We start from the raw sequence: 57,671 nt of genomic DNA, 5'->3' as shown, positions 1-57,671 counted from the left end.
TAACAGTAATTCTTAAATGACGAACGACATAGCCTTCAACATCACGGTCAACTGAGAGACAGCCTTCACCATCAAGGAGACAGGCATCTTGAACAGAATGAGCGATGATTTTCGGGTTGACCATTACAGCACTAAATGAAGGTTCTTCCGAATCGGGATCTGAGCTTGGTACATGAACAGCGACAAGTCTTTTAGAAATGTCTAATTGAGGGGCAGCAACGCCGACGCCACCACGTAATTCGTATTTTTCAGCCATTTCAGGGTCTTGGCTATTTTTTAAAAAAGTTAACATGTCTTCACCTAAAGTGATTTCTTCAGGGGTTAAGGGGAATGTGACTTCCGCCGCAACTTTTCTTAAAGTCGGGTGACCTTCACGGATGATATCTTTCATTGTGATCATTAATTTGACTCTCCTTTATAAATAATTGCGAACTAGTTAATCGACTAAGTTCCATTGGTGGCTGTGGTTAGTTTATATATGAAATAACAAACCTCTACAATGATTTATTGTATCATAAAGTCTTTCTAAAAAGGAGACGACTTATTAAGAAAAAGTAAAAAAATAGAGGTGTTAAAAAAATGTCGCTAAGTTGACAGAAAACGGGAATAAGCTTAGGAAATAACTTGCTTTTACTGTGATATTCAGGTAAAGTAGTACTGTACGATTATAGATTGTACCGCCTTCTACTTGGTTAGTTGAATCACCAACGGCCTACTCAGTTTAAGGATGAATATATAGAAAGAGGTGGAAAGACATGGCAATGTCAAAAGAAAAGAAAAACGAAATCATTAGCGAATATGCTCGTCACGAAGGAGATACTGGTTCACCAGAAGTACAAATTGCTGTATTAACTGCTGAAATCAATCACTTAAACGACCATTCTCACATCCACAAAAAAGATCACCATTCTTACCGTGGACTAATGAAAAAAGTTGGACACCGTCGTAACTTATTAGCATACTTACGTAACAACGATGTCGCTCGTTACCGCGAACTAATCCAAAAATTAGGTTTACGTCGTTAATCAGATCTGACATATTAAGGAAAGTGAGATTCTTTGCAGAATCTCGCTTTCTTTTAGTATTATAAACTAAATTTAGCTTTCGAAAACGTGTTAAGTGACACTACTATGCAAATGAGAGCAGAACCAACTCCACATTGTTGGATGTTGACATTTGTTTAGTAGCACACTCACGCTTTTCGAAAAGAAAAGGAGCATAAAAGATGAGTTCAGAAAAAAAAGTTTTTTCAATGGATTGGGGCGGACGTCCTTTATCAGTAGAAGTGGGGCAATTAGCAAAACAGGCTAACGGTTCGGTTTTAGTCCGTTACGGAGATACAGTTGTCTTAACCGCTGCAGTTGGATCAAAAGCACCGAAAGATGTGGATTTTTTCCCATTAACAGTGAACTATGACGAAAAAATGTATTCAGTTGGTAAAATCCCAGGTGGTTTCATCAAACGTGAAGCTCGTCCAAGTGAACGTGCCACATTAACGGCTCGTTTAATCGACCGTCCAATTCGCCCGATGTTCGCAGAAGGTTTCCGTAATGACGTACAAATCACCAACGTCGTCATGAGTGTTGAGCAAGATTGTACTCCTGAAATGTCTGCAATGTTAGGTTCTTCACTAGCTTTATGTATTTCAGATATTCCTTTCAACGGCCCAATTGCTGGTGTTAACGTTGGTCGTGTCAACGGCGAATACATTTTAAACCCAACAATTGAACAAGCTGAATTATCGGACATCGAATTAACAGTTGCCGGTACGAAAGATGCCATTAACATGGTTGAAAGTGGCGCTAAAGAAGTCTCAGAAGAAGACATGTTAGGTGCCTTATTATTCGGACATGCTGCTGTTAAAGAATTAGTTGCTTTCCAAGAAAAAATTGCTGCTGAAGTTGGCAAAGAAAAAATGGAAATCATTTTACTACAAGTTTCTGAAGATTTAGAAACAGAAATCAACGATGCTTACAAAGCTAAAATGGTCACAGCAATTCAAACAGAAGAAAAATTAGAACGTGAAGAAAATATTGATGCTTTAAAAGCTGAAATTACTGAACTTTATACAGAGAAATTAGCTGAAGATAAAGACGTTGCTAAAAAATTAAAAGAAGTTCGTCAAATTTTAGAAGACATGGAGAAGAATGAAGTTCGTCGTTTAATTACGATTGATAAAGTTCGCCCAGATGGTCGTAAAGTTGATGAGATTCGTCCTTTAGACGGTGAAGTTGGTATTTTACCAAGAGTTCATGGTTCTGGTTTATTCACTCGTGGCCAAACTCAAGCTCTCTCAGTAGTAACGCTTGCGCCTTTAGGTGAGCACCAAATTATTGACGGTTTAGGCGTGGAAGACAGCAAACGTTTCATCCACCACTATAACTTCCCACAATTCTCAGTTGGATCAACTGGCCCAAGTCGTGGACCAGGTCGTCGTGAAATCGGTCACGGTGCCTTAGGTGAGCGTGCAATGGCTCAAGTCATTCCATCAGAAGAAGAATTCCCATACATGATCAGAATTGTTTCAGAAGTCTTAGAATCAAATGGTTCTTCTTCTCAAGCAAGTATCTGTGGGGGGATCTTAGCCTTAATGGACGCAGGTGTACCAATTAAAGCGCCAGTAGCAGGAATTGCTATGGGACTTGTCATGGATGGCGATGATTACACAATCTTAACAGATATCCAAGGTCTTGAAGATCACTTAGGGGACATGGACTTTAAAGTAGCCGGTACAAAAGATGGTATCACTGCTTTACAAATGGATATTAAAATTGAAGGAATCACTGAACAAATCTTAACGGAAGCTTTAGCCCAAGCTAAAAAAGCCCGGATGGAAATTTTAGATGTGATTACTGAAACAATTTCAGCTCCTCGTGAAGAGTTAAGCCAATACGCACCGAAGATTGAAATGATTCAAATTAAACCAGCTAAAATCAAAGATGTTATCGGTAAAGGTGGCGACACAATTAACGGTATTATCGAAGAAACTGGCGTTAAAATTGATATCGATCAAGATGGTAACGTAAGTATCGCTTCAGCTGATGCTGAAATGATCAAGAAAGCCATCAGCATTATTGAAGAGTTAACAAGAGAAGTGACTGTTGGCGAAATCTTCAATGCTAAGATCGTCCGTGTTGAAAAATTCGGAGTCTTCGTTAACTTAATTAAAGGTAAAGACGCTTTAGTTCATATCTCACAATTAGCCGTTGAACGAGTAAAAGAAGTTGAAGATGTCGTAAAACTTGGCGATGAAATCTTAGTTAAAGTCACTGAAATTGACAAAATGGGTCGTGTAAATGCGTCTCGTAAAGTCATGTTAACAGATGACAAAAAAGATGAAACAAAATAATTATTAATTTCAAAAGGGACAGTCTATTGTAGATTGTCCTTTTTTTCTATTATTAAAAACCATCGTCTAGGTAAGAGTAGCTATTATCGCAAGGTTAGTAGAAAAGGAGAAACTCGACAAATAATTACTAGTCCAGTTGACCTGTTAAAACAAAGGGATGAGGTTCTCCTTATTTCTAGAGAATTAATTTAGCTAAATAAAGGAGCGCGCCAAAGAAACCGATAGTTGCCTCATTGCAACTATTGGTTTCTTTAAAATGATGTAGTAGTATGCCAAAATGAAATTATTAAAGTGAATGGGGGATTTCTATAATAAGGGAAGGATGTCGTTTACGGGAGCCTAGATATTTCAGATTCCTGTAGATGAACAGTAATATTTGGCGTTAATCATGTACGAAATCATTTTGTTTACATTTATAGAGAGGCATATGTCAGATTTTAAAGTTAGGAGGTTATTATTATCAGAAAAGCGGTTTTTATTTTAACGATAATGGAATCCCTTATTGTCTTGTCGGCTCCTTGGATCACTAACCTACTTTTTTACAATTCTAGGGAATTAGGTGGTTATTTACTAATCCAATACGGATTTGTTTGTGGTAGTATAATTTTTAGCACAGTGCTATTTTTTGAAGGCTGGAAAAAATATCTCATGAGTGAGTAAGAAAAGTGAAATTTAAGGACAAGAAGTAAGTTAAGAATAATGGATAAATCAGTCTGAGGCTATTAATAAAGAGGCATAGGTAACTTATTTTGAGCTAGAAGGGAAGTTGTTGAAATAAAATTCTTCGATAAAATAATATTGGAATTAAACAGATAGCTAGTAAAGGCTGGGAGATTAATAGTAAAGCTTGGGCTAGTAACAGTAATTCCAGTATTAAGGAGGAATGAGTAGTAACAGGAGTGGTCACAGGTGCTGTTAGACCTAATAGCTCGTCAGTCGTTATAGAGTAAAGTTGACTAATTAATTTTAAATTATCAAGGTCAGGGTAACTCTGTCCGGTTTCCCATTTTGAAATTGCTTGACGTGTGATTCCGATGTGATTGGCGACTTGGCTTTGTGATAAATGATGATGCTGGCGTAATTGCTTCAATTTATTGGATAATGCCATAAATTCCAGCCCCCTTAGCTCAAAAAGTGATAACGTTGTTTACATTCATTCTAAAAGCTGAGCTTCATGAAAGCAACAACAATAAATAATATAATAAAAAAACAGTTAGTGCTGAAAGTTCAGCACTGACTGTTTTACTTACTTATTGATCAGAGGAATGGACGACCCGGTTAATATGAATAACTAAGTAAATCATCTCAGCTTCCCGGACTTCCAGATTGCGATTGTTTTCAAGGTAAGCTTTAATCCGTAGGCCACACTTAAAGGCTTGAGGGTACTTACTTTGGACTAACTCATAAAGGAATTCATCTTCTTCTAGGTAACTTTGATCCGTTAAAATCCGTTGGACAAAATACTGGAGGTGAGTCACCATCCGAGTATAGTTAAGACTAGTTTCGTCAAAAATCATTCCGAAGAAAGTGCTGATAATACTTAAAATATCACGAACTATTTCCGTGCTTTTCATCGTGATTGCCAGACCTTCATGAGTTTCGGTACTGTTAGCTAAATGCAGAGCGATAAAAGCAGCTTCGCTTTCAGGAAAAGCTAGGTCAAAGCGTTCTTCGATCATCGTTAAACTTTGTTGAGCGACTTTAAACTCCTTTGGATAGAAGCGTTTAATTTCAAAAAGCAGGGGGTTAGGAATAAAAATCCCTTCCCGAGCCCGTTCAATCGAATAGTGAAGATGGTCGGTTAACGTTAAGTAAATCGAATCAGAAAAGGTTCGTTCAAGAGCAGCTTCGGCTAATAAAATGACTTCTTTCGTTAGATCAACTTCAGCTAAGTCGATGTGTTTCATTAAATGTTGAAGTTTTGATAATTCATCTGAATTATCAATGACAAAGGTTTTTTCAATTAAATCAGGATCAAGGAGGTCGCCTTTTTGTTTTTGAAAAGCTAGGCCACGACCCATCACGATGACTTCATGCTGCTCAGAGTTATGAGAGAGGACAATATTATTATTATAAACCTTTTCAATTATCATAAGACGGCCCCCTCTCTTAGAATCAAGTCATGTTGTTTACTAACTTTAGATGACTGTCTAATTATCATACTATAATCGACCCTTTTTGGGAACTAAGTTAAGTCAGCGCCATTAGTGGCGATGACTTTTTGATACCAAGTAAAAGATTTTTTCTTATATCGGTTACCAGAGCCGGCGATGTTGTCATCTAAATCCACATAAATGAACCCGTAACGTTTCGACATTTCCCCAGTTGAGGCGCTAACTAAATCGATACAGCCCCAAGGGGTGTAACCCATCAGTTCAACGCCGTCACCGATAGCTTTATCCATTTCAGCAATATGGCTCCGTAAATAATCAATTCGGTAATCATCAGCCACATAATTATTTTCATCAAGGACGTCGTTGGCGCCTAACCCATTTTCAACGATGAATAATGGAACTTGATAACGGCCGTATAAGTCGTTTAAAGCAATGCGTAAACCGGCTGGGTCAATTTGCCAGCCCCATTCACTAGCTTCCAAGAAGGGATTCTTAACGCCACTTAAGAGGTTTCCCGTCAACTTCGCAGCTTCAGGGTCAGTCACATTGACCACGCTAGACATGTAATAACTAAAACCGATATAGTCAACGGGGTGAGCTTTTAGTAACTCGAGATCCCCATCTTCCATAAGAACAGAGTCAAAGCCGTGCTTTTGATAAATCCGTTGGGTGTAACCAGGGTATTCCCCTCGGACTTGAACATCCGTACAGAAGTAGTTCATTTCTTGATTAAGTTCTAAGTTAGCTTGTTGGTTGACAGGGTTCGTGTCCCAAGCGTAAGAAGTTCCGTAAATAATCATACAACCCATTTGAATTTTTGGGTTAACTTTCTTAGCCAATTGAACGGCTAAACTACTAGCGACGAATTGGTGATGGAAAGCTTGGAAAATCACTTGCATGTTAGTTGCCCCAGTTGCTGGCACGATGCCTTGGCTCAAGGCAGGGAAGTGCAAGGCGCTATTAATTTCGTTAAAGGTCATCCAATAAGTGACTTTGTGACCTAAGCGGTTTAAAACAGCAGCAGCAAACTTTTCGTATAAGCCAACTAGTTGGCGGTTTTGCCAACCACCAAATTCTTTAGCTAAATGCAAAGGCATTTCATAGTGGGAAATTGTAATGACAGGTTCAATTTCGTATTTTAAACATTCGTCAACGATTTTTTCGTAAAAATCCAAACCAGCTTGATTTGGTTCTGCTTCAGTTCCTAAAGGAAAAATCCGCGTCCAGGCAATTGAAAAACGGTAAGACTTAAAACCCATTTCTGCAAAGAGAGCAATGTCTTCTTCAAAGCGATGATAGTGATCAATGCCTTTGTGGTTCGGGTAAGTATGAGCGGACTCATCAATTTCCCAATTAAACTCAGGGCTACCTAAAATGGCGAAACGTTGTTTGCCACCAGGCATCGCATCAGCCACAGAAAGGCCTTTACCTTTAACATCAAATGCTCCTTCAAGTTGATTAGCCGCAGTTGCGCCACCCCAGAGAAAATCTGGGGAAAAATTTGTTATCTTAGTCATTTATGAAAACTCCTTTTAATTTTATTATTTGACAATCGTTAAGAATTCTTCACCAGTAAAAATATCTGTTTGATTTAGATCTAAAACATCTAAGTAGTCGTTAGAATTAGTAACAATAATCGGGGTAATCACTGGTTTACCAGCAGCTTTAATGCCAGCAATATCGAATGTAACGAGTAAATCACCAGCTTTAACAACATCGTTTTGGTTGACCATTTTTTCAAAACAAGCCCCATTTAGTTCAACAGTATCCATGCCGATATGCATTAATAGTTCAACACCAGAGTCCGTAGTGAGACCAACTGCATGGCCAGTTGGAAAGATTGTCGTGATTGTGCCGTTAGCCGGGGCCCGTAATTCACCTAAAGTTGGTTCAATGGCAATCCCTTTTCCTAAAGCTCCAGTTGCAAAGACTTCATCAGGAACATCAGCTAATTTTACAAGACTACCAGTTAGTGGGCTAACAAGTAATTCTGCTTGTTTTGAGGCAGTTGCTTTTTCAGTAGGTGTTGGAGTTGCTTCTGGTAGCTCTTCAGTGAAACCTAAGACGTAAGTTAAGACAAAAGCAATGACAATGGCTGCGACAGCGCCGATAATTCCGACAACAACGTTTGATTCAACCCCGTCAACAATACTGATGAAGCTTGGAATAGTTAAGAGACTTGGTAAACCGCCACCGAACATCTTAACACCACCAGCAGCAATGATTGCCCCACCGATTCCGCCACCAATACAAGCGGCAATAAATGGTTTTTTCAGTGGTAAAGTGACACCGTAAACAGTTGGCTCAGTAATTCCGAAGAGGGCTGTTAAGGCACCAGAACCTGCTAAAGCTTTACGTTTATCATCTTTTGATTTTAATAGGACAGCAAAGGCTGCTCCTGCTTGAGCTAAGACAGCTGCGACTAACATTGGGCTCATTGTGTCGTAACCTAAAGTTGTCGTATTTAGCATGATGATTGGAACGAAGCCCCAATGCATGCCGAACATCACGAAAACTTGCCACATACTACCCATAATTAAACCGGCAACAATTGGGCTAAAGTTAAAGATTGAGTTATAAAGACTACCTAAACCATTACCGATAATTGTGCCGATTGGTCCAAGGACGACAAATGTTAAAGGCACAACAACTAAGACGGTAATTAAAGGGACTAAGATAATGCTTAAAAAGTCTGGTGAGATTTTTTTCGCGAATTTTTCAACTTGAGCTTGAACAGCTACAGCTAAAATAATCGGAATCACTGTTGATAAGTAACCTCCCGCACCCATGATGACTGGAATCCCAAAGAATGTTAAGCCGCCAGCAGCAGCGAGTGCAGTAATACTAGGGTGTAACAAGGCCGCAGCCACCGCTACAGAAATAAAAGGATTTGCTTTGAATTTCTTAGCAGCAGTAAAGGCTAAAGCAAAAGGTAAGAATTGTAAGAAACCATCAGCAGCAGCGAATAAAATAGTATAAGTTCCGGATTCAGGTGAAATCCACCCTAAAACTGTTCCTAAGGCTAAAAATCCTTTTAAGACCCCGACCCCAGCCATGGCACCTAAGAAAGGTGTGAAAATACTTGAAATAATATCAATTAAGCGGTTGAATAGATTACCGTCACTGCTACTGTCAGAGCTAGCAGAAGATTCGCCTAAACCTGAAATATCCATTAGTTCGGCATAAACATCATTGACATGGCTACCAATCACTACTTGGTATTGACCACCACTTTGGACGACTTGGATGACACCGTCGTGTTTTTTGATGGCCTCAGTTTGTGCGATACTTTCATCTTTTAATTTGAAGCGGAGACGGGTGGCACAATGGACCACGCTATTCACGTTGGCTTTGCCACCAACTAAGTCTAAGACGTCTTGAGCGAGTGCTTTGTTTTTACTCATAATAATTCTTCCTCCTTATTTTTCCAACAAAAAAAACCTAAACTGAGAGAAAGTCTCCATAGAATAATCGCCGACTTAAAAAAGTCCGTAGTTACTCTATCGATAAATTCTGTCAATTTAGGTTTTGCCTGCTGAGCAGTAACAATCCTTAATTTACATTTTTATTGTAGCACATATCCAGGAATTGTAAACCCTTTCTTTCAAAAATGTATATTATAAGGGTTAATCAATCACTAAACCAAAGCCAAGTGCGATAATGATTGCTTGCTCCTGATTAACAATTAAGCCACTTAAGCGATCTTGAGACAATTGAATCTTTTCAAAAAGACAATTAGACCAGTTTAAGCCGTTAAGAGTCGTATTAGACCAGTTGCTACCAGAAAATTGGCACTGGTTTAAGGCGAGATGTTGCCACGTTAATTCAAAAAAATCACTGTCTTTTAGAGAACAATCTGTGAAGGCGACGATTTTAAGGGTACCGTAACTAAATGAAGTGAAGTCCATTAAACAATCAATAAATTGACAATCTTTAAGAACCCCTTCAGCAAAGTTAACCCCAGTTAATTTACAATTTTTAAAAATAACGCGATGTAAAGAGACACCGAACAGTTCAGCGTTAGAAAAATCACAATGATCAAAGATCACGTCTTGGGCCTCAAAATTCCGGAGGGAACTGCCACTGAAATTAGTTTTAGTTAGGAGACTCCCTTGGAAGCCAGCGTTACTGACTTCTTGATACGTATAATCCATGCCTTCAATTGAAGTGTTAGTCACTAGTTCTTCCCCATCTAAATATTCCGGGATAGTCTCGTTAAAAATATGGGGGAGTTTTGGTTGGATTGGTTTTTTGATTGTTTTCATAATAAGTCCTTTCTGAATGGAAATAGTAAGTAGGACTAGTGTAGCATAAAAAAAGAAAAAAGTTCCTTCTGAAAGTGAGTCGGGTTATAATGAAAAAAAGAGATAAGGAGTGTTGACAATGAAAATTAATGACTTACCGAAATTAGAGCAAAAGTATTTCAAAAATAGAATGGCACCAATTTTAGATGAATACATGATTATTGAAGAAGAGACGCATAAAACATTAGTGATAAGACTAAATGAGATGTTAATTGAAATGAGCCGAAATGATCAAGTAGATTTTACGGATCAAAAAAATATCAAGTTTATTTTGCTAGAGTTGATTCCAGATGCCTTTAGCTTTCAGCCAGATTTTTCCGGAGACATTTACTTAATACTACTCTCTTATTATGAATTTTTATATAGTCAAAAAGTTATTGATAAAACTGAATATTGTGAGATGTTACTGTTTTTTCAAAAAAATATGAAAAATTTCTTCGTCAGCATGGTCCGTGCATCAAATGACAGCTCACCATTTGAAATGGAGAATTTTCAAGATGACTCTGAACAATTCGCTACGCCTGAGGAAGTAATTGGGCTTTTTGAAGCGGTTCAGAAAAATATGGCTCAATTTCCTTCAGTGAATGTTAAGCTGAAAGAAGCAGGTTTCGTCCAATTGCGAGTTGATTTATTAGGATTTAAGCCACCTATCTGGCGCCGAGTCATCGTACCTGGGGATATTAGCTTTTGGGAGTTACATTTAGTTATCCAAGCTTTGTTTGAATGGAAGAACAGTCATTTGCATCAATTTGTTACTGAATTAGGGAAATTTGGTAATTTAGAAAACGACTATACCAACTCTAGTGAAGAGTATCTAATAGTTGAAATTGTGAAGTTTTTTAGACAGATTGATTATGTTTATGATTTTGGTGATGATTGGCGCCATCAAATTACAGTAGAGAAACACTTAACTAAAAAAGAAGCTAAAGAAGCTAATATGGAGAGAAAGGCAATTTGCCTAAAAAAAGTTAAAGATGCTCCCCTTGAAGATTCACGAGGCACAGATAAATTTGGTAATTCAACTTTAGTAGCGATTAACGAGCGCCTAGATCAGTTGAAGCTATAATCTATGATAGCTAGTCTCACTTAGGAGGAGCTAATCTTAAGTGGGACTAATTTAGAATGAAAATGCCCTTTAAATTAAAAGTCTAAAAAAAATTGACAAAAGTCTTGGGAGTTGCTATAATAAAGGAGTTGAGAATAAAGCAGGAGCACCCGCTTCTCGCCTTAGTAATGGAATGTTACTGGGCTAGATACGTTTCAAAAGATAGTTTCGACTGTCTTGATGGAATTTTTGCGGGGTCTTTGAAAACAAAGACTCTTTTTTTCTGCTTATTACTCCAAATAAATACAGAGAGGTGAATGACCATAGCAAAGGATATGATGGTAAATGACGGTATTCGTGCTCGCGAATTGCGATTAATTTCAGATACAGGCGAACAATTAGGAGTTAAGTCAAAGGCAGAAGCTTTACAAATTGCCGAAGATGCTAATCTTGATTTGGTAGTGGTTGCTCCAACAGCGAAACCACCCGTAGCAAGAATTATGGATCACGGTAAATTCCGCTTTGAGCAACAAAAGAAATCTCGTGAAGCTCGTAAAAACCAAAAGATTATTAACGTAAAAGAGGTAAGACTAAGCCCAACGATCGATGCAAATGATTTTAATACAAAAATGCGTCAAGCGCGTAAGTTCCTAGAAAAAGGAGACAAAGTGAAAGCTTCAATCCGTTTCAGAGGCCGTGCAATCACTCATAAACAAATTGGTCAGGATGTCTTAATGCGTTTTGCAGATGAAATCAAAGATTTAGCCGACATAGAGCAAAGACCTAAAATGGACGGCCGAAGCATGTTTCTAATGCTAGCACCAAAAACTGAAAAGTAAGACTATTTTGAGGAGGAAATAAGAGATGCCAAAACAAAAAACACACCGCGGATTAGCAAAACGTGTCAAACGTACTGGTGGAGGCGGACTGAAAAGATACCGTGCCTTTACAAGTCACCGTTTCCACGGAAAAACTAAAAAACAACGTCGTCAATTACGTCGACCTGGTATGGTTTCAAAAGGCGATTACAAACGTATCCGTCAAATGTTAGCATACATGAAATAATTATTCCTTTTCTAAGGATAATGACCTATTGATTAATAGGATGTGTGAAAACACACAACAAATTGAAACATACAGAACTCGAGGAGGAATATATCATGGCACGTGTTAAAGGTGGTTACACAACCCGTCAACGTCGTAAAAAGACGCTTAAGTTAGCAAAAGGCTACTATGGCTCAAAACATACATTATATAAAACAGCGAAAGAACAAGTGATGAAATCTTATGCTTACGCATACAGAGACCGTCGCCAAAAGAAACGTGATTTCCGTAAATTATGGATTGCACGTATCAATGCAGCTGCTCGTATGAACGGCCTTAGCTACAGCAAAATGATGCACGGCTTAAAATTAGCTGAAATCGACATCAACCGCAAAATGTTATCAGAATTAGCGATTCATGACGCTACTGCATTTACTGCATTAGCTGACCAAGCTAAAACGGCATTAGCTAAATAATTAAATTATCCCTTGTCTATCAAGGGTTCTAACACCTCTCACTAGTGAGAGGTGTTTTTTTTGATTCCAATAAAAAAAGCCCAAAGTCAGTTAAGACTTTAGGCTTTATTTATTTTTTAAGTTAACTACTTACTTCCCATTAAAAGCCATCACACCAACTAACTCATGGGGCTGATAAGCTTCTTCTAAATAAATCATCTCAGCTGGGCTAAAAGTAATTCCGACAGCAGCCACAGCGGCTTCAATATGGCTAATCTTAGTCGCGCCGACAATTGGTGCAGTGCTTTTTTGCAACAACCAGCCTAGGGCGACTTGGGTACGACTCAGTTTACGCTTTTCCGCGATTTCTGCCACACGTTGAATAATCAGTTGGTCTTGAGCCAAAGTCTGATCATACTTCATTTTAGCAATCTGATCGGCGATTAACCGGGGAGAGGTTTCGCTAGCATCTTTAACTAGGCGACCAGAAGCTAAGGGACTGTATGGGGTTAAGGCGATGTTGGCTTGTTGACAATAGGGCACCATTTCCCGCTCTTCTTCCCGGAACAACATATTGTAATGACCTTGGATGGAAACAAATTTAGTCCAACCATTCATTTCTGCTAAGCAGTTCAATTCAGCTAACTGCCAAGCGTAGCAATTAGAAATCCCGATTGCCCGAACTTTCCCTGCCACCACGGCTTGATGCATTCCCTCCATGACTTCTGCCATTGGTGTTTGATAATCCCACATGTGACAAATATACAAATCGAGATAGTCCATTCCAAGGTTAGTTAAACTTTGTTCAAGCATATTAGCAACATGTTCTTGACCACTGACTTGGTTAGCGATTTCCTCAGGACTACGTACGGGAAATTTAGAGGCGATGATCACATCTTCTCGTTTAGTGAAATTTTTAATGGCTTGACCTAAGTATTTTTCACTAGTCCCATCGGCGTAGACTAGGGCGGTATCGAAAAAATTAATGCCTAAGTCTAAGGCTCTTTTGATAATTTCTTGGGCGGCAAGTTGATCAATCGTCCATGAGTGATGGGCAGTTTGTTTACCAAAGCCCATACAACCAAGACCAATTCGTGAAACTAATAAATCAGAAGTACCAAGTTTTGAATATTCCATGAGAACAACTCCTTTAGTCGATTTTAAAAAACTGTAATGGCTCACGCTATCATACTAAGGTGAGTCATTACAGTATAGTAGAAAAAAGCCCCTATGACTAATGCCTATGTTTGGTCCGCTGTCATGCTTAAAAAGCTTTTAGTGTGGGCGATAAATTGGGTGGTTGCTCGGCTAAAAGGTTGGTCTCGTTTCCAAGCTAATAGGGAGGTCGTTTTTAAGCTAGGCGTCAGGGGACGAGTCGTTAGTTCTTTTTGATCCAAGTAAGGTAAAGAACCGGCGATGGTTATGGCACAGCCTAAGTTATGTCGAACGAGGACGGCAGCGTTAGTACTCAGATTACTCTTGTAGTTAATTGTCAGTTCAGAAAAGTAGTCCCCAAACCAGCTAGCAAGTTCATCACGGATGACTTGGCGACTCACCATGATTAAAGGGATGCCAACTAAATTTTCAGGCGAAATTGCGGCTTTGTGAGCTAGAGGATGATCAGGTTTCATTAAAATAACCCACTGTTCCTGAGTTTTTAAACGAATATAATCGAAGTTTTGAATATTAACGGGTTCAAGAAGGAGACCGATGTCAGTCAGCCCTTGATCCATCCGTTGCCGGACGGTGTCAGCTGTACCAGTATAGAGATCATAACTTACTAGGGGGTGTTTAGCGCTAAAAGACGCCAATAGTTCTGGTAGTAGTTGGGCAGCTGCAAACTCGCCACTGCCAATTGACACGACTCCTTCAAGGGCACCTTCTTGTTCAGTTAGTTCTCGGCGAGTTTTATTCGCTAATTCAACGATTTCAGATCCTCTTCGGTAAAGTAGCTCACCTTCACTAGTTAATTTGATTTTCCGGGAGCCACGTTGGAAAAGAGTCACTCCTAGCTGATCTTCTAATTGTTTCAGTTGCCGGCTTAAAGTTGGCTGCGTAATGTGTAAATCTTCAGCTGCTTTCGTAATCGTTTCTGCCCGGACAACGGCTAGAAAATAGTTTAACACACGAATCTCCATGTCATTTCCCCCTTACGTTTAGTCGATATTACTTCTTCACATCTAACAAGGAATAGCCGCGAACATCGTAACGGTTACGGCTGCGAGAATACTCAATTGGGCGGCCATTTTCTAAGTAGATGACTTGTTGAACTTCTAAAACCGGGTCTGTTGGCAAACAAGCTAAGTAGTCTTGGTCATAAGTATCGGCTTGAGCGGCTTGGATGTAGCGGTAGGCACCAGCGAATTGAATGTTTAAAACATGTTCTAAATAAGTGTAAATCGAGTCTTGTAAAATAGTGACATTTAACCCTGGGACTAAGTCACAAGGCATATAAGTGTGTTCTAAAACGAAAGGATGATCGTCAACGAGACGTAAGCGGATAATCTTATATACTGGGTGTTCCGCGGCAATGCTTAATTTTTCTTGTAACAGCTGGTCAGGGAATTGAACTTCAAATTCAATGACTTGGCTCCGTAATGAGGTAGTTGCTAAGTCTTTACTTAAGCCGTGGTATTCATTGACTGCCGAGGTTTGCTTATCCCAAAAGGCGTGGTTAAGAACTTTTGTACCAGCCCCTCGCCGTGAATAGACTAAGCCTTCCATCGTTAAAATCGTAATGGCTTTCTTAATCGTTGCCCGGCTGGCAGCAAATTCAGTGACGAGATCAATTTGATTCGGCAAAAGTGAATTAGTTGGGTAAGTTTGATTTTTGATTCGTTCGCGGAGAACGTTAGCTATTTCTTCGTATTTTGGCATAAAAGCACCTCCACCTCTTAGTTTAGCTTAAAAAGAGTCGAAGGACAATCGAATTCAAACATTAATTTTTAAATGTCTAGTCATTTGAAAATAAAAGCTTGATTTTTAAAGATGGCAGCGTATAATAAAAACTAGTAAGAGAAAAGAGGAGCGAAAAGACATGACAAATTATCAATTTCCCCAAGGCTTTTGGTGGGGCTCAGCAGCTAGTGGACCACAAACAGAAGGCCGGGTCCTAGGTGATAATAAAGGTGAAAGCATTTGGGATCATTGGTACGAAGAATCCCCAGAAAAGTTCTTTAATCAAGTTGGACCAGCTGAAACCTCACAAGTCTACACGAAATTTAAAGAAGACATTCAGTTAATGAAAGCAACAGGTCATACAACTTTTAGAACATCGATTCAGTGGAGCCGCTTATTTCCAGAAGGCCGTGGTGAGATTAATCAAGCAGCAGTCACCTTTTACAATGCCTATATTGATGAATTAATTGCTAACGACATCGAACCTTTTATTAATTTGTATCACTTTGATATGCCCATGGCTTTACAAGCCGAGGGTGGCTGGTTAAATCGTGAGACGGTTTTAGCTTATGTTAATTTTGCAGAAACGTGTTTTAAGTTGTTTGGCGATCGTGTCAAAAAATGGTTCACACATAATGAACCAATCGTTCCAGTAGAATGTGGTTACTTATACCAATTCCATTACCCAGCGATCGTTGATATGAAAGCAGCCGTTCATGTCGGCTATCATGAAGTTTTAGCTAGTGCTTTGGCGATTCAAGCTTATCGCAAACTGGGACAAGATGGCCAAATCGGTATTATTCTGAATTTAACACCAAGTTATCCCCGGGATGTTAACAACCCGGCAGACGTGAAAGCAGCAGCGATTGCCGATGCTTTCTTTAACCGCTCATTTTTAGATCCCTCGATTAAAGGTACTTTTCCAAAAGAGTTAGTTGAAATTGTCAAAGAGTTAGACTTTATGCCAGTAATTGGTGAAAATGACTTAGCGATTATTCAAGAAAATCCGATTGATCTATTAGGGATTAACTACTACCAACCGCGACGGATTAAAGCCAAAGAAACGCCTAAAGTAGCTGGTAGTGCCCCAATGCCTGAAGATTACTTCGATACTTACGACATGCCAGGTAAGAAAATGAATCCTTACCGCGGCTGGGAAATTTACGAAAAAGGTGTTTACGATATTTTGACGAATCTGCGGGAAAATTATGGCAACATTCCTTGTTTTATTTCTGAAAACGGCATGGGTGTTGAAGGAGAAGAGCGTTACATTAATGCCGATGGAATGGTTGAAGATGACTACCGAATTGAATTTGTCAGTGATCATTTAGCATATGTTCATCAAGGGATCCAAGAAGGCTCAAATTGTTTAGGTTACCATATGTGGACATGTATGGATAACTGGTCATGGTTAAACGCCTATAAAAATCGTTATGGCTTTATTGCTGTTGATCTTGAAAATAATGGCAAACGGACAATCAAAAAATCAGGTCACTGGTATAAAACAGTCTCTGATAATAACGGCTTTTCAAAATAAGTATCAAGCAACTAGAAATCCTCTAGTTGCTTTTTTTATTGAATAATGAGAATAGTTGAACAAAGTTCGTAAAGGTTGCTATACCAAGTTTTCAAACTGTTTTCATCAAAACGGAACACACTATATATAGATGTCAATAGTTTTATAGTTAATTAATAACACTATATGTAGTTGTATTTTTGTTGTTGATGGTTTAGAATATAGAGAGGAAATAATAAAGGAGTTTGATATTCTATGATGGAAATTACGAGTGAAAACCAAGGTGTTGTGCATTTAAGTTCAAAGTTGAATAAGATTCAAGTTGTTAAACGTGATGGACGATTAGTCCCTTTTGATGACCAAAAAATTTATGAGGCATTGTTAAAAGCAGAGGAAAAAATTCAAGGTGAGATTCAACCATTGGCGGCGGCTCGTATCCAGCACATTGTAGAATTGATTAACACTGAAATTAATGAGCGTTTTAGTCAAGACGTTAAAATTTATGAAATCCAAAATATTGTTGAACATATTTTATTAGACGAAAAAGAATATGGGATAGCTGAGGAATATATTAACTACCGGACAAATCGTGATTTTGAACGAAGTAAAGCCACGGATATTAACTTTACAATTGGTAAATTAATAGGTAAAGACCAAGCTGTCGTAAACGAAAATGCGAATAAAGACAGTGACGTCTTCAATACGCAACGGGATTTAACGGCGGGGATCGTTGGTAAGTCAATCGGGCTAAAAATGTTGCCAGCCCATGTGGCAAATGCCCATCAAAAAGGGGACATTCATTACCACGATTTAGATTACCACCCATATACACCGATGACGAACTGTTGTCTAATCGATTTTCACGGGATGTTAAATAAAGGCTTTAAAATTGGGAATGCCGATGTGGAATCGCCAAAATCAATTCAAACAGCCACTGCGCAAATTTCGCAAATCATCGCTAATGTGGCTTCAAGCCAATACGGCGGCTGTTCAGCTGACCGTATCGATGAATTATTAGCACCTTTTGCAGAAAAAAATTATCAAAAGCATTTAGAAGACGCCCAAGGTTGGATTGAAGACCAGTCAAAACACGATGCTTACGCGAAAGCTAAAACGAGTAAAGACATTTACGACTCAATGCAAAGTTTAGAGTATGAAATTAATACGTTGTTTACTTCCAATGGCCAAACACCCTTTACGTCATTAGGCTTCGGTTTAGGCTTAAATTGGTTTGAAAAAGAAATTCAAAAATCAATTTTACAAATTAGAATTAAAGGCTTAGGTCAAGAACACCGGACGGCAATTTTCCCGAAATTAATCTTCTCGATTAAAGAAGGGGTTAATTTACACCCAACGGACCCTAACTATGATGTGAAACAGCTGGCTTTAGAATGTGCTACTAAGCGGATGTATCCAGATGTTTTAAACTACGATAAGTTAGTTGAACTAACTGGTAGTTTTAAAGTTCCCATGGGGTGTCGTTCTTTCTTACAAGGTTGGAAAAATGAGGAAGGCGAAGAAATTAACGCCGGTCGCATGAACCTTGGGGTAGTTACGCTAAACTTACCGCGAATCGCTTTAGAGTCAGCAGGCAATCAAGACAAATTTTGGCAGATTTTAGATAGCCGTTTAGCAATTATGAAAGATGCCTTAGTCTACCGAATTGAACGTTGTAAGGAAGCCGGCCCTCAAAATGCCCCAATCCTTTATATGTACGGCGCTTTTGGCAAACGCCTAAAACTTGGTCAAGAAACTGACGAATTATTTAAAAACAAACGGGCGACTGTCTCCATGGGGTACATCGGTCTTTATGAAGTAGCAGCTGAGTTTTTCGGCGGTGATTGGGAAACGAATCAAGCAGCTAAAGCTTTCACCATTGATATTTTAAAATATTTGAAAAAACACACCGACCAATGGGGGGATCAATACGGCTATCACTTTAGTGTTTACTCAACGCCAAGTGAAAGTTTAACGGATCGTTTCTGCCGCTTAGACCAAGAGAAATTTGGGATTGTCGAAAATATTACAGACAAAGACTACTATACAAATAGTTTCCATTACGACGTCCGTAAAAATCCGACACCTTTTGATAAATTAGATTTTGAAAAAGATTACCCGGAATATTGTTCCGGTGGTTTCATTCATTATTGTGAGTATCCAGTCCTCCAACAAAATCCGAAAGCCTTAGAAGCAGTCTGGGATTATTCTTACGATAAAGTTGGTTACTTAGGAACGAATGCCCCAATTGATCATTGTTACGAATGTAATTTTGAAGGCGACTTTACGCCAACAGCTCGTGGCTTTGAATGTCCCCAGTGTGGCAACCATGATCCGAAAACGTGTGATGTTGTTAAACGGACTTGTGGTTATCTAGGGAACCCTCAAGCGCGACCAATGGTTCACGGCCGTCATAAAGAAATCTCGTCACGAGTTAAACATATGAAATAAAAATATTAAGAGGGAGGTGTGACTGCTGTCATGGCTCCTTTCTTTTCAAGGAGGAATCTGCTGATGCGTAACCCGAAACCCCAAGAATGGTCGTCTGACGCTTACAGTCACGGCTATTATGGTGATTACAAAGCCTTTAACTTTGTAGATGGTGAAGGCGTTCGTTGTAGCTTGTATGTTAGCGGCTGCCTATTTGCCTGTGAAGGCTGTTATAATAAATCAGTTCAAAATTTTAAATACGGGCAACCTTATACTAAGGAATTAGAAAATCAAATCATCACTGATCTAAGTCATGATTACGTTCAAGGAATGACCTTGTTAGGGGGGGAGCCTTTTTTAAACACAAGTGTCTGTCTATCCCTAGTCGATCGCATTCGCGAGACTTATGGCGAGACTAAAGATATTTGGTCTTGGTCAGGCTATACTTTTGAAGAACTATTATTAGAAACTCCAGATAAACTGGAACTTTTGAATAAAATTGATGTCTTAGTCGATGGCCGTTTTGAATTAAAAAAATTAAATCTTAATTTACAATTTAGAGGCAGTAGCAATCAACGAATTCTTGATGTTAAAAAATCTTTAGCAGCAGGTAAAGCGGTGATTTGGGATAAATGTGTCGATGGTACGATGAGTTTTGAACAAATCAAAAAAGCTGATCTCATTTAAATCTGAAAAAGGAGGTGTGACAAAAGTCGTTTAAATACAAGTACTACGTTAAACTTCGTTGTCCCTGTCTCTAATGACTAAAGTCATAAGAGGCACGGCTATTGGAAATAAATTCCGACTTCGATCACATCAACCTCTAACGATTAAAATCGTAAGAGTTGAAGGAACAATCAGTTCTTTTGATTGTACGGATTTATTGAAATTATCGTGCCTTCAAAGCTTTGCGCTTCAGCGCTTAGCATTTGTTGAGAAGGTCGTTATTTGACTTTTGGAACCCGTTAATCAAATAACGTTCGTCAAAATCAAGGGATCGTCGACTACTGTCACGATCCCTTTTTTTAAATCAATTTTTCTTCTTGGTCAGAAGTATAGTAATTCAGATGGGGGAAGAGTAGACTAACAGTTGTCCCTTCATGTAAGGTTGATTCTAAATACAATTGATGACCTAACTTAGTCGTTAAATTTTTAGCTAAGTATAAACCTAAGCCAGTGGAATGGTGACTCTGGTTACGACCGGTTTGCCCGGTAAAGCCTTTATCAAAGACCCGCCGTTGTTCCTCTAAAGGGATACCAATCCCAGTGTCAGTTATCGCGATCCAAGTGCCTCGCTCATTTTCTGATAGGCTGATCGTAATTTGACCGTTATCAGCTGTATATTTAAGACAGTTACTTAAAATTTGGTTCAAAATAAAGCTTAACCACTTTTGGTCCGTTAAGACTTGAAAGTCAGGTCCTTCAATAGCGTAATGAAGATTATGTTGGATAAAGTAATTCGCATTTTGGCGAATCAGTGGTAATAAAATACTTTTTAACGAAACTTCCTGAATCAAATAGTCCCGGGAAAAACTATCTAAGCGGGAATAATAAAGAACTTGGTCCACGTAACTTTCAATTTTTTGGACATCATTTTCCAGTTGATAAAATTGTTTTTCTTGGATCTTATCTTCAATTAGTTCATTCAAAAGTTTAACGGAAGCTAAGGGGACTTTGATTTCATGAACCCAACTGTCGATAAACTCTTTTTGTTCTTTTTGATTGTGAATGAGGGTCTCTAAGGCCTCATGCTGCTCACTAATTAATTGTTGAATATAACTATGAATGTAAGCTTGCTCCCCCGTTAAAGGGATAGAGGCTTGATCCAAAGGACTATTAGCAGTTAGTTCAGACTTTTCAACTAAAGCTAACCATTTCTGAATTTTTAAAAAGCGAATAATTAAGTAACCTAGCAAAATCAAACTAGCAATAACAATGATATAAAGCAAGGTTTCCCAATTAAAATGAACACTTGGTGTTAACCAGAGAATTAAAGCAGTCATAGCTAAGAAACTTAAAGCTAAACCAATTACATCTAGCTGATCTTTTAAAAAGGTTGAAAACTTCATGTCACAGGCTCCTAACTAGGGAATTAAATACCCTTGGCCAACTTTCGTTTGAATGTAACTTGGTAGGCCGGCTAAATCAATTTTTTTCCTAAGACGATTAATATTAACGGTTAACGTGTTATCATCAACAAAACGTTCATCATCCCATAAGGCACGCAATAGTTTATCACGACTTAAAATTTTACCGTTATGTTTCATTAAGTAATAAAGCAACTTGTATTCATTTTTGCTTAAATCGACAATCTCATCACCGACTTGGAAGGTACTGTTTTGGACGTTTAATAACAGGCCTTGATGTTCAATGATTTCAGTATTTTCTTCACTATAATTATAAGTTCGCCGTAATAAGGCATTAATCTTAGCAGTTAAAATATCTAAAGAAAAGGGCTTATTAACAAAATCATCGCCACCCATATTCATGGCCATAATCATGTCCATATTCGTATTACGACTGGAAATAAAAATAATTGGGACTTTTGAAAGGTCACGAATTTTTTGACACCAATAAAACCCATCAAAAACCGGTAAGTTAATATCTAATAAAACTAACTGAGGTTGTTCACGTAAGAAATCAGTTAAAACATCTTGGAAATCAGTCGTTTGAAACGTTTCAAAATTCCATTTGACTAATGCTTCGCTGACCATGTCACTGATATTTTTTTCATCTTCGACAATCATTATTTTAAACATTAAGACCCTCCTAGGCGTTTGTATCATTAAAAGAAAAGCTGTGTTTAATAAGTGGCCTCACTAAGGCGAGGAGGACACTTAAACACAGCTGTTATCTAAGGACGATAAGCACATCGTAGATTTGGACAACTTTTTTGATGGTTGTTTTCCAAGTGAAACTAATTTCTTTTACCGCTTCACTATTTTTTAAAGTTGGTAAAACAGTCACTAACGTTCCGCTAAGTTTCTCACCTTTTTTTAAGGTCGTGTTCTTTAAATCAGAAGTATCAGCTAAAGGATAATCTTTTTGATCAATCCGAAACATAATATCTTCTGGATGAATCTTGATATCTTCAGAGGTATTATTGACTAAATCAAAAGAAATATCAATCAAGCCTTCGCCTTTTTGGCCAATGGCGGTCATGCTTTCTTTCGTTAATTTTGCCACGGCAGCGCTAGTAATCGTCGTAACTAAGCCTTCTTTTTCAATCGGTTTATCAATGATGTAAGTTTTAATACTTTCCCCATTGTTTTCTTCAGATTTGTCTTCTTGAGCGGACAAAATAACATTAATCGGTTCTAATTCGCCGGATTGTTCTGGAATGACTTCTTTTGAAGTGCCAGGTTTGGTTTTTCCTGTACTCGTTTCTGTTTCCTTCGTCTGTTGGCTACTAGTCGTCGGTTTTTGGTTAGTTGGATAGATAGGCTTTTCAACAGGGGTTAGGGCTGAATTCACTTGATAAAAAAGTGGAATTAAGACTAAAATCCCAGTGACGGCTGATAAAATGCAAAAAGCAATGAGTTTTTGTTGTGGAGATAAACGTTTAAAATCTATTTTCTTCAAAATATCCCCTCCTTTTCTGAAAGATTATCTGTTAAAATCTTAAAGTAAGTATAACATAATATCGAAATTTAGTGATAAGTTAACTATAAACTAAATTTAGCAATAGTCTAACATTATTGTAAGGTGAAATAGAAAAATGTAAGTAAGTTCCATGTTCACAACTGGGAAAAAGGGCTACAATAATACTATTAGCAAAAAGAAGGAGTCGAAAGACATGACGGAAATTTTGGAAGTCTCACGTTTAAATAAAATTTACGGCAATAAATTGAATCAAACGAATGTCTTAGCAGATATTTCTTTCTCCGTTGATCGAGGGGAATTTGTTGGGATTATGGGACCTAGTGGCGCAGGTAAAACAACATTATTAAACATCATGTCAACAATTGATCGACCAACAACGGGGAAAGTCTTAATTAATGGTACAAATATTAGTAAATTAAAGGAAAAACAATTAAGCGAATTTCGGCGGCAAGAACTAGGGTTTATTTTTCAAGACTTTAATTTATTAGACTCATTAAGTGTGAAAGATAATATTTTACTGCCTTTAGCAATTGAGAGACTTAATCATCAACAGATGGTAGTCAGGTTAGCAGAAATTACTAAAATTTTAGGAATTGATCACTTGCTGAGTAAAAAACCAACAGAAATTTCAATCGGGCAAAAACAACGAGTAGCTGCTGCCCGGGCGGTAATTACTGAACCCTCTTTAGTTTTTGCTGATGAGCCAACTGGGTCTTTAGATTCAAAATCGGCAACGGAGCTTCTGCATTACTTAACAGAGATGAATAAACGGGAAGGGACAACCATTATGATGGTCACACATGATGCTTTTACCGCGAGTTACTGTCATCGGATTTTATTTATTAAAGATGGCTTGATTTTCTCGGAAATTGTCAGACAAGGAAGCCGGAAAGACTTCTTTCAAAAAATTATGGACATGCAAACAGCCATTGGAGGAGGCGTGTCACATGAACTTAGCTGAATTAGCAGTGAAAAACATGCGGACCCAATATCAAAATTTTGTGATGTACTTTATTAGTATGGCTTTTGGTGTGATGGTTTTTTATAGCTTTGTCGCGATGAGTTACAATCAAGCCTTATTGGAACGAATGGCAGTCAGTTTAAATTTGAGTAGTTCTTTAAAAGCTGGTAGCACGATGATTATTATTTTTATTTTTGTCTTTATGTATACGGCGAATAATTTTTTTATGCAACGGCGAAAAAAAGAAATCGGCTTGTACAATCTACTTGGCATGCGGAAACGTCAAATTGGTCTGCTATTTTTTATGGAAAATATTTTAATCGGTTTATTAGCCTTAGTTGTGGGAATTATCGCCGGTGTGATTTTTTCTAAATTATTTTCGATGCTCTTAGTCAAAGCGATGTTTTTGACTGTTGACAGTGATTTTTCGATTTCTTGGCGAGCAATCAGAGACACTGCTTGGATGTTTCTACTGATTCTAGCCCTTGTCTCATTTCGCAGTGGCCATTTAGTTTACCGTTATAAGTTAGTTGACTTATTTCGGGGAAATTCTAGTCAACCTAAAGAAGCAAGGGTGACTCTTTGGACATGGCTGATGGGATTAAGCGGCTTGGGGCTATTAAGTTACGGTTACTATTTGGCGACTCATTTTTTAGACTTTATTTTGAAATTAAATCAGCAACTACAGACAGATTTAGGTTTAATTATAGGGGCAATGTTGTTACTGCTCTATTGTATTAGTGGCACTTATTTATTTTTCTGGGGCTTTTTACAAATTGCAGTCAAAGGCCTACAAATGGTGAAATGTTATTATTATCGTGACATTAATATGGTTTCTACGGGAAGTTTACGTTATCACTTCAAAAAAAATGGTACGACCTTAGCGACGATTGCCGTTTTATCAGGGACTGCCATCGCCGCGATTGGTGGCGCGACGAATGTTTATAACTTTGGGATGGCTAATGTGAACGCTGAAATCCCAACAGATTACATTGTGACGAAAGAAAGTTTGCCAGCTGTTAAAAACGTCATTAGTCAATCGAAAAACCATCGGCTGACAGCTGAAACGGAAGTGAGTTTTGGGGTGATTGGCGGGTATTTTGAGCGAGAGGGTTTTGGTGAGAGCCAGACTTATGTTGGCGGTGTTAATATCTTAAAAATATCTGATTACCAAAAACTAACTAAAATCAGTCCCTTATTGCCCCAACTAGTTTTAAAAAAGCTGTCAGAAGTAGCTGTTTTAGAACAATCGATGGCTAATGGGGAAGTCGTTAAGCGGCTGACAGTTAAAAATTTAAAATTTAGTGGCAGTACTAAAAAGTTTATTTCTATTAATAATGATGTTGATGCCTTAGGAGGTAGTTTTTCAACCCGCTACCATCTACCAACAATCGTTATACAAGACGAGCTTTTTAAAGAATTAAGTCCGGCTGTGGTTTATCAGTTAAGTTATTTATCGATTACCAATGGTGAAGACAGTCAAGGGTTATACGAGCAGCTGATGAGAGAAGTGCCACAAAAAAATTATCAAATTACTACTGAATACACGTTAAAAGCAGATCAGTTATCTGGGAAAATGACACCAGAAGTTTTGCTGTCAGAAGGCAACGAAGAAGCAATCCAAGAGGGGGTGACTGTTAGTCGTCAAAGTTTGATGGCACGCTATCCAACTCTGAGTGCTAGTCGAGTTGAGCTAGGTTTGTTAGTTTACATTGCGATTTTTTTAGGGGTAGTCTTTCTAATAGCTACTGGTAGTATCGTCATGCTTAAGCAACTATCGGAAGCTGAAGCCGAGAAAGAACGTTATCAAACGTTACGTAAAATAGGGGTTTCAAGAGAGCAGATAAAAAGAAGTGTGTATCGTCAAAACTTATTCGTTTTTCTAGCCCCGTTAGTAATTGCTTACTTTCATGCAAAGTATGCCTTAGTGACGATGAGTTTTTTATTAGCAAGTCACGACACCTTACTAACGTGGTTCGCCCGGGGCATGTTGTTATTAATTTATTTAGGTTTTTATATTGGGACCGCTAAAACCTATAATCGACTTGTTAATGAATAAATACTTGTTTTTTATGTTAGTTATTTTTGTTTTTTAATAAGTGATGTTCATGACAAAAGTGTAAGGAAGTTGTCAGCTAAAACCCTCAATTAGCAGGGGATTCTGTGATATACTCCTGTTAATATAAAATCACTGAAGTTATATCGGTCTTAAGTCTGATTTAGAGATAAGTCATAGGCTCGATTCATTTTCATTTTTTTTGAATTAAAATTAAAATGAACAAAGGAAAACTAACTGAAACATTATTTATATGAACTGAAAAATCAAACTTAGGGGGAAATAAAAATGATGAATAAAATCAAAGGTAAAATGGCTGATGAAAATGTTAATTATTGGATCCAATTTTTTGGGAAAACATTCTTTTATTTAACAGTGCTCTTAGTTCTCATTTATTTTTATCATTTTAGTCACATCGATGGTGGCAACTTTATTTATAATGAATTTTAAATAAGCTAACCTTGTTAGGGAAACGGGTAAATTACTATGGAAGTTGAAAATATCATACAAACAATTGATCAGTGGGCCATTAATCAACCAGAAGCCGTGTGTTTTAAAGACGCCGATCAAAGCTACACGTATCAAGAATTAAAAGTTAAATCCGACCGCTTAGCTAGTTACTTATTAAGTCAAGAGGATAATACATTACCAGTCATTGTCTACGGTGGCCTGGAATTCGAAATGATTGTGACTTTTCTAGGTTGTTCAAAGGCTGGGCATGCCTATATTCCAATCGATAGTCAGACACCAGCTGACCGGGTCAAACTCATTACCGAGGTGGCGGATTATACAAAAATTATCGCATGGGATGAGTGGCCCTTAGCGACTAATTCAGTGGAAGTGATTGAGCGTCAGGCAGGAAGCTCAATCTTAACTAATCAAGAAATAGCTGAGAACTTTAAACCAGTCAAAGGAGCAGAAAATTATTATATTATTTTTACTTCGGGAACGACTGGGGTGCCGAAGGGCGTTCAAATTTCTCATGATAACTTAGTTAGTTATAGTCAATGGATGCTAAATGATTTCGGCCTGTCATCAGGACTGAGTTTTTTATCACAAGCGCCTTATTCTTTTGACTTATCAGTGATGGATGTTTATCCAGCGCTATTATCAGGCGGGCACTTAGTCCCTTTAAAGAAAGAATTAATCAATGATTTTAAGCAATTATTTACAGTTTTACCGGAATTATCTTTGAATGTCTGGGTTTCCACGCCTTCATTTGCGGACATCTGCTTAATGGATCCCCGATTTAATGGCGATGAGATGGCAAGTCTTAGTCACTTCCTCTTTTGTGGGGAAGAATTAACTCACCAGACAGGAACTAAACTTAAAGAGCGCTTTCCGAAAGCTCGTATTTTTAACACTTATGGGCCGACAGAAGCAACCGTGGCAGTCACCGAGCTTGAAATAACGGCAGAAGTGTTAGCCAACTATCCCCGTTTACCAATTGGTCGGGTTAAAGCAGATACTAAGATTTACATTATGGCTGACACCGGCGAGGTTTTACCAGAAGGTCAAGTAGGTGAAATCGTGATTGCTGGTCCAAGTGTCTCAAAGGGGTACTTTAACAACCCGGAAAAGACAGCAGAAGCTTTTTTCCTTTATGAGGGGCAACCGGCTTATCGCACAGGTGATGCAGGGCTGATCCAAAATGGTATTCTAAGTTATCAAGGTCGGTTAGATTTTCAAATTAAGCTTCACGGCTATCGGATTGAATTAGAAGATATCGACCATCATTTAAGTGAGGTCTCTTATGTCCAACAAGCTGCCGTAGTGCCGAAATATCAAGAACACAAGGTCCAACAATTAGTTGCTTACGTCGTGGCTAATCCTCATGACTTTGCTAAAGATTACCAACTTACTAAAGCGATTAAAGCGGAACTAAAAGGCTCAGTCATGGATTATATGATCCCGCAAAAGTTTGTCTACGTGACAGCCTTGCCTTTGACTCAAAACGGTAAAGTTGATCGTAAAGGCTTGATTAATGAGGTGAATAGCTGATGTTAGCCAGTTTAAAAGCAATTAGTAATGGCATGATTTATTTATCGCCTTACGAAAACCCGTTTTATTTTGTGATCTTAAGTGTGGCCCTCTTACCGATGATTATTCAATTATTAAGAGGCAAACGGCCATTATGGTATCAAAATGTCTTAACCGTCTTTTTCTTATGGATGAGTTTTGGCGGACCAAGCTTACGTCAAGGGGCAGCCTTGATTTTATACGTGGCTTGGCAAACGTTGATTGTCTGGTTGTATTTCAAACACCGGCAAGTCAAAAATAAAAATGGTGTTTTTTACAGCGCCGTTGTACTAGCAATTTTGCCCTTGTTTTTAGTCAAAGTGATTCCTTTCTTACTAGAACAAACACCATTAAAACTCGTGGCTGAAAACAACCCGACGTTGAAAACAATGCCAAGTTTTATCGGCTTTTTAGGAATTTCTTACTTAACCTTTAAAGCAGTTCAGATGATTATGGAAATTCGCGATGGTTTAATCAAAGAGTACCACTTAAGTCGTTATTTACAATTTCTATTGTTCTTTCCAACGATTTCATCTGGTCCAATTGATCGCTACCGTCGTTTTGAAAAAGATTTACTTAATCCCCCAGACCGGGAAAAATATTTAGAACTACTGGCCCGAGGCATTCAAATGTTTTTTATGGGCTTCTTGTATAAATTTATTATTGGCTATATTTTAGGCAGTCAATTATTGCCAAAAGTTCAAAATTTCGCCTTAGAGCAAGGGGGAATATCCTTAGGATTACTAGGCACGATGTATGTTTACAGTTTATACTTATTCTTTGATTTTGCCGGCTACAGTTTGTTCGCTGTTGGGACGAGTAACTTAATGGGTTACGAAACTCCAGTCAACTTTAATAAACCCTTTTTAAGCCACAACATTAAAGAATTTTGGAATCGTTGGCATATGTCTTTATCTTTTTGGTTTAGAGATTATGTTTACATGCGACTGATGTTTACTTTAATCAAAAAGAAAGTCTTTAAAAGTCGAATTACTGCATCGAACGTCGGCTACTTTGCCTTATTTATATTAATGGGCTTATGGCATGGCTTAACTTGGTACTACTTAGTTTATGGCTTGTACCACGCCGCGTTAATTTGCTTAACAGATGTCTGGCTTCGCTATAAAAAGAAACATAAAGGTCAGTTACCGAGTAATAAGTTTACACATGGATTATCAGTCGTCTTAACCTTCCATGCTGTGGCTTTAAGTTTCTTAATCTTTTCAGGTTTTTTAGATACATTGATGAAAGCAACTATTAGATAATAAAGGGGAAAATTAAAAATGGATATTAAAACGATGATTTTAGACATATTAGAAGATTTAACAGGTACCGATGAAGTGAAAGATAATTTAGACGTGGACTTATTTGAAGAAGGCTTACTTGATTCTTTAGGAACCGTTCAGCTTTTAGTTGAAATCGAAGGCCAATGTGGCGTAACAGTACCAGTATCAGAATTTGAAAGAGACGAGTGGGCAACACCTCAAAAAATTGTGGATAAAGTCGTTGCCATGCAATCATGAGTTTCCAAAAGAAGCTTTTTACAACAATCGGGCCCTTAGCGTTAGCTTTTGTGATTGTCGGTGGGATTTTCTTATCCCCATTCAAATTCAGTGAAGCGAGTCCGAAAGTCGTTAAAGAAGCTTCTAATTCAATGGCAATAAACGTGATTAAAGGGAATTTAATTAAAAATAAAGCCATGGCGACAGATGACTATGTGCCCTTCTTTGGCTCATCGGAGCTTAGCCGCTTTAATGCGTTTCATCCATCGGTTTTAGCTGAAAAGTATGATCGGAATTACCGGCCCTTTTTATTAGGGGCAGCAGGTACCCAATCCTTGTCTCAATTTTTGATGTTGCAATCAATGGGCTCAGAAATGGTTGGTAAAAAAGCCGTCTTCGTGATCTCCCCTCAATGGTTTGTTAAAGAAGGTGTCAGTGAAGGGATGTTTTCTTTGTATTACTCACCTTTGCAAACTTACCAGTGGCTTAAAGGTTTAGAAACAATCAGTGATAGTGAGATTTACACGGCTAAAAGATTATTAAAATTTACTAGCGTTCGTTCAGACACAACGATGAAAACCTTACTTAAACAAATTGCAAGTGGCGAAGTCTTATCAGCCACGCAAAAACGGTTATGCCAAGTCAAACTCAACGTTCTTAATCGGGAAGATCAGTTATTTGGTCATCTGGGAATTGTCAGTAAAGAAGGGAAAATCACTAAGAAATTAGCTGATTTGCCTGAGACTTATGACTTTAAGACTTTAGATCAGTTAGCTTACGAAACAGGAAAAGCGAAAACGACGACGAATGACTTTCAAATCACGAATAAGTTTTATTCAAAACGGATTGCCCCAGTTAAAAAATCTTTGGAAAATTCCCAAAGAGATTTTGATTATCGAACATCTAAAGAGTATGCCGATTTTCAATTGTTTTTAGAGGAAGTTGCTAAGCTGAAAATGGACGTCCTCTTTGTTATCCCACCAGTCAATGAACGGTGGTCAACGTATACAGGTCTTTCAACAGAGATGCTTGATGAGTTTAGTTTGAAAATCAATCATCAATTAGCTAGTCAAGGTTTTGATCAAGTCTTAGATTTCACAGCTGATCGTGGGGAAGATTACTTTATGGAAGATACGATTCATATTGGTTGGCGGGGCTGGGTAGCACTAGACCAAAAAGTTGCGCCTTTCTTAGCAGAGCGCCAGAGCCAAGATCCGACGTATCAATTAGATCCCTATTACTTCAGTAAAGAGTGGCAAAAGCTACTACCTGAAGAGCTTAAATAATTTAAAACATAGTCGGAGTGACTTTTATCACTTCGGCTATGTTTTTCCTTTTATTAAGGCAATTATGAGTGGTATAATAGTAAGTAGAGTTATTTAGTTGAAAGGCGGAATGTTTGTGAATAAAGAAGAAGAACTATTTTTAAAAGAACTAACGGACGCTCGGGGAGTACCTGGCAACGAAGATGAAGTCAGAGATATCTTTAAGAAATATGCTGAACCTCATGCTGACAAATTATTATTTGATGGCTTAGGTGGCATTATGGCTCGTCATAATGGTGATAAAGAAGGCCCACGAGTTTTAATTATGGGACACATGGATGAAGTCGGCTTTATGGTAACCCAAATTACGGATAAAGGCTTTATTAAATTTCAAACTTTAGGTGGCTGGTGGGGTCAAGTAATGTTGGCTCAACAAGTTCAAATAAAAACAGCTAAAGGAAAAATCATTCACGGTGTGATTGGGTGTAAACCACCTCATGTCTTATCAGCTGATGCTCGTAAGAAGCCTTATGAGGTAGCTGATATGTTTATTGATATTGGTGCCACAAGTGCTGATGAAGTTAAAGAGTGGGGCATTCGTCAAGGTGACATGGTGACTCCTTATACGGAATACCGTCGCTTAAATGAGTCTAAATATTTATTAGCTAAAGCTTGGGATAACCGGATTGGAACTGCGGTTTCATTAAAAGTCCTGGAAAACTTAGCTACAGCAGGTCACCCTAATATTTTATTTGCTGGTAGCAACGTCCAAGAAGAAGTCGGTTTACGTGGCTCACGAGTAAGTACTCATTTAAGTGATCCTGAGATTGCCTTTGCGCTAGATACCGGAACAGCTGGCGATACTCCTGGTATGACACCAAAAGAATCAATGTCAGAACTTGGGAAAGGCCCCCAAATTTTAATTTACGATGCGTCAATGATCCCTCACAAAAAACTACGAGATTTTGTGATTGATGTAGCCGATGAGTTAGGCATTCCTTATCAACTAGAAGTCATTACTGGTGGTGGTACGGATGCTGGAACGCAACACATTGCTAAAGATGGCATACCAGCCTTAGCGATTACAGTGGCTACTCGTTACTTACATTCACATACCTCAGTGATTCATGAAGACGATTATTTAAATACTGTCAAATTAGTCACGGAAGTCGTTCGTCGTTTAGACAAAGAGACCGTTGCTAAAATTAAAGCTTACTAAAAAACAGTTTTGTTTTTAGAGCTTAGTAAGATCACTTAAAAGCTCATAAAGCGTCAATTTATGAGCTTTTTTGTGTTAAAATTAAGCAGAAAGCGCTAAAGTAAAGTTTGCGGAAGGAGCTAATGCAGGATGAAATTAACAGTTTTAGGTTATTGGGGTGGCTACCCTTGGCAAGGAGAAGGTACCAGTTCTTATTTGTTACAGGCAGAGGGCTATAATTTGTTGATTGATGCCGGCAGTAGCACATTAAATGTTCTTCAAACTGAAATTAGTCCATTTGAAATTGATAGTGTCTTGATTTCTCATTATCACCATGATCATATTGCTGATTTAGGTGTGTTACAGTATTATCGTCAGCTGGCTCCGCAACCAGAAGGAGTGGGGATTTTACCAATCTACGGCCATCAAGAGGATCAGCAGCAGTTTGAAAAATTAACACTTGCTGGGATTTCTCAAGGAATCTCCTATCATGAAGCTGACCAATTAGACCTTGGCCCCTTTACTGTGACCTTTCTTAGAACCGTTCATCCAGTAACCTGTTTCGCCATGCGGATTGTCGAAAAGCAAACAAGAAAAGTCTTAGTTTATACTGCTGATACGGGCTACTTCCCAGAACTTAGTGAGTTTGTCCGGGGAGCGGATGTCTTACTAAGCGACACTTATTTTTTAACCGGTCATGAAAATCATCACGCCCATTTAACATCGAAAGAAACTGGTGAGTTAGCAAAAAGAAATAATGTCAAAACCCTTTTGTTGTCTCATTTGTCACAAACTTGCGATTTAGATGTCTTAAAAGAAGAAACAAGTAATTTTGCTGGAGCAGACGTTACCGTTCAACTGGCTTATGAAAATTTAACCTTAACTATTTAGGAGGAAAATAACATGCTATTTGTACCAAATGAAAACAATGATCCCCGAATTAATTTAGCTTTAGAGACGTATTTAATGAAAGAACTACCTGTGGACGAACCGATTTTATTATTTTATATTAATGAGCCTTCAATTATTATTGGCCGTAACCAAAACACGATTGAAGAAATCAACAAAGAATATGTTGAAGAGAAAGGCATTCACGTTGTTCGCCGTCTTAGTGGTGGTGGGGCAGTGTATCATGATTTTGGCAACTTGAATTTTAGTTTTATTATGCCAGATGATGGCAATTCTTTCCGTGATTTTGCTAAAGTGACGCAACCAATCATTGATGCTCTCCATGCAATGGGCGTTGAAGGTGCTCAATTAAAAGGCCGGAATGACTTAGTAATTGGTGAAAAGAAATTCTCTGGCAATGCCATGTATGCAACTAATGGTCGGATGTTCGCCCATGGAACAATTATGTTTGATAGTGATGTCAACGAAGTCGTCAACGCTTTAAAAGTGCGTAAAGATAAAATTGAATCAAAAGGCATAAAATCAATTCGCTCACGAGTGACGAACATCAAACCGTTCTTAGCTGATGAGTATCAAAATATGTCAACAGTTGATTTCCGCCAAGCGATCTTACTCCGAATTTTCGGTGTTGAGTCAGTGGAGGATGTTAAAGTTTACGATTTGACGGAGGCTGATTGGGAAAAAATCAATGAAATATCCGATACATACTACCGTAACTGGGACTGGAACTATGGCCGTTCACCAGAATTTGACTTAGTTCGCCGTCAACGTTTTGCCATCGGTTCAGTTGAGGCGAAAATGAATGTGGCTGGTGGGGTTATTAATGAGATTCGTTTGTTCGGCGATTTCTTCGGCTTAGGTGAAATTGCCGACGTTGAAAAAATCTTACAAGGGACACGCTATGAAAAAGCTGCAATTGCGCAAGCCGTTGCTAAAATTGACATTAAAAAATACTTTGGCAATATTGAGGAAGCCGATTTAGTTAACTTATTATATTAAAAGAGAGACCGGTGACTTATTGTCACGGTCTTTTTTTACCTTAAAACAGAAACACTTAAAAACTCTATGTTATAATAAAACAATTAAACTAAATACTCACAATAGTTATTATGTGAACTAGGAGGAAGCAAATGAATCAAACACGCTTAAGTAAAGTCTTAACCGAGATGAAGGCAAGTGGGGTTGAACAGCTCTTGATTTCAGACCCAACGACGATTTTTTATTTAATGGAAAGATGGATTCATCCTGGTGAACGAATGCTCGTTTTAATTATTAAAAGTAACGGCGAGCATGTTTTAGTTATCAACCGCCTGTTTCCAATGCCTAAGTTAACTAACCCGAAACTCGTCTATTTTGACGACACCCAAGATGGGGTGACAGTTTTACTGACAGAAATTGATCCAAGTAAAACAATTGGGATTGATAAAACATGGCCAGCCCACTTCTTATTAAACTTAATGAAACAAGGGCAGACAACGGATTTTGTTTTAAGTTCTGATATTACTGACCACGTCCGAGCGTTGAAAAGTCAGGAAGAAATCCAACTGATGAAAGACGTTTCAGCAGACAATGATCAAGCCATGGGTGAGTTGCAAGCCTTAATACCTGCTAAATTAACAGAGTTAACAATGACTAAAAAATTAGCCGAAATCTACGCTAAACTAGATAATTCAGGATTTTCTTTTGATCCAATCGTAGCTTACGGGGCTAATGGCGCTGATCCTCATCATATGAATGATGAGTCAGTTGTTAAAGCTGGTGACAGTATTATTTTAGATATTGGTGGTACTAAAAATGGTTATTGTTCGGACATGACCCGAACATTTTTCTATCAATCAGTCTCAGATAAAAGCCGTGATGTTTATGAAACAGTTCTAGAAGCCAACAAACGAGCCATCGCAGCTGTTAAACCTGGTGTTCCTTTTAGTCAGATTGATGCAGCGGCAAGAGACTACATTACCGAAAAAGGTTACGGTGAATTCTTTACGCACCGAACGGGGCATTTTATAGGAATTGAGTGTCACGAAGCTGGCGATGTTTCAGCAGCTAATCACCAGTTAGTAGAACCAGGCATGATTTTCTCGATTGAACCAGGGATTTATTTAGCTGGGGAAGTCGGAGTCCGAATTGAAGATTTAGTCGTGGCGACAACGACTGGCTGTGAGCTGTTAAATCACTACCCGAAAGAACTAACGATTATCCCTTAATCGGTTAATTAAAAAGAAGACGAAAAGAGCCAGTGAGTGAAATCACTGGCTCTTTTCGTCTTGAAGGAAACCTTGACTAGTCAAGGCTTATTCGCTATGGTTAAAGGTAGGTATATAATAAAGAAGAGAAGTGGGATAATCGTTGAAAATTAGAGTAGGAATGAGAACTTTAAAAACCGGAATTAGTGTCTTTATTTGCATGTTAATCACCTTTTTATTTAACAGGGAAACGTATATTGTTTCGACAATTACGGCGGTGTTTACCTTACGGCAAAATATGACAGAAACGGTAAAATTTGGGAGACATCGAGTGGCTGGTAATATTTTAGGGGGATTTTTTTCCGTCGTCGTCATTTTTGTCTTTAAAACCTTCGGAAATAGTCAATTAGTCCAATTAATTACGATTCCTTTAGTCGTCATCGCCTTAATTGCGTTACTTTCAGGTTTTGGTTTAAATGAAGGAATTGTCGGTTCAGTGGCAACCTTATTAACCATTGTCTTTATGATTCCTGAACAAGATTCCTATATCTATGCCTTAAACCGGGTGGTCGATAGTTTTATTGGTATGGGGGTTGCTTTTGGAATCAACGGCTTTATTAGAGACAAACGGACAGTTTCTTGATCGAAGATAGTCTAAAATAAAAGAAAATATGTTATTTAACGGATGTTAATCGTTCGCTAAAGAATGCTTTAAAAAAAATCTTTAAAAATGAGCCGCGGGGGAGTAAGGCTAGCTCTGTCATGATTAAAAGTTAATATTAAAATTAGCATAAATAGAGCTTTATTTAACTTTTTAGTGTATATTTAGTTATATTATAGATTGTAAATTGTAGGAGGTTTTGAAATGAAAAGAAAAATATTAACAACAGTCGCTTTATTATCATTAGTAAGCTTATTTCAAGTGATTAATCATAAAGAAGTCGATCCGATTCAAGGACAGACTATTCAAAATGAAGAACCAATAAAAATTAATGAAATTAAAGAAGAGAATGTTGTAAGTCGTGTTGGTGAGCCAGCAGAAGAAGGCGTTTCGGCAATTATCGTTCGAACAGAAGAAACTTACCCAGAAGTTGAGACTGAGAGTACTGTTGATACCTACGTACCGACACCAGAAGCTAGTTCGGAGCCGATAGAGCCGACAGAGCCAACGGTACCAGTTGAACCAACTGAACCAACTGAATCATCGGAACCAAGCGAATCGACAGAAACAACAGAATCAACAGAAACAACAGAAACAACAGAATCAAGTGAATCGACAAAACCAAGTGAATCGACAAAACCAAGTGAATCAACAAAACCAAGTGAATCAACTGGAACAAGTAAACCAAACAAACCGAACAAACCGAACAAACCGAACAAACCAAACAAACCAAACAAACCAGTTAACCCAAGTAAACCAGTCACACCGACTCAGCCTAATTATCCAACCCAAGGGAATGGTTCAACTACGTGGAATCCTCCTTATAGACCAGCAGAACAACCAGTCTATAATCAAGAAATTCCAGTGATTGACACGACTGAGTTAAACTTTACCTTTAATAATACAACGGAAGAGTTTATTGATCGGATTGGCCCTTTAGCTAGTAAAATCGCTGCTGAAAACAATCTTTATGCCTCAGTAATGATTGCCCAAGCCATTTTAGAGAGTGCTTCAGGAAACTCGAGTTTAGCAGGTATTCCAAATTATAATATTTTTGGAATTAAAGGTAGTTTTAAAGGTAATTCAATTGCCTTACCGACTTATGAAGATAATGGGGCAGGGTCACTTTACCTGATTTCCGCTAATTTCCGTCGTTATCCGTCATTTAATGAGTCATTAGAAGACTATGCTAAATTATTAACAAAAGGAATTACTGGTAATAAGAAATTTTATCAAGGAACATGGAAAGATCAGACCGATTCATATCGTGATGCCACTTTATTCTTAACTGGCAAGTACGCAACTGACACTCAATATGCCAGTAAGTTAAATGGTTTGATTAAAACATACGATTTAACTAAATATGATCGTTATGACAAAAAAATGGCGAAACGTTTTGCAAAGATGTCCGTCGGTAAAAAAGAAAAAGCAGTTATCGCTGAAGCTACTAAATACCTAGGCTTACCTTATGTCTGGGGTGGAACAACAATTAACGGTTTTGACTGTTCAGGATTAGTCCAATATGTTTATAAGAAAGCAGCTGGAATTGAGATGCCACGAGTAACTTGGCAACAAGAAACAGTTGGTAAAGACGTTGACTTTAAAGAGCTAAAAACTGGCGACTTACTTTACTTTGGTGAAAGAGGAGCCACTCACCATGTGGCAATCTATTTAGAAAATGGTCTCTTCATTCATGCACCGCAACCGGGTGATGTAATTAAAGTAACTTCAATGGCAGACTTTATGCCTGATTTTGCCAAACGCGTCATTAAATAAATATCCAAAGAGGACCGTTGACTATTAATTATGTCACGGTCTTTTTTTGTGATAGTATTAAGGGAGTAATTAATTGATAAAGGTGTGAGTCTAATTCAAAAGTATTGTTCGAAATGTGGTGGGGCTTTAAGTGTTAAATTGGTGGAAGAGGAAGGGCTAATTCCTTTTTGCGATGATTGTCAGGAATTGCGCTTTCCAACATTTTCCACAGCTATGAGTACGATTGTGCTAAACCCGCAAAAAAATAAAATTTTGTTAATTAAACAAGGTGGTCGCCAACAATTTGTACTAGTGGCTGGATACGTTACCTTAGGCGAGGCGGTTGAAACAACTGTTCGGCGGGAAGTTTTAGAAGAAGTTGGCTTAAAAGTGACAGAAGAACGTTTTTTACGAAGTAGCTACTATGAAAAAACCAACACATTGATGTTAAATTTTGAATCAGTGGTGAGTTCTGAAGAGCTGACAATTAAAGTAAATGAAGTCGACGAAGCACAATGGTTTACCTTTTCAGAAGCTAAAGCGCAGATTATACCAAATTCTTTAGCGGAATGTTTCTTATTAAATTTTTTAAAAGACTTAGAAAGCAACTAAGTATTGTGAAACTAAGTTTATTAATAGGTTATCTTTTACACAAATAAGCAACAAAAGAGGACCGCGACAATAGTCGACGGTCCTTTTATTTTAAATAATTATTTGATTTCTTTTGTGTTTTCAACAATTTTTGTGACGATGCCGTAATCAACGGCTTCGTTGACACTCATCCAAAAGTTACGGTCAGTATCAGCTGAAACTTTTTCATAACTATTGCCAGTTGCTGCTGCAATTAGGCGGTTTACTCGTTCCCGCATCCGCACGATTTCTTTGGCTTCAATTTGGATTTCAGTACTTTGACCACTGACGCCACCAGCAGGCTGATGAATCATGTAGCGAGTATTTGGCAAGCTGTAACGATTTTTCGCTTGAGCGGCTAAGTAAATCGTAATTCCAGCACTAGCAACCCAACCAGTCCCAATAATTTTAACTTCTGGTTTAATAAATTTAATCATGTCATGAATCGTGTCACCAGCTTCAACATGGCCGCCTTGGCTATTGATGAAGATCGTAATTGGTTCATCGCCCAGTGAAGCTAATAAGAGTAATTGGCTAGTGACTTCTTTCGCTAACTCTTGATCAATGCCACCGTAAATTAAAATGGTTCTATTTTCAATCATTTTTTTAGTTAATAAACTGTTTAAGTCGTTGCTTTTAGTTTCTTCTGTCATTGTAATGCCTCCAGTTGTTTTTTGAAAAAGGTCAAAAACCTCTTATCAATCTAATAAATATCTTAGCATAAAAAAAAAGAATAAACAAAAAATTGACCTTAACTGACTAATTGATTGTTTATCTTTTTTAGTTAACATTAACGACGAGGTTTACGACCTAGGCCGACACCGTTACGCATCCGTTGTAACGTCTTATTAGCTACCTGACGAGCCTTCTCAGCCCCTTCATCAAGGATTTGATGTAGTTCTTCAGAACTTAATAACTCTCGCTGACGGGTTTGAATAGGCTCTAAGAGAGCGACGACTGCTTCCCCGAGATCGGCTTTGAAATCACCATAGCCAGAATCAGCATATTTAGCCGCTAAATCGGCAATGGATTGATCAGTCACAGCTGAAAAAATTGTTAGTAAATTAGAAATACCAGGTTTGTTTTCAACATCGTATTCGATTTTACCACTTGAATCAGTGACGGCTGAGCGAATTTTTTTCCGAATGACATTCGGCTCATCAAGCATTGAGATAAAGCCTTTAGGGTTGTCATCGGACTTACTCATTTTTTTCGTCGGGTCTTGTAAACTCATAATGCGGGCACCGTGAGTCGGGATCTTAACTTCTGGTAAAGTTAGGATTGGTTGACTGTCAGAGCCATAACGATTGTTAAAGCGTTCCACAAAGTCCCGAGTCAGTTCAAGATGTTGTTTTTGGTCTTCCCCAACTGGTACTAAATTAGTGTTGTAGAGGACGATATCAGCAATCATCAATGGGGGATAAGTTAGTAAAGCGGCACTTACACCACTACGAGCGTTTTTTTGCGACTTATCTTTGAATTGAGTCATGCGTTCTAATTCACCAATGCTAGTGTTACATTGAACAAGCCATGCTGCTTCGGCGTGAGCTGAAACTTCTGATTGAATAAAAATTGTAACTTTTTTAGGGTCTAAGCCAACAGCCAAGTAAAGGGCGGCTAAACCAAGAGTTTGGGCTCGTAGTTTTAAGCGATCTTGGGGAACCGTGATGGCATGCTCATCTACGACACAATAATAACAGTCGTAAGTGTCTTGTAATTCAGTAAATTGTTTCATAGCACCGATATAGTTTCCAATCGTCGGAATGCCACTAGGCTGAATGCCTGAGAAAATTGTATCCATTTTTCATCATCCTTCTTATCTATGTTTCCTCAATTATACTGGAAAGGAACTAAAAAGGACAGAGCAAGATAATTGGTTGTAAACTGTTGCAGTCAGTGGTTTAAAACAGTTGTTGAAATAGTTATTGAATATGTGAACTTTTTATGAAATTTGTATATAATTTGCAAGAATATCCGCTTAAAAGCAGAGATAGCGCTCTTTACAGTCAAGTATTCCTTTGTAAATAAGCGGATATGGTGTAGTAATTAAGTCAGGGATGCGTTATAATAAAAGGTATAGGAGTTGTGGTTATCGATTACTATACACAAAATTATGGATGTAGCAGTAGAGTGCATGAAAAAAGGAGTGAAACATATGCTAACACTATATACTTCCCCAAGTTGTACGTCTTGTCGTAAAGCAAGAGCGTGGTTAATGGAACAAGAAATTCCTTTTAAAGAACGTAATATCTTCTCTGAACCTTTGGATATTACTGAATTAAAGGCAATCCTACGCATGACCGAGGACGGAACAGAAGAAATTATTTCAACTCGTTCTAAAGTATTTCAAAAGTTGGATATGGATCTTGATGAATTGCCATTGCCAGAGTTATTAAAACTTGTGCAAGAAAACCCAGGTTTGCTACGCCGCCCGATTATGATTGATGAAAAAAGACTTCAAGTAGGATTTAACGAAGATGAAATTCGTCGTTTCTTACCGAGAGAAGTTAGGGCCCTTGAATTACGTCACGCCCAATTGATGGCAGGTTTATAAAATAGCTGATACCTCGTCAAAACGGCGGGGTATTTTTGAGATTTTTTTCTTTACTTTTCAGCGTTTTAAGCTACAATGGGTTTTATAGAGATATCTTACTAAATAATAGTATGTCAAAAGAAGAGAGGTGTAGCCAATATGGAAATGGAGCGCATTAATGAAAACACGATTCGAGTCCTAATTGAAAATGAAGATTTAGAAGAACGGGGAATTACGTTTTTAGATTTACTTGGAAACCACAAGCAGATCGAAAACTTCTTTTACAGTATTTTAGAAGAAGTGGATATTGATGAGCAATTCCAAGAAACAGACGCTGTCACATTTCAAGTGCTACCGAATCGCAACGGCCTAGAGCTGTTTATTAGTAAAAATATGATGATGGGTGAGGATGGGGAAATTCCTGAATTATCCGAGATGATGAACCAAGAAACCTTTGGGGAATTCGTAAAAAATCAAATGACTGAAGGGACACCTTTAGCAGAAACAAACACACAAGAAGAAGTTAACAATTACATTAATAATCTAGAATCACCATTACTAGAATCAGTCGTCAAGTTTGATAGTTTTGAAGATGTGATTCAATTAGCTCGAATTGCTAAAATGAATAATGTCGTCAGTCACTTATACCAAATGAAAGACGATCTATCAGGATACTTTTTACACGTTGTCTTCTATTTAGAAGATACAACAGAGACGCAAGTCAACGATGACATGGCTTTGATTCTTGAATTTGGTCATTTAACGACTGTCGCCCCGGAAGTCTTAGCGGAATACGGGCAACTAATTATGGAACAAAGTGCTTTGAAGCAAACCCAACATTATTTTAAAAAATAACTAAAAAAACTGATGACAACTGTCATCAGTTTTTTTTATATTCAATAAAGTACTTAAAGTATAAAAATGTTAATTCACACGGTTAGGGCTATCATTCGTAGTAATCACGTCATAGACAGCATTTAAGCCACCAGCTACTAAGTTTTCGACAGCTGTATGTGTATAGAAAGCAATGTGTGGTGTAAAAATGACATCTTCCCGGGCAACGAGTTCTTTAAAAATAGGATCAGTTACTTCTTTGCCGACAAAATCTTTTGTGACATAAGGCATTTCATTTTCATAAGTGTCTAAAGCTGCCCCAGCTAACTTGCCACTATCTAAAGCTCTGATTAAAGCAGCAGTATCAACAATGACGCCGCGAGCAGTGTTGACTAAGTAAGAGCCATCTTTCATTAAACTAAATAGTTGATCATTGAATAAGTGATGGTTGTCTTTAGTCGCAGGCATATGGATTGAAATCAAGTCAGCTTCTTTAACGACATCTTCAACGGAAGCTTTGTATGTTAAAAATGTTTTCGCTTCTTCGTTTTGATAAAGGTCATAAGCGATAATGTTAGCGCCGAAGCCTTTTAAGATTTGAGCTGTAATGCGGCCAATCCGACCAGTCCCAATAATACCAATCGTCATGGAACGAAGCTCTGGACTAATCATGTCTTTAGCCCACCGGTAATCTTGTTTCGCCATATTATTTTGAATTTTATTCAACTGTCGCACACTTGCTAAAGCGGAAGTTACTGCAAATTCAGCAATGGCATTCGGTGAATACTCGGGAACGTTAGTAATAATTAGTCCAGCAGCTGTGGCAGCTTCTAAATCATACATGTCGTAGCCAGCAGAACGGGTAGCAATCTGCTTAATTCCTAAATCTGCTAATTGTTGATACATTTCAATTGGTAAAGCCATCGTTTGTTGTAAGGCTAGACCATCTTTACCAGCAACTAAATGTAAAGTTTCGGCATTTAAAAAGTCACTAGTAATCTCAAGTTCTACATTATTTTCTTGGGCCCATTTTTCTGCAAAAATTCTTTCATCGTCACGAGCACCCATCATTAGTAATTTCATTATTTATTTCTCCTTTAAGTTTTATTAGTTTTTATTGAAAGCAAAAACATCTGGTTGATATAATTTAAAGACTTTTGTACATAAGAAATCGGCAATTAGAGCTGAGATTAGTGGAATAATAAAGAATGTCAAAAGGGTTATTAGTAAATTCAGTGTCGTCGAGCCAACCATAAATTTCAACGCGTTAATCGGGCCAACGAGACCTGAAAAACCAAAACCAGCTGAAGCGGCTGTTCCTTGGATATTGAATAAAGCACCGGCTGCTCCAGTAATAGTCGAAGCAATGACAATTGGGACTGCTATGATTGGGTGTTTAATGAAGTTAGGCATCATCATTTTCATGGCTCCTAAACCAACAGCCCAAGTCACACCGGAGCTATTCACTTTCCGAGAGCTAATGACGAGTAACATTGCACAAGCACAAATTCCTAAGTTAGCAGCGCCGGATGCTAAACCGTCTAAGCCGATGGCAGTTGCGATGGCCACAGTTGAAACCGGTGAAATGATAATAATACCGAATGAAATAGCAATTAAAATTGACATAATGACTGGTTGTAAAGTGGTAAAACTATTAACAGCAGTTCCAATCGCTGCTGTCAGTGAGCTGACAAAAGGCAAAGTAATCACACCGATTAAGCCTGCGCCACCAGCGGCGATAATTGGTAGTAAGAGAATTGTCATCGAACCTAACTTATCGTGTACTAAGTAGATGATCAGAATACAGATTGCCGCTGTTAACATCGTATTAATTAAATCGCCAATTCCGACAAGCATGAATTTGCCATCGACTACCCGGTAAGCGCCAGATGCTGCAAAGGCGGCTCCGCCAGTAATTACGGCCTCCATGGCAGTTAACCCGAATTGTAAAGCGATTAAGACACCAACAATGACTGGAACAGTAAACTGAATGGCTTGGACGATGACTAAGGGGGTTAAAAAAATATCACTCTTAGTCATTAAAAATTTAAATAGTTCTCCGAGAATGGCATTTGGGATTAACCCAACGACGATTCCGATAGCGGTCCCTGAAAGAACTTTATTCAGGAAAATCTTAGGACTTAACTCTTTGGGGAATGATTGCGAAAAAAAAGTTGACATAATAATTAGCTCCTTTTGTTTATTTTTGAAGAGTTGTGCTTTATTTCACAATCTCTTTATGACGTAAGAATAGCACCGAAACTTTGTGAAGTAAACTACAATTATCTAATAAAACCTTAGTGACCTTTTTTGAACGAGGGCTATCATTAGTCTTTAAAGATTTGTCAATTTTTTCCAAATGAACGCAGAACTTGATTTTTAAGGTGTTTTTTTTGGTATTTAAGAGGAAGTTGTGAAAAAAGGAACTTTCTTTAGAAGTGGCTGAAAGAATTAAGCGATTTTTTTGTTAAAAGCTAAGTAGTTAGTTATAATTGAGTGTAGCAGTTAATATGAGTGATCTGTAAAAAGAGGAGGCACTGGAATGGCATATGAATCTATCTTACTAGATGTCGATGATACATTATTAAACTTTAAAGCAGGCCAACGCCAGGCCGTGGATAAATTATTTCGAGACCAAGGATTAGAACTAACACCAGAGATGCGGAATCTCTATGAAGCAAAAAACCATCAACTATGGAGTGATTTAGAGAAAGGGTTGGTCAGTCGTGAGTTTGTGCTTGCCGAACGATTTACTTATATCTTTAAAGAGTACGGCTTAGTTAAAGATGGCGCAGCAATGGATCAGATTTTTCGAAAATACTTAGCCGCAGAAACGATCTTTATGGAGGGGGCGAAGGCAGCCGTCAAAGAGTTAGCCCAGAGTCATGACTTATATGTCGTAACAAATGGCGTCGCTGTGACTCAACATAGTCGTTTAGCGAATGCAGGGCTTACCCACTATTTTAAAGGGATTTATATCTCGGAAGAAGTGGGTTACCAAAAGCCAAATCGCCAGTTTTTTGACTATCTTTTTGAGCATAGCCCAGAAATTGATCCGAATAAGACATTGATTGTTGGGGACTCTTTAACAGCTGATATCCAAGGAGGATTAAATGCTGGTATTAACACATGTTGGTATAACCCGGAGGGACTGTTGAATTCGACTTCTGTTACTCCAACTTTTGAAATTAATAACTTAAACCAATTGAAAGAATTTGTCTGAAACGTCGAATATTTTTGCTGAAAGCTTCTATTAGTGAAAAAAATTTGACGTTTTTTCACTTGGAAAATGGCGTTGTATCGAATAAAAAGGAGTATCCTTAGAGCTTTATCGTGACGGGTTTTTGTTAATAAGTTAAGGTGTTTCTTTTTAACGAATGTTTTATGGTAAAATTAAGTTGATAAAAACTAAAAAAGTTAAGGAGTGAGTAAAATAAAAAAAAAAGCAATCATTGGTCTCCTAGGTCTTACTTTAAGTCTAAGTGCTTGCCAACCAACTGAAAAACCAGCTGAAGCAAAGCAAGAGGGTGTCACCATTGAAAAACTGACAGAAAAAGACCCTAGTATGGCATTAGCCCAAGCAGTTGCTGGTAACGAGGAATTATTAGTTTATGAATTCAGCTTACCAACTAATAATCACAGCTATCAAATTGTGGAAGACATTTATACTGAGGATAAACAGGAATCTTCGGTCATCATGTCAGAAAAAACGACTGACCCAAGTAGTAAAAAAGGTGTTTTTTATTACAGCTTAACAGCAATGCCAACAACTGAAGATGAGCCAGATTTATTAGGGGCAGAGTTAATCATGGGGTTACAGGAAGCCGCGGGCACAAGTATGAGAAAAACTGGGGATTTTGAAAATAGTGAATTTAGCGTCTTAGGTATGCCAGAAGTTAAGGTCAGCAAAGATGGCAGTTACCCTTTAATTGGGGTGAAACTAATTAATCATGAGGAAATTTCAGCGGACACAGAGGCCCCCTTGCTAACGTTGTCAGATGACATGGTCACGAATCCCCAAGATTATCAAAAGGAGCTTGTTAAAGGCGAGACATTAACGGTTTACCGCTTAAGTGTTAGTGAGTAAAAAACAGACAACTGTTAAAGGTTGTCTGTTTTTTTTACTAAGGTCAACCTTACCGTAGGGCCGTGATCAATTAATTGGTAGTCAGCTTTTTTAGGGAAAACCTTCGTCTTTGTTTGTTTGATTTGCTTTAGTAAATAACTTTTAGCTAAAGAAATCCCGGTTTTAATTGAAGTACTCGTAATAATTTCTGATTTGGTAGCAGTCATTAATTTAGGCAGTCCAAGAATACCAGCTTTTTTGATGACATCCTTAGCAAGGGTGAAGATAAGGGCTTGTTGACGCTGGCAACAGTCGTAATCAGCTAGTTGGTGATTGTAGCGGAATAATTCAACTAAGTCAGTGCCAGATAACTGGTGAGGGCCTTTTGCCAGTTCGGTGCCATTAGTTAAAAGCGCCGGCTTTTTCAAAGTAATTCTTACTTGATTGTTTAAGTGGGTGGCAGTTAATGTGGCCAAGTAACTTAAATCAGCAATCACATACTCAGGTGTGGGAACGTGATAGAATTGAGTGAAAGCCGCTAAAAAGGCCCCAATATGTTCTTTTGAGTAACTAGTTAGCAACTCTTTTTGAAAGGCGGCTTCGAGGGGCTCTAAGTTAGGTAAAAAAGCGACTAACTCAGCAGTGTCACTCTTTTTAGTATCCCAAGTGAAATAGAATAAAGAATTTAAGTGTTGGGGGTTATGTTCTTGATCCGTGATTAAGATCAAACAAGCCTGTTTATTAATTGCCATTAGTTAAAGTGACTCCTTTATCTTAAAATTTATTGTAAGTTAAGACTATTTTACCAGATAATCCTAGAAAATAAAAAGCTGTGACTTTTTTGGAGTCACAGCTTTTTTTGATTTTACTAATCCATACCGATTAAGTAATCGTCGTCTTTCATTGCTTCAACACTACCTAGTAAGTAGCCATTCCCAACTTGTGAGAAGAAGTCATGGTTACTAGTTCCTGTCGAAATCCCGTTCATGACAATCGGGTTCACATCATTGGCAGTATCTGGGAATAATGGGTTCATACCTAAGTTCATCAAGGCTTTATTAGCATTGTAACGTAAGAAAGTTTTAACTTCCTCAGCCCAACCTAATTCGCCATATAATAAATCAGTGTAATGCTCTTCATTTTCATAAAGTTCGTATAACAAGTTATACATCCATTCTTCTAGTTCCGCCTGTTCAGCTTCAGGAAGTTCGTTGAAACCTAATTGGAATTTATAACCAATGTAAGTTCCGTGAACAGATTCATCACGGATGATTAATTTAATAATCTCCGCCACGTTAGCTAATTTATTATTACCTAAGTAACGTAATGGGGCATAGAAACCTGAATAGAATAAGAAGGTTTCACCGTAAACACTGACAACTTTTTTCTGTAAAGGTGTCCCAGTTAAATAAATCTCATTAATAATTTTAGCTTTCTTTTGTAAAAATTCATTCGTGTTTGTCCACTCGAAAATTTCATCAATTTCTGATTTAGTATTCAAGGTACTAAAAATCGATGAATAACTTTTAGCGTGAACAGATTCCATAAATTGGATGTTGTTAAGCACAGCTTCCTCATGGGGTGTTCGAACGTCGGGACGAATGGCTTGGACACCATTTTCCGATTGAATCGTATCTAAGAGGGTTAAACCACCAAAGACATAACCAATCGTTTGTTTTTCTAAGTCTGACAATGAACGCCAGTCATCTAAATCATTTGATAAAGGAATACGGGTATCTAACCAAAATTGTTCAGTTAATTTTTCCCACGTCGATTTATCAATCATATCTTCAATGGCGTTCCAGTTAATTGCTTTATAATAAGTTTTACTCACAGTTGATTTCCTCCCTTAAATGACACAACTTTCACACGAGTTACTGCCAATTTCTTCTTCGTCATCAGTAAAGGTGCGAATGTAGTAAATTGATTTGATCCCTTTGTGGAAAGCATAGTGACGTAAAATATTAAGGTCACGCGTAGTTTGTTTTGGTGTATCTTTCCATTCGTACAAGCCTTCAGGAATTTCAGAACGCATAAACAGTGTCATACTCATTCCTTGGTCGATATGTTGTTGCGCTGTGGCATAGACATCAATGACTTTACGCATGTCCATATCGTAAGCGGATGTGTAATAAGGCAATGTTTCATTGCTTAAGTATGGTGCGGGGTAATAAATTTTACCAATTTTTTTCTCTTGACGTTCTTCAATCAAACGAGTAATTGGGTGGATACTAGCACTAGTGTCGTTAATATACGAAATAGAGCCATTTGGAGCAACTGCAAGACGGTTTTGGTGGAATAACCCACTGACTTTAACAACATCTCTCAGAGCTTCCCAATCACGAGTAGAAGGTACGAAAATATCAGCGAATAATTCTTTGACTTTGTCAAATTGCGGAGCATAGTCATTGTCGATGTATTTATCGAAATAAGTGCCTTTAGCGTAATCTGAATTTTCAAAGTTAGCAAAACTTTCACCACGTTCTTTAGCGATGTTATTACTTTCAACTAAGGTCCAGTAGTTTAGTAACATGAAGTAAATATTCGTAAAGTCAATCGACTCTGGTGAACCGTACTCCATTTGATTTTTAGCGAAATAAGAATGAAGACCCATGGCGCCTAAACCAATTGTGTGGTTTAAATCATTCCCATTTTTAATTGAAGGGACAACTTCAATATTTGAAGCTTCGGTAACGAAAGTTAAGGCACGAGTCATCGTTCGGACAGATTTCCCAAAATCAGTACTATTCATTAAGTTTGGAATATTGGTTGAACCTAAGTTACAACTAATATCTGTTCCTAAGACTTCGTATTCTTGCTTATCGTTAATGGCAGAAGGTTGTTGAACTTGTAAAATTTCAGAACATAAGTTACTCATAATGACTTTACCATCAATTGGGTTTTGGCGGTTGGCTTCATCAATGTTGATAATATAAGGGTAACCTGATTCTTGTTGTAATTTACTAATTTCATTTTCAAGATCACGGGCTTTAATCGTTGTTTTGCGGATCTTCGGATTAGCAACTAAGTTATCGTACTCAGCAGTAATATCAACGTAAGAGAATGGAACACCGTACTCTTTTTCAACACTGTAAGGACTAAATAAGTACATTACTTCGTTTTTACGAGCTAATTCATAAAACTTATCAGGGACTGTTAAGCCAAGAGATAAAGTTTTAACGCGGATTTTTTCATCAGCATTTTCTTTTTTCGTTGAGAGGAACATTTCAATGTCTGGATGGAAGACGTTTAAGTAAACCACACCAGCCCCTTGACGTTGACCTAATTGGTTACTGTAGCTAAAACTATCTTCGAACAATTTCATAACAGGGACAACACCACTAGCGGCACCTTCGTAACCTTTAATTGGGGCACCAGCTTCACGTAAGTTGTTCAAAGAAATTCCGACCCCACCACCAATTCGTGATAATTGTAAGGCACTATTGATTGAACGGCCAATACTGTTCATATCATCAGTTACTTGTAGTAAGAAACAAGAAACAAGTTCCCCACGACGTTTACGACCAGCATTTAAAAATGAAGGTGTGGCTGGTTGGTAACGTTGGTGAATCATTTCGTCAGCAATACTTAGGGCTAACTCTTCATTGCCATCAGCAAAGTATAAGGCGTTAAAAGCTACCCGATCTTCGTAACGTTCTAAATAAAGGGTTCCATCATTGCTTTTTAAGGCATATTGGGAATAAAATTTATAGGCAGCCATAAATGATTTAAACTGGAAGTTTTGCTCATTTAAAAATGTATATAAAGAATCGATAAATTCGATTGAATATTTTTGGATAAACTCTGCTTCAATAAAATCTTCACCAATCAAGTAATCGATTTTTTCTTTAGTTGATGAGAAAGCCATCGTATTAGGATCAACATTCTCTTTAAAGAAAGCTTCTAAGGCTTCTTGGTCTTTGTTCAATGGAATTTGACCATCAACTGGACGGTTAATTTCATTATTCAGTTCAAAATAAGTTACATCATTCATTTGTTTTAAACTCAATTTCACTCACTACTTTCTTAAATTTATTGACATCATCATCGGTGCCGTTGAACTCAAAAACGAACAATAAAGGGACGTTGTAATCTTTAGCAAAATCTTTTGCGGTAAAGACAAATAAATCTGCGAAGTTACGATTGCCACTGCCAGCGACACCTTTAAGATTATCACGATTACTTTTATAGTCAACAAAATCGTTCACTACTTCGGTAATGTCTCTATCGTAAGTAGGAACGATTAATATGTACGGCTCGTGTAATTCGACAAAAGGATTGCTTGCATCAATCTCGTAAGCTGGTAGATCTAGTTTTTTGATAAAACGTCTCGTCTGTCCAGTCATTGTAAAATAGACAAGCTGCATTTTAAACTGCCAAAGCTCTTAATTGATCTGGTCGGAAACCAACAATTGTAACGTCTTCGCTAGCAGTTACAACAGGCACACTTCTGTGACCTTGGTTTTTTAACCAATCTATATATTGTGGTTCTGAATCAATGTTTACTTCGCTATAAGCGATATTTTTATCAGCCAAAAAGCGTTTCGTCATTTTGCACTGAGGGCAGTTGTTTTTAGTGTATAAAGTAATGTTAGTCATAATGTATTCCTCCAGATGTATTTGTGTCTTAACTAATACTTAGTATAAACCTTCCCTAAAAAAAGTCAACACAAAAACACTATATATTGTGCTTTGGAACATAGGGTGCCACTACGGTTGGTAGGTTCGACATTTCACAATTCCGATATAGTGAGCTTTCATACTGTTTTTCATAAAATTAATAATAAAAAAACAGTCATAAAAAGTTTTTGTTCCACTTGTTCCCCCTAGATATAGTGTTTCAAAATTGCTGAGCCATATTCGCATAAAATGATCACAATAAGTATCAAAAGCAAGAGCGAAGCTAAATCTATATCTAGTGGTTGAAAATATGTAATAGATGATTAGCTAAAAGTAAAATAGCGCCATCTATAGAATGATTAACTAATAATCTTGTAGATAAAAAAACCATTATATAGAAGGAACTAGAATTTTTCAGTGGAGACTTTCAAATAATCAAGGGAAAAGTTCTTGCTATTAAATAAAGCCAGTGCTAAAATATGTCTTGTAAGAAGTATCGGGCTGTTAGCTCAGTTGGTAGAGCAAATGACTCTTAATCATTGGGTCGAGGGTTCGATCCCCCCACAGCCCATGGGTGCCAAACCCATGAAGTCGGACAAATCTTGGTGCGAAAGCATTTTGAAAAGATTTGTCGCGGCTTCTTTTTTTTATAAAAAAGCCAGTGAGTCGTTGGAAGTTCGTATCCCAGGACTCACTGGCTTTAGCTTAAGCTAGACGTTGAGTGATTTTTTTGATTTCTTTTGAAAACAAAAGGTTAAATAGTTTATAGATAAGTTGCAGTAGCAGTTCCATGAGGATCCCAAGGATAAAAATAATCAGTGCTAAAAAGCTCATATAAGCAATCCCAATCAGTGTTCCACGATCCTGGAAGACTTGACTAATATTTAAAAAATCTCTTAAACTAAGCCAAGAATCAGGGGTATCCAAAACACTAATGTCTTGTTTTGTGACTTTCGTTGAGACTTCTTTTAAAAGGCCGATACGGTTTGGTAAAGGCAGACTTTTAAAATAGGCTTGTCGAAAGAACGCTGATTCATGGACTAAGTAGACCGTAAAAGTTGTTGCCGATAGTTTATTAATGAGTGGTTGACTGCCGATATTAAGCCGTTGAAATAACTCAAAAATGACTAAACTAGCAGTTAGGAAAATCAGGCTTGGCGACCATAACACATCATTGAAAGGTGAGCTTGCCATGCCAGAAGCTGGTTGATCTAAATAAAAAAGTTGCAGATTGGTGTTTAAGTTGACTTTATATTGAAAGACTTGGATTAATACAAACAAGGCTAAGAATAAACATAAGGTAAGCCATTTAATATCTTTTAAAGGGTTGTATAGGCGAATAAAACCACCAATAGCATAGACTAAAATACCGATCATTAGATTTTGAATTCTTAAATTGCTAAAGATATTAAAAAGTTCTGTGAAGCTGACTAAAAGTAATAATACCATAATAAAAGTTAAGTATTTCTTTTTATCTAAGCGACTTAGAAAATTATTTAAGAAATAATTAGCAAAAATAATAATAAAAACGTAATAGCCAATAAACCACCAGCCTTTAAGAAGCATGTGCATGTTCGAAGTCGTTGAAATAGGCAGTTGGAATTTGACGAATAAGTATGAAGCGACTAAGAGGACAATCGCCACGAGGTACGCCCTAAGTAATAAATTGCTCCCAGCTTTAATAACATTGATTTCTTTTTTTGTGATTAAGAAATATCCAGTAATTAAAATGAAAAGCGTATTTCCGAGTTGACCAAAAGTATAAAAAAGTTGGATGACCTCTAAATGATAAAAATTAGAACCAGTGTCAGGACTAACTAAAGCAAAACGGTTATAGTCGATATGGTATCTGACGATGTGGTACATGATGATACCGAGCATGGAAAAAATTCTTAAAGCTCGAAATTAGACTTTCGGCCGTTGTTTGGGTGAGACATAGGGGAAATTCTCCTTTGATTGTTTAATTTTGAAAATGATTATAAATAAAACCTTACACGTTATAACATAGGAGCCTTTTACAAAAAAGATAAGTTTAGCTATCTATGTTTGCAAGTGAATCATGCCAACTGAGGTCATAAATAGAAGGGACTGACAAAGAAGGCGTTAACCGAAAGATGTTATTTTATAAGTCGTATTAGTGTACAAAAATAATCGACTATGAGATGATTTATGTACAGTTATTTCAAAGGAGGAATTGTTAATGGTTAATAAAGACGAACTAAAAGGTAAAGTGAATGAAACTGTTGGAAAAGCAACTGGTGATGAGAGTCAAGAACTAAAAGGCAAATTCCAAGATACTGTCGGTAAAGCGAAAGAAAAAGTTGAAGAAGGCGTCGACGAGCTAGCTGGCAAAGCCAACGACTTATTTGATAAAGTAACAGGTAAAGATCATAAAGACTCAGAGCCTAAATAATTAATAAATGAAACACACTCTCAGCAGAGAGTGTGTTTTTACGTTTTTTAGGCTATAATAAAACTCAGAAGAAAGCAGGTGTCTCAAATGGCAGGAACGAATCGCCAAGATATTAAGATTGGCGCTAAAGTAAAAATCGTCTTAAAAGCTGATCAACGAACGGGTAAATTAACCGAAGGCACAGTGGCACGATTACTAACGAATAGTAGTAATCATCCTCATGGAATTAAAGTTAAACTAGCTGATGGACAAGTTGGACGTGTGAAAGAAATCTTAGACAATTAAAGCTATTAGCGAAAAAATCGGCCACTCTAAAAGGAAGGCCGGTCTTTTTTTGTAAAAAAGACAAAAAGAGGAGCCAGTGACTAATGTCGCTGGCTCGTAAGGAGATGTTTGTTACTTTTTAGGGAAAGTAACAAAATGAAAAAGTTGTTAGGGTTGTTTTGGTATGTCTTTAATATACTAGCTAACTGTGAACAAAGTGTGACTAAGAAGTAAGCAAAAAATGAAGTTTATGTAAAGAATAGTTAACGTGAGAAATCACGGCCTTGTTCAATGAGATATTCTAAATAATGAGTAACGTCTAAGCATTGTTTAAAATATGAGTAATCTTTGGCAGAGAGTTGAATGACAGGCTCTTCTGGAGCAGAATCTAGGGCTTTAAAGGCTCGGACAGGATTTGTTTTAATAAATTCACGAATGAAGAAGGAATATTGAAAATTAACTTTACCAGGGGAGTTTGAGTGACGGAATAAATACCAGCAACGGGGTAAACGCTCGGCAGCAGCTTGTAATTTTTGAAACTCATCGCGAGAAATTTCAGGCATCAGTGATCACTCCATTCAGTTGCCAAGTAAAAGTTATAAATTTATTATAAAAGGAGATTTTTAAGACTGCAAGTCAAAAGTTAACTAAAGCTAAAAAAGAAGACTAAGTCCTGAGACTCAGTCTTCTTTCTTTTTGTGACATTCAAAAGTAATGGTTTGGTTACTTGAAGTTGGTCGTTCCTTAAACTCGTAATCTGCTGAAAGAGAAATCCTCTCAAAGCCCGTTTCTTGTAAAAGCATTTGGAACTCTGTCAAACCGTACCAACGTAAGCGTAGCTCTTGAAGCTCAGTTGCGATCAAAGCACCATTAGTCCATTTTTCATATTTTAAATGACTAACAGTATGTTGATGCAGCCAGTCAATTTCAACCATTTTACTTTCTAAGGTGATGCCACTAGTCTCAGACACTGGATGAACAGTCGTCGTCAGTTCCCCTAATTCAGGGTAAAAAGGCAAGTCTAAATCTAAAATTAAGCGACCGCCAGGAACTAGATGCCGGAAACAATTTTTGAGAACTTCCAAGGCGACCTCTTCTGTAGGAAAGAGACAAAAAGTTGAAGTTGGAATAATAATAGCGTCATAACGATAGGGTAATTGGCAGTTTTCAATACGATCATGAAATAACTCAATATCAAGACCACGACTTTGACAATGCTGGCGACAGCGAGTGAGCATGTCTAGGGATTGATCAATGCCGTGAAGGTGATAGCCAGCCTCTAATAAGGGAATTAACAGTCGACCAGAACCGACACCAACTTCGAGAATCAGACCAGAAGTTGCCCCAAGGCGTTCTTCGTAATAGTCAATGTCCCCATTTAAAGCTGCCCCAATCGGTTTGGTTAATTCGTAGACTTCGGTACACAAGGGACCGTATGGATTAAACATATGTGTAACCTCCTTTGTTAATTAGTCTAAGACCGTATGTTCGATTTCTTTACCTAGGAAGTAAGAAATCACTGTGCGGATAATGACGACTGCTGCTAAAATTAAAATATCTTGAACCGTTGGATTCATAATTGATTCAATAATATCAGCGGCAATCAAAATTTCTAAGCTGAGTAAGATATACGTGCCTAAGTAGTTTTTGATAATATTATTATGTTTAGATGTTTCCAGAGGTGATAATTTTCGCCATTCATTGCGAATAAAGTCGACTGTGGCTTTGCTGACTCCTAATATTAAAATCAAAATAGAAATCGCGTTTAAAGCTGTAACGATTAGATGAACTACGGTGTTGATTGAGAACATTAAAATTCCTCCTAACTAACTAATAAATCTATTTTTAGTATAGCAATTATTAAGTCGTATAGAAAGTTAATTGAATATAATAAAGAACGATAAACCTTTAATGTAAAAACAAGTTAATTATTTACAGTGTTAGTCGTAGATTCTTGGTTAGTAATAAAATTAATCGCTAAAACGAGACCTAAAGTTAGTAATTCAGCCTCTGAATCGAGGATACTTATTTCATAACTATCACCCCAACTAAACCAGGCCTTTTTAATTGTAGCAATGCTTTTTCCCCGTCGGGCTAATGTAAAATTCATACTGAGAAAATCACCCCTAGCGGTAATGTCCGTTCCTTCAAGGACGTAGCTTGGTTTCAAAAAAGTTAACTTCTTTTTGATAATCGCGACTTCTTGATTAGCAATCACTAGTGAAAATTGTGGCAACCATTTAAAAAGCTTTTCTTCAATTCGAGCGACTTCCTGATTAGTCGAGTCATGAATCGTTAATTTCTTGTTCAAACTTATGATGGAACCACTGACATAATAAAGATCTTGCTCCCTTTCATCTTTAATTGTAAAACGATCACGGAAACTAAAGACTTGTTGTTTTAAATAAAGCTTTTTCATAAAAACCCTCCATTCCTAGACGTATTTTTAGTTTAGCATAAGTAGCCAAGAAAGCCTTGGAAAAGCCTAAGGCTGGAAAGAAAAATATAAAGGGTAGCTGAAGGCTTACAAAAGAGTTTCAAAATTCGTAAATCATTGACAAGGCGGGAATATCAGCGTAGAATTATTTATTCGTGAAGAGAAAGTTTTGGGAGGGAAATCTATGTCTAAAAAGAATGAGTGGGCACTAGAGCAAGAGCATTTAACAATGGTTTATGAAAAGTTGTTAGAGATGCAACGAAAAGTAATGAATGATTCCGAAGAAGCGGATGAAGATTCTCGCAGCTTTTTAAAAAACTTAGCAGAAGATGTCCGATTTAATAATGCATCAGCCTCCGATAGCTTTGAATCCTTAATTGAAATTGAGCAGAAGAACCAAGAGTTAGCTCAGTTGAACTATAAGAAGGAATGGTTGGAAAAACAAAAAGCCAATATTGGTCAATTACTAGAAGGGCCGTATTTTGCTAAATTAGACGTCCAGTACCCAGACGAGGCTGAAATGGATCAGTTCTACATTGGCGTGGCTGGTTTTAGTGACGAAGAACATAATCAGTATGTTTACGATTGGCGCTCACCGATTGCCAATTTGTATTATGAAAATAGTTTAGGTGAAACAAGTTATGAAGCCCCGATGGGACAAGTGCCTGTAGACTTAAAAAACCGTCGCCAGTTAAAAGTGAGTAAACGCACCTTAGTTGACTACTTTGATACGAATACGGCGATTGAAGACCCGATGCTTTTAGAAGTCTTGAATGAAGAATCAACAGTGAAATTACAAGACATTACGAGTACGATTCAAAAAGAACAAAATGCGATTATTCGTGACACGAAAAGTGATGTCTTAATCGTTGAAGGCATAGCTGGTAGTGGGAAGACGTCGACAATTTTACAACGAATTGCTTTCTTGTTGTATCGTTTTAAAGATGATTTATTACCAGAACAAGTCTTATTATTATCACCAAACCCAATGTTTAGTAAATACATTGAAGAAGTCTTACCAAGTTTAGGTGAAAAAAACCCTCGTCAAATGACTTATCGTGACTTAATGCGTAATCGAGGCCGACAGTACGAAGTTGAAGGCTTAGAAGACCAGTTGAAAAACCAACGGGTAACTGATTCTTTACATAATATGTATGAAATTGAGACTTATGTCGACCAACTAAATCCAGAATTAATGGATTTTACCCCAATTACGCTGGAAGATGAGTTAGTCATTTCAACTAAATGGATGCACCAAGTCATTATGTCTCTACCAAAAGAAGTTGAATTGTACCGTAAGTTGGATTATTTAAAGGAACAAATGAATAATTCCTTAACGAAGTACATTAAAACTGAGAGTAAGAAACAAAAATGGCGAGATGAACTGGAAAACGTTAGTAATGAAGAGTATAACCAACTTTTCCCAGATGAAGGCAAAAATAATAAAACCTCAGAAGACGATAATATTCAACAAGTCGTTAACAAGTTAGTTAATCGTCGTTATGCTAATCTTCGGGGGAAAATTAATAACTTTAGCTGGATTGATATTGAAAGTCATTATATTTTAGCGACTGGTTTACAAATCGGACGGCCGATGTCATTAGACCAAGCCACAGAATTTGCGTATTTAAACCATTTAATGATTGAACGTCGTAATAACAATCGTAAAATTAAATTCGTGATTTTAGATGAAGTTCAAGATTACAGCGAAGCTCAGTTGTACTTCTTAGCGAAAGTTTACGGCAACGCAAACTTCACTTTAGTTGGTGATGGTTATCAATCAATTTTTGCCCAAGGAACGACGTTCAAACGGGTGGAAGAATTGTTTGCTGGTAACAACCGCAAAGTTAATTCTGTTAAATTACTAAAATCATACCGTTCAAGTGGGCCAATCAGCCACTTTATGAAACATTTATTAGGTGGGGAAGAAAGTGGCGTCGAAGTCATTGATCGTCCAGGGAAAGAGCCTGAATTTAAATGCTTACCTGATGCTGAAAATTATTTAACTTACTTAAAAGAACTATTAGTGCCTTCAAAACAAGGCTATCGCAAAGTTTTATTAACGAAAGACAGCCGAGAAGCTATCGCTCTGTATCGAGAATTAGGTAGTCCAGAAAATATTACGTTGATTGCCGATTCGACGCGGATGGAACTCAATGCGCAATTACTCATTATGCCAGTCCATTTAGCTAAAGGACTTGAATTTGATGTTGTGATTGTTAATAATCCGTCGAAGAAGCGCTTTGTCGATAACCACGACTTAAACTTGCTGTATACTGCTAGCTCTCGAGGGATGCATGAGCTTTACTTGCCATACATTCAAGAACCCTCTAAATACTTAGGGTGAAGGGGCAGTCAACCAATGTTATCAATTGCTTTTTTAAAGAACGCTATTGTATAATAAAATAGCAAGCTACTATGTCCATGGTAGCTTACAAACTCAGCCCTCTATTGATTTATCGATAGAGGGTTTTTACTGGGCTCTACGTCAAATTGTGTGGATGGCTAAAATTTAGTCGAATAAATAGTTACTTAGGCAGCTTCATCAGAAATGGTGAAGTTGCTTTTTTGTGTCACTTTAAAACTGATTAGAATGCGGTGTTTAAA

The 57,671-nt window shown here is 37.6% G+C and carries 56 protein-coding genes and 1 tRNA gene (1 of these 57 running past the window's edge); 31 read left to right on the top strand and 26 right to left on the bottom strand.

Features of this window, described 5'->3' with window-relative positions; all coding sequences use genetic code 11:
* On the bottom strand, positions 1-400 hold the 5' portion of the coding sequence (gene def, locus CBF35_RS12200; protein ID WP_126781590.1) for a peptide deformylase. Its footprint begins 164 nt before the window's first position; only the first 400 of its 564 coding nucleotides appear in the window; it begins with the start codon at positions 398-400; the stop codon falls past the left edge of the window.
* Between the two features lie 355 nt (positions 401-755).
* On the opposite strand from def, the gene rpsO reads away from it, so the two are divergent.
* Both rpsO and pnp read left to right on the top strand, forming a co-directional pair.
* Positions 756-1,025: a 30S ribosomal protein S15 gene (rpsO, locus tag CBF35_RS12195; protein WP_126781588.1), complete on the top strand. Its 270-nt coding sequence runs from the start codon at positions 756-758 to the stop codon at positions 1,023-1,025.
* A gap of 200 nt (positions 1,026-1,225) precedes the next feature.
* Complete coding sequence (pnp, locus tag CBF35_RS12190; RefSeq protein ID WP_126781586.1) at positions 1,226-3,349, top strand: polyribonucleotide nucleotidyltransferase; 2,124 nt, start codon at positions 1,226-1,228, stop codon at positions 3,347-3,349.
* Positions 3,350-4,103: 754 nt separating this feature from the next.
* Here pnp and CBF35_RS12185 read toward each other — a convergent pair.
* The 5 genes from CBF35_RS12185 to CBF35_RS12165 all read right to left on the bottom strand — a co-directional run bounded on the left by CBF35_RS12185 (position 4,104) and on the right by CBF35_RS12165 (position 9,728).
* Positions 4,104-4,457, bottom strand: coding sequence for a helix-turn-helix transcriptional regulator (locus CBF35_RS12185; protein WP_126781584.1), 354 nt, complete (start codon positions 4,455-4,457; stop codon positions 4,104-4,106).
* Between the two features lie 142 nt (positions 4,458-4,599).
* Positions 4,600-5,442 (bottom strand): BglG family transcription antiterminator LicT, encoded by an 843-nt coding sequence (gene licT / locus CBF35_RS12180; RefSeq protein ID WP_126781582.1) that lies wholly within the window; start codon positions 5,440-5,442, stop codon positions 4,600-4,602.
* Between the two features lie 92 nt (positions 5,443-5,534).
* A complete protein-coding gene (locus CBF35_RS12175; protein ID WP_126781578.1) occupies positions 5,535-6,980 on the bottom strand; it encodes a glycoside hydrolase family 1 protein in 1,446 nt (481 codons plus the stop codon).
* 24 nt (positions 6,981-7,004) lie between these two features.
* On the bottom strand, positions 7,005-8,867 hold the full coding sequence (locus CBF35_RS12170) for a beta-glucoside-specific PTS transporter subunit IIABC (protein ID WP_126781575.1): 1,863 nt from the start codon (positions 8,865-8,867) through the stop codon (positions 7,005-7,007).
* Positions 8,868-9,089: 222 nt separating this feature from the next.
* On the bottom strand, positions 9,090-9,728 hold the full coding sequence (locus tag CBF35_RS12165; RefSeq protein WP_126781573.1) for a pentapeptide repeat-containing protein: 639 nt from the start codon (positions 9,726-9,728) through the stop codon (positions 9,090-9,092).
* 118 nt (positions 9,729-9,846) lie between these two features.
* On the opposite strand from CBF35_RS12165, the gene CBF35_RS12160 reads away from it, so the two are divergent.
* The 4 genes from CBF35_RS12160 (at position 9,847) to rplT (ending at position 12,332) form a co-directional block, all read left to right on the top strand.
* The gene (locus CBF35_RS12160; RefSeq protein WP_126781571.1) at positions 9,847-10,833 is read left to right on the top strand and encodes a plasmid pRiA4b ORF-3 family protein; all 987 of its coding nucleotides are present in this window, start codon (positions 9,847-9,849) and stop codon (positions 10,831-10,833) included.
* A 296-nt stretch (positions 10,834-11,129) separates the two neighbouring features.
* Positions 11,130-11,651, top strand: coding sequence for a translation initiation factor IF-3 (gene infC, locus CBF35_RS12155; protein WP_126781569.1), 522 nt, complete (start codon positions 11,130-11,132; stop codon positions 11,649-11,651).
* Positions 11,652-11,676: 25 nt separating this feature from the next.
* The gene (gene rpmI / locus CBF35_RS12150) at positions 11,677-11,877 is read left to right on the top strand and encodes a 50S ribosomal protein L35 (RefSeq protein ID WP_126781567.1); all 201 of its coding nucleotides are present in this window, start codon (positions 11,677-11,679) and stop codon (positions 11,875-11,877) included.
* Positions 11,878-11,972: 95 nt separating this feature from the next.
* The gene (gene rplT, locus CBF35_RS12145; RefSeq protein WP_126781565.1) at positions 11,973-12,332 is read left to right on the top strand and encodes a 50S ribosomal protein L20; all 360 of its coding nucleotides are present in this window, start codon (positions 11,973-11,975) and stop codon (positions 12,330-12,332) included.
* Positions 12,333-12,461: 129 nt separating this feature from the next.
* Here the strand turns inward: rplT and CBF35_RS12140 are convergent, their stop codons facing one another.
* The 3 genes from CBF35_RS12140 to CBF35_RS12130 all read right to left on the bottom strand — a co-directional run bounded on the left by CBF35_RS12140 (position 12,462) and on the right by CBF35_RS12130 (position 15,188).
* The gene (locus CBF35_RS12140) at positions 12,462-13,448 is read right to left on the bottom strand and encodes an aldo/keto reductase (protein ID WP_126781563.1); all 987 of its coding nucleotides are present in this window, start codon (positions 13,446-13,448) and stop codon (positions 12,462-12,464) included.
* A gap of 104 nt (positions 13,449-13,552) precedes the next feature.
* Complete coding sequence (locus tag CBF35_RS12135) at positions 13,553-14,449, bottom strand: LysR family transcriptional regulator (RefSeq protein WP_126781561.1); 897 nt, start codon at positions 14,447-14,449, stop codon at positions 13,553-13,555.
* A 28-nt stretch (positions 14,450-14,477) separates the two neighbouring features.
* A complete protein-coding gene (locus CBF35_RS12130; RefSeq protein ID WP_126781559.1) occupies positions 14,478-15,188 on the bottom strand; it encodes a GntR family transcriptional regulator in 711 nt (236 codons plus the stop codon).
* A 160-nt stretch (positions 15,189-15,348) separates the two neighbouring features.
* On the opposite strand from CBF35_RS12130, the gene CBF35_RS12125 reads away from it, so the two are divergent.
* The 3 genes from CBF35_RS12125 to nrdG all read left to right on the top strand — a co-directional run bounded on the left by CBF35_RS12125 (position 15,349) and on the right by nrdG (position 19,839).
* On the top strand, positions 15,349-16,746 hold the full coding sequence (locus CBF35_RS12125) for a glycoside hydrolase family 1 protein (RefSeq protein ID WP_126781557.1): 1,398 nt from the start codon (positions 15,349-15,351) through the stop codon (positions 16,744-16,746).
* A gap of 234 nt (positions 16,747-16,980) precedes the next feature.
* Positions 16,981-19,173, top strand: a complete 2,193-nt coding sequence (nrdD, locus tag CBF35_RS12120) for an anaerobic ribonucleoside-triphosphate reductase (RefSeq protein WP_126781555.1) — start codon at positions 16,981-16,983, stop codon at positions 19,171-19,173.
* A 63-nt stretch (positions 19,174-19,236) separates the two neighbouring features.
* Positions 19,237-19,839, top strand: coding sequence for an anaerobic ribonucleoside-triphosphate reductase activating protein (gene nrdG / locus CBF35_RS12115; RefSeq protein ID WP_126781553.1), 603 nt, complete (start codon positions 19,237-19,239; stop codon positions 19,837-19,839).
* A gap of 338 nt (positions 19,840-20,177) precedes the next feature.
* Here nrdG and CBF35_RS12110 read toward each other — a convergent pair whose 3' ends face one another.
* The 3 genes from CBF35_RS12110 to CBF35_RS12100 form a co-directional block, all read right to left on the bottom strand.
* Entirely contained in the window at positions 20,178-21,221 is a 1,044-nt protein-coding gene (locus CBF35_RS12110) for a sensor histidine kinase (protein WP_126781551.1), read from the bottom strand.
* 15 nt (positions 21,222-21,236) lie between these two features.
* Positions 21,237-21,911 (bottom strand): response regulator transcription factor, encoded by a 675-nt coding sequence (locus tag CBF35_RS12105; protein ID WP_126781549.1) that lies wholly within the window; start codon positions 21,909-21,911, stop codon positions 21,237-21,239.
* Between the two features lie 91 nt (positions 21,912-22,002).
* Positions 22,003-22,734 (bottom strand): hypothetical protein, encoded by a 732-nt coding sequence (locus tag CBF35_RS12100; protein WP_126781547.1) that lies wholly within the window; start codon positions 22,732-22,734, stop codon positions 22,003-22,005.
* 214 nt (positions 22,735-22,948) lie between these two features.
* On the opposite strand from CBF35_RS12100, the gene CBF35_RS12095 reads away from it, so the two are divergent.
* The 14 genes from CBF35_RS12095 to CBF35_RS12030 all read left to right on the top strand — a co-directional run bounded on the left by CBF35_RS12095 (position 22,949) and on the right by CBF35_RS12030 (position 37,879).
* A complete protein-coding gene (locus tag CBF35_RS12095; protein WP_126781545.1) occupies positions 22,949-23,716 on the top strand; it encodes an ABC transporter ATP-binding protein in 768 nt (255 codons plus the stop codon).
* Entirely contained in the window at positions 23,703-25,775 is a 2,073-nt protein-coding gene (locus tag CBF35_RS12090) for an ABC transporter permease (RefSeq protein WP_126781543.1), read from the top strand. The genes CBF35_RS12095 and CBF35_RS12090 overlap by 14 nt, the downstream gene beginning before the upstream one ends.
* Before the next feature lie 285 nt (positions 25,776-26,060).
* Positions 26,061-26,222 carry a teichoic acid D-Ala incorporation-associated protein DltX gene (locus CBF35_RS12085; RefSeq protein ID WP_407290323.1) on the top strand — a complete coding sequence of 54 codons (162 nt, stop codon included), beginning with the start codon at positions 26,061-26,063 and terminating at the stop codon, positions 26,220-26,222.
* Between the two features lie 36 nt (positions 26,223-26,258).
* Entirely contained in the window at positions 26,259-27,773 is a 1,515-nt protein-coding gene (gene dltA, locus CBF35_RS12080) for a D-alanine--poly(phosphoribitol) ligase subunit DltA (protein ID WP_126781541.1), read from the top strand.
* Positions 27,773-29,056, top strand: coding sequence for a D-alanyl-lipoteichoic acid biosynthesis protein DltB (gene dltB / locus CBF35_RS12075; protein ID WP_407290322.1), 1,284 nt, complete (start codon positions 27,773-27,775; stop codon positions 29,054-29,056). Before dltA ends, dltB begins: the two co-directional genes overlap by 1 nt.
* Positions 29,057-29,074: 18 nt before the next feature.
* Positions 29,075-29,314, top strand: a complete 240-nt coding sequence (dltC, locus tag CBF35_RS12070) for a D-alanine--poly(phosphoribitol) ligase subunit DltC (RefSeq protein ID WP_126781539.1) — start codon at positions 29,075-29,077, stop codon at positions 29,312-29,314.
* The gene (gene dltD / locus CBF35_RS12065; protein WP_126781537.1) at positions 29,311-30,579 is read left to right on the top strand and encodes a D-alanyl-lipoteichoic acid biosynthesis protein DltD; all 1,269 of its coding nucleotides are present in this window, start codon (positions 29,311-29,313) and stop codon (positions 30,577-30,579) included. The genes dltC and dltD overlap by 4 nt, the downstream gene beginning before the upstream one ends.
* Before the next feature lie 109 nt (positions 30,580-30,688).
* Positions 30,689-31,777, top strand: a complete 1,089-nt coding sequence (locus CBF35_RS12060) for a M42 family metallopeptidase (RefSeq protein WP_126781535.1) — start codon at positions 30,689-30,691, stop codon at positions 31,775-31,777.
* 129 nt (positions 31,778-31,906) lie between these two features.
* The gene (locus CBF35_RS12055) at positions 31,907-32,647 is read left to right on the top strand and encodes an MBL fold metallo-hydrolase (protein WP_126781533.1); all 741 of its coding nucleotides are present in this window, start codon (positions 31,907-31,909) and stop codon (positions 32,645-32,647) included.
* A gap of 12 nt (positions 32,648-32,659) precedes the next feature.
* On the top strand, positions 32,660-33,664 hold the full coding sequence (gene lplA, locus CBF35_RS12050; protein WP_126781530.1) for a lipoate--protein ligase: 1,005 nt from the start codon (positions 32,660-32,662) through the stop codon (positions 33,662-33,664).
* 131 nt (positions 33,665-33,795) lie between these two features.
* The gene (locus CBF35_RS12045) at positions 33,796-34,872 is read left to right on the top strand and encodes a M24 family metallopeptidase (protein WP_126781528.1); all 1,077 of its coding nucleotides are present in this window, start codon (positions 33,796-33,798) and stop codon (positions 34,870-34,872) included.
* A 142-nt stretch (positions 34,873-35,014) separates the two neighbouring features.
* Complete coding sequence (locus CBF35_RS12040; protein ID WP_228026018.1) at positions 35,015-35,494, top strand: FUSC family protein; 480 nt, start codon at positions 35,015-35,017, stop codon at positions 35,492-35,494.
* Between the two features lie 222 nt (positions 35,495-35,716).
* Positions 35,717-37,288 carry a glucosaminidase domain-containing protein gene (locus tag CBF35_RS12035; protein ID WP_126781526.1) on the top strand — a complete coding sequence of 524 codons (1,572 nt, stop codon included), beginning with the start codon at positions 35,717-35,719 and terminating at the stop codon, positions 37,286-37,288.
* Positions 37,289-37,429: 141 nt separating this feature from the next.
* Positions 37,430-37,879, top strand: a complete 450-nt coding sequence (locus tag CBF35_RS12030; RefSeq protein WP_244922599.1) for an NAD(+) diphosphatase — start codon at positions 37,430-37,432, stop codon at positions 37,877-37,879.
* A 98-nt stretch (positions 37,880-37,977) separates the two neighbouring features.
* Here CBF35_RS12030 and CBF35_RS12025 read toward each other — a convergent pair whose 3' ends face one another.
* Entirely contained in the window at positions 37,978-38,550 is a 573-nt protein-coding gene (locus CBF35_RS12025; RefSeq protein ID WP_126781524.1) for an ATP-dependent Clp protease proteolytic subunit, read from the bottom strand.
* A gap of 137 nt (positions 38,551-38,687) precedes the next feature.
* The gene (trpS, locus tag CBF35_RS12020; RefSeq protein WP_126781522.1) at positions 38,688-39,698 is read right to left on the bottom strand and encodes a tryptophan--tRNA ligase; all 1,011 of its coding nucleotides are present in this window, start codon (positions 39,696-39,698) and stop codon (positions 38,688-38,690) included.
* A gap of 354 nt (positions 39,699-40,052) precedes the next feature.
* Between trpS and spxA the strand changes: the two genes are divergently transcribed.
* Both spxA and CBF35_RS12010 read left to right on the top strand, forming a co-directional pair.
* The gene (gene spxA / locus CBF35_RS12015; RefSeq protein WP_126781520.1) at positions 40,053-40,451 is read left to right on the top strand and encodes a transcriptional regulator SpxA; all 399 of its coding nucleotides are present in this window, start codon (positions 40,053-40,055) and stop codon (positions 40,449-40,451) included.
* Between the two features lie 138 nt (positions 40,452-40,589).
* Positions 40,590-41,285 (top strand): adaptor protein MecA, encoded by a 696-nt coding sequence (locus CBF35_RS12010; protein ID WP_126781518.1) that lies wholly within the window; start codon positions 40,590-40,592, stop codon positions 41,283-41,285.
* A gap of 69 nt (positions 41,286-41,354) precedes the next feature.
* On the opposite strand, the gene CBF35_RS12005 is transcribed toward CBF35_RS12010, so the two are convergent.
* Together CBF35_RS12005 and CBF35_RS12000 are read right to left on the bottom strand one after the other, a co-directional pair.
* Positions 41,355-42,347 (bottom strand): D-2-hydroxyacid dehydrogenase, encoded by a 993-nt coding sequence (locus tag CBF35_RS12005; RefSeq protein ID WP_126781516.1) that lies wholly within the window; start codon positions 42,345-42,347, stop codon positions 41,355-41,357.
* A gap of 24 nt (positions 42,348-42,371) precedes the next feature.
* Positions 42,372-43,445 (bottom strand): PTS sugar transporter subunit IIC, encoded by a 1,074-nt coding sequence (locus tag CBF35_RS12000; RefSeq protein WP_126781514.1) that lies wholly within the window; start codon positions 43,443-43,445, stop codon positions 42,372-42,374.
* Positions 43,446-43,806: 361 nt separating this feature from the next.
* Between CBF35_RS12000 and CBF35_RS11995 the strand changes: the two genes are divergently transcribed.
* On the top strand, positions 43,807-44,487 hold the full coding sequence (locus CBF35_RS11995; protein ID WP_126781512.1) for a YjjG family noncanonical pyrimidine nucleotidase: 681 nt from the start codon (positions 43,807-43,809) through the stop codon (positions 44,485-44,487).
* A gap of 201 nt (positions 44,488-44,688) precedes the next feature.
* Complete coding sequence (locus CBF35_RS11990; RefSeq protein ID WP_126781510.1) at positions 44,689-45,351, top strand: hypothetical protein; 663 nt, start codon at positions 44,689-44,691, stop codon at positions 45,349-45,351.
* Between the two features lie 14 nt (positions 45,352-45,365).
* Here the strand turns inward: CBF35_RS11990 and CBF35_RS11985 are convergent, their stop codons facing one another.
* The 5 genes from CBF35_RS11985 to nrdH all read right to left on the bottom strand — a co-directional run bounded on the left by CBF35_RS11985 (position 45,366) and on the right by nrdH (position 49,929).
* Positions 45,366-46,082 (bottom strand): LCP family glycopolymer transferase, encoded by a 717-nt coding sequence (locus CBF35_RS11985; RefSeq protein WP_126781508.1) that lies wholly within the window; start codon positions 46,080-46,082, stop codon positions 45,366-45,368.
* A gap of 116 nt (positions 46,083-46,198) precedes the next feature.
* Complete coding sequence (gene nrdF / locus CBF35_RS11980) at positions 46,199-47,164, bottom strand: class 1b ribonucleoside-diphosphate reductase subunit beta (protein ID WP_126781506.1); 966 nt, start codon at positions 47,162-47,164, stop codon at positions 46,199-46,201.
* A gap of 15 nt (positions 47,165-47,179) precedes the next feature.
* Positions 47,180-49,339, bottom strand: a complete 2,160-nt coding sequence (gene nrdE, locus CBF35_RS11975; protein WP_126781504.1) for a class 1b ribonucleoside-diphosphate reductase subunit alpha — start codon at positions 49,337-49,339, stop codon at positions 47,180-47,182.
* Positions 49,317-49,697 (bottom strand): class Ib ribonucleoside-diphosphate reductase assembly flavoprotein NrdI, encoded by a 381-nt coding sequence (nrdI, locus tag CBF35_RS11970; RefSeq protein ID WP_126781502.1) that lies wholly within the window; start codon positions 49,695-49,697, stop codon positions 49,317-49,319. Before nrdI ends, nrdE begins: the two co-directional genes overlap by 23 nt.
* A gap of 1 nt (position 49,698) precedes the next feature.
* Positions 49,699-49,929, bottom strand: coding sequence for a glutaredoxin-like protein NrdH (gene nrdH / locus CBF35_RS11965; protein ID WP_126781500.1), 231 nt, complete (start codon positions 49,927-49,929; stop codon positions 49,699-49,701).
* A 519-nt stretch (positions 49,930-50,448) separates the two neighbouring features.
* On the opposite strand from nrdH, the gene CBF35_RS11960 reads away from it, so the two are divergent.
* A tRNA-Lys gene (locus tag CBF35_RS11960) sits at positions 50,449-50,521 on the top strand.
* A gap of 134 nt (positions 50,522-50,655) precedes the next feature.
* On the opposite strand, the gene CBF35_RS11955 is transcribed toward CBF35_RS11960, so the two are convergent.
* Positions 50,656-51,840, bottom strand: coding sequence for an acyltransferase family protein (locus CBF35_RS11955; protein ID WP_280530464.1), 1,185 nt, complete (start codon positions 51,838-51,840; stop codon positions 50,656-50,658).
* A 310-nt stretch (positions 51,841-52,150) separates the two neighbouring features.
* On the opposite strand from CBF35_RS11955, the gene CBF35_RS11950 reads away from it, so the two are divergent.
* Together CBF35_RS11950 and CBF35_RS11945 are read left to right on the top strand one after the other, a co-directional pair.
* Positions 52,151-52,363: a CsbD family protein gene (locus tag CBF35_RS11950; protein WP_126781496.1), complete on the top strand. Its 213-nt coding sequence runs from the start codon at positions 52,151-52,153 to the stop codon at positions 52,361-52,363.
* A gap of 87 nt (positions 52,364-52,450) precedes the next feature.
* Entirely contained in the window at positions 52,451-52,648 is a 198-nt protein-coding gene (locus CBF35_RS11945; RefSeq protein ID WP_126781493.1) for a YwbE family protein, read from the top strand.
* Positions 52,649-52,890: 242 nt separating this feature from the next.
* Here the strand turns inward: CBF35_RS11945 and CBF35_RS11940 are convergent, their stop codons facing one another.
* The 4 genes from CBF35_RS11940 to CBF35_RS11925 all read right to left on the bottom strand — a co-directional run bounded on the left by CBF35_RS11940 (position 52,891) and on the right by CBF35_RS11925 (position 55,046).
* Entirely contained in the window at positions 52,891-53,190 is a 300-nt protein-coding gene (locus CBF35_RS11940) for a hypothetical protein (protein ID WP_126781491.1), read from the bottom strand.
* A 117-nt stretch (positions 53,191-53,307) separates the two neighbouring features.
* The gene (locus CBF35_RS11935; protein ID WP_126781489.1) at positions 53,308-54,075 is read right to left on the bottom strand and encodes a class I SAM-dependent methyltransferase; all 768 of its coding nucleotides are present in this window, start codon (positions 54,073-54,075) and stop codon (positions 53,308-53,310) included.
* A 21-nt stretch (positions 54,076-54,096) separates the two neighbouring features.
* Entirely contained in the window at positions 54,097-54,438 is a 342-nt protein-coding gene (locus CBF35_RS11930; RefSeq protein ID WP_126781487.1) for a DUF1622 domain-containing protein, read from the bottom strand.
* A 113-nt stretch (positions 54,439-54,551) separates the two neighbouring features.
* On the bottom strand, positions 54,552-55,046 hold the full coding sequence (locus CBF35_RS11925; RefSeq protein ID WP_126781485.1) for an LURP-one-related/scramblase family protein: 495 nt from the start codon (positions 55,044-55,046) through the stop codon (positions 54,552-54,554).
* 202 nt (positions 55,047-55,248) lie between these two features.
* On the opposite strand from CBF35_RS11925, the gene CBF35_RS11920 reads away from it, so the two are divergent.
* Positions 55,249-57,411: a HelD family protein gene (locus tag CBF35_RS11920; protein ID WP_126781483.1), complete on the top strand. Its 2,163-nt coding sequence runs from the start codon at positions 55,249-55,251 to the stop codon at positions 57,409-57,411.
* Positions 57,412-57,671: the final 260 nt, after the last annotated feature.

It is taken from the genome of Vagococcus salmoninarum (assembly GCF_003987495.1).
GTDB classification, from domain to species: domain Bacteria; phylum Bacillota; class Bacilli; order Lactobacillales; family Vagococcaceae; genus Vagococcus_D; species Vagococcus_D salmoninarum.
Note: the sequence above shows the minus strand (reverse complement) of the source record. Positions and strands in the feature narration are given on the sequence as shown.

Coding starts and splice junctions, on each gene's coding strand:
- CBF35_RS12185 (WP_126781584.1), bottom strand. CDS start 4,457: ATGGCATTATCCAATAAATTGAAGCAATTACGCCAGCATCATCATTTA.
- CBF35_RS11930 (WP_126781487.1), bottom strand. CDS start 54,438: ATGTTCTCAATCAACACCGTAGTTCATCTAATCGTTACAGCTTTAAAC.
- rpmI (WP_126781567.1), top strand. CDS start 11,677: ATGCCAAAACAAAAAACACACCGCGGATTAGCAAAACGTGTCAAACGT.
- CBF35_RS11925 (WP_126781485.1), bottom strand. CDS start 55,046: ATGAAAAAGCTTTATTTAAAACAACAAGTCTTTAGTTTCCGTGATCGT.
- CBF35_RS12175 (WP_126781578.1), bottom strand. CDS start 6,980: ATGACTAAGATAACAAATTTTTCCCCAGATTTTCTCTGGGGTGGCGCA.
- dltD (WP_126781537.1), top strand. CDS start 29,311: ATGAGTTTCCAAAAGAAGCTTTTTACAACAATCGGGCCCTTAGCGTTA.
- dltB (WP_407290322.1), top strand. CDS start 27,773: ATGTTAGCCAGTTTAAAAGCAATTAGTAATGGCATGATTTATTTATCG.
- CBF35_RS12130 (WP_126781559.1), bottom strand. CDS start 15,188: ATGCCAAAATACGAAGAAATAGCTAACGTTCTCCGCGAACGAATCAAA.
- lplA (WP_126781530.1), top strand. CDS start 32,660: ATGCTATTTGTACCAAATGAAAACAATGATCCCCGAATTAATTTAGCT.
- CBF35_RS12140 (WP_126781563.1), bottom strand. CDS start 13,448: ATGGAATATTCAAAACTTGGTACTTCTGATTTATTAGTTTCACGAATT.
- CBF35_RS11940 (WP_126781491.1), bottom strand. CDS start 53,190: ATGCCTGAAATTTCTCGCGATGAGTTTCAAAAATTACAAGCTGCTGCC.
- CBF35_RS12025 (WP_126781524.1), bottom strand. CDS start 38,550: ATGACAGAAGAAACTAAAAGCAACGACTTAAACAGTTTATTAACTAAA.
- CBF35_RS11945 (WP_126781493.1), top strand. CDS start 52,451: ATGGCAGGAACGAATCGCCAAGATATTAAGATTGGCGCTAAAGTAAAA.
- dltA (WP_126781541.1), top strand. CDS start 26,259: ATGGAAGTTGAAAATATCATACAAACAATTGATCAGTGGGCCATTAAT.
- trpS (WP_126781522.1), bottom strand. CDS start 39,698: ATGGATACAATTTTCTCAGGCATTCAGCCTAGTGGCATTCCGACGATT.
- CBF35_RS11995 (WP_126781512.1), top strand. CDS start 43,807: ATGGCATATGAATCTATCTTACTAGATGTCGATGATACATTATTAAAC.
- CBF35_RS12045 (WP_126781528.1), top strand. CDS start 33,796: ATGAATCAAACACGCTTAAGTAAAGTCTTAACCGAGATGAAGGCAAGT.
- CBF35_RS12165 (WP_126781573.1), bottom strand. CDS start 9,728: ATGAAAACAATCAAAAAACCAATCCAACCAAAACTCCCCCATATTTTT.
- CBF35_RS12055 (WP_126781533.1), top strand. CDS start 31,907: ATGAAATTAACAGTTTTAGGTTATTGGGGTGGCTACCCTTGGCAAGGA.
- CBF35_RS12060 (WP_126781535.1), top strand. CDS start 30,689: ATGTTTGTGAATAAAGAAGAAGAACTATTTTTAAAAGAACTAACGGAC.
- CBF35_RS12135 (WP_126781561.1), bottom strand. CDS start 14,449: ATGGAGATTCGTGTGTTAAACTATTTTCTAGCCGTTGTCCGGGCAGAA.
- CBF35_RS12005 (WP_126781516.1), bottom strand. CDS start 42,347: ATGAAATTACTAATGATGGGTGCTCGTGACGATGAAAGAATTTTTGCA.
- CBF35_RS12105 (WP_126781549.1), bottom strand. CDS start 21,911: ATGTTTAAAATAATGATTGTCGAAGATGAAAAAAATATCAGTGACATG.
- CBF35_RS12160 (WP_126781571.1), top strand. CDS start 9,847: ATGAAAATTAATGACTTACCGAAATTAGAGCAAAAGTATTTCAAAAAT.
- rpsO (WP_126781588.1), top strand. CDS start 756: ATGGCAATGTCAAAAGAAAAGAAAAACGAAATCATTAGCGAATATGCT.
- CBF35_RS12000 (WP_126781514.1), bottom strand. CDS start 43,445: ATGTCAACTTTTTTTTCGCAATCATTCCCCAAAGAGTTAAGTCCTAAG.
- CBF35_RS12090 (WP_126781543.1), top strand. CDS start 23,703: ATGAACTTAGCTGAATTAGCAGTGAAAAACATGCGGACCCAATATCAA.
- CBF35_RS11985 (WP_126781508.1), bottom strand. CDS start 46,082: ATGGCAATTAATAAACAGGCTTGTTTGATCTTAATCACGGATCAAGAA.
- licT (WP_126781582.1), bottom strand. CDS start 5,442: ATGATAATTGAAAAGGTTTATAATAATAATATTGTCCTCTCTCATAAC.
- CBF35_RS12010 (WP_126781518.1), top strand. CDS start 40,590: ATGGAAATGGAGCGCATTAATGAAAACACGATTCGAGTCCTAATTGAA.
- CBF35_RS12110 (WP_126781551.1), bottom strand. CDS start 21,221: ATGAAGTTTTCAACCTTTTTAAAAGATCAGCTAGATGTAATTGGTTTA.
- dltC (WP_126781539.1), top strand. CDS start 29,075: ATGGATATTAAAACGATGATTTTAGACATATTAGAAGATTTAACAGGT.
- CBF35_RS11950 (WP_126781496.1), top strand. CDS start 52,151: ATGGTTAATAAAGACGAACTAAAAGGTAAAGTGAATGAAACTGTTGGA.
- CBF35_RS12035 (WP_126781526.1), top strand. CDS start 35,717: ATGAAAAGAAAAATATTAACAACAGTCGCTTTATTATCATTAGTAAGC.
- CBF35_RS12085 (WP_407290323.1), top strand. CDS start 26,061: ATGATGAATAAAATCAAAGGTAAAATGGCTGATGAAAATGTTAATTAT.
- rplT (WP_126781565.1), top strand. CDS start 11,973: ATGGCACGTGTTAAAGGTGGTTACACAACCCGTCAACGTCGTAAAAAG.
- nrdD (WP_126781555.1), top strand. CDS start 16,981: ATGATGGAAATTACGAGTGAAAACCAAGGTGTTGTGCATTTAAGTTCA.
- nrdI (WP_126781502.1), bottom strand. CDS start 49,697: ATGCAGCTTGTCTATTTTACAATGACTGGACAGACGAGACGTTTTATC.
- CBF35_RS12095 (WP_126781545.1), top strand. CDS start 22,949: ATGACGGAAATTTTGGAAGTCTCACGTTTAAATAAAATTTACGGCAAT.
- spxA (WP_126781520.1), top strand. CDS start 40,053: ATGCTAACACTATATACTTCCCCAAGTTGTACGTCTTGTCGTAAAGCA.
- CBF35_RS11920 (WP_126781483.1), top strand. CDS start 55,249: ATGTCTAAAAAGAATGAGTGGGCACTAGAGCAAGAGCATTTAACAATG.
- CBF35_RS12125 (WP_126781557.1), top strand. CDS start 15,349: ATGACAAATTATCAATTTCCCCAAGGCTTTTGGTGGGGCTCAGCAGCT.
- CBF35_RS12170 (WP_126781575.1), bottom strand. CDS start 8,867: ATGAGTAAAAACAAAGCACTCGCTCAAGACGTCTTAGACTTAGTTGGT.
- nrdG (WP_126781553.1), top strand. CDS start 19,237: ATGCGTAACCCGAAACCCCAAGAATGGTCGTCTGACGCTTACAGTCAC.
- CBF35_RS11935 (WP_126781489.1), bottom strand. CDS start 54,075: ATGTTTAATCCATACGGTCCCTTGTGTACCGAAGTCTACGAATTAACC.
- infC (WP_126781569.1), top strand. CDS start 11,130: ATGACCATAGCAAAGGATATGATGGTAAATGACGGTATTCGTGCTCGC.
- nrdH (WP_126781500.1), bottom strand. CDS start 49,929: ATGACTAACATTACTTTATACACTAAAAACAACTGCCCTCAGTGCAAA.
- pnp (WP_126781586.1), top strand. CDS start 1,226: ATGAGTTCAGAAAAAAAAGTTTTTTCAATGGATTGGGGCGGACGTCCT.